The organism is Herbaspirillum sp. YR522 (assembly GCF_000282575.1).
Lineage (GTDB): Bacteria > Pseudomonadota > Gammaproteobacteria > Burkholderiales > Burkholderiaceae_D > Herbaspirillum.
On record NZ_AKJA01000160.1, the window covers coordinates 1 to 49,538 of the forward strand.

The 49,538-nt window shown below is 66.1% G+C and carries 50 protein-coding genes and 1 riboswitch; of the genes, 28 read left to right on the forward strand and 22 right to left on the reverse strand.

Annotated features, from left to right (window positions below; all coding sequences use genetic code 11):
* A partial coding sequence (locus tag PMI40_RS24490) for a hypothetical protein (RefSeq protein WP_238541001.1) occupies positions 1–275 on the reverse strand: 275 nt, incomplete at its 3' end.
* A gap of 12 nt (positions 276–287) precedes the next feature.
* Here PMI40_RS24490 and PMI40_RS22315 point away from each other — a divergent pair.
* Positions 288–899 (forward strand): superoxide dismutase, encoded by a 612-nt coding sequence (locus PMI40_RS22315; protein WP_008120211.1) that lies wholly within the window; start codon positions 288–290, stop codon positions 897–899.
* On the opposite strand, the gene PMI40_RS22320 is transcribed toward PMI40_RS22315, so the two are convergent.
* Complete coding sequence (locus PMI40_RS22320) at positions 878–2,371, reverse strand: PLP-dependent aminotransferase family protein (RefSeq protein WP_008120213.1); 1,494 nt, start codon at positions 2,369–2,371, stop codon at positions 878–880. The two genes, PMI40_RS22315 and PMI40_RS22320, sit on opposite strands and share 22 nt — an antisense overlap.
* A 96-nt stretch (positions 2,372–2,467) precedes the next feature.
* On the opposite strand from PMI40_RS22320, the gene PMI40_RS22325 reads away from it, so the two are divergent.
* The gene (locus PMI40_RS22325) at positions 2,468–3,118 is read left to right on the forward strand and encodes an FMN-binding negative transcriptional regulator (protein WP_008120217.1); all 651 of its coding nucleotides are present in this window, start codon (positions 2,468–2,470) and stop codon (positions 3,116–3,118) included.
* Positions 3,119–3,268: 150 nt separating this feature from the next.
* Here the strand turns inward: PMI40_RS22325 and PMI40_RS24305 are convergent, their stop codons facing one another.
* From PMI40_RS24305 to PMI40_RS22335, 3 genes are all read right to left on the reverse strand, one after another.
* Positions 3,269–3,427 carry a hypothetical protein gene (locus PMI40_RS24305; RefSeq protein WP_008120219.1) on the reverse strand — a complete coding sequence of 53 codons (159 nt, stop codon included), beginning with the start codon at positions 3,425–3,427 and terminating at the stop codon, positions 3,269–3,271.
* Between the two features lie 125 nt (positions 3,428–3,552).
* Positions 3,553–5,271: a D-lactate dehydrogenase gene (gene dld / locus PMI40_RS22330; RefSeq protein WP_008120220.1), complete on the reverse strand. Its 1,719-nt coding sequence runs from the start codon at positions 5,269–5,271 to the stop codon at positions 3,553–3,555.
* Between the two features lie 583 nt (positions 5,272–5,854).
* A complete protein-coding gene (locus PMI40_RS22335) occupies positions 5,855–6,943 on the reverse strand; it encodes an NADH:flavin oxidoreductase/NADH oxidase (protein WP_008120222.1) in 1,089 nt (362 codons plus the stop codon).
* A gap of 128 nt (positions 6,944–7,071) precedes the next feature.
* Here PMI40_RS22335 and PMI40_RS22340 point away from each other — a divergent pair, with 128 nt between their 5' ends.
* From PMI40_RS22340 to PMI40_RS22350, 3 genes are all read left to right on the forward strand, one after another.
* Positions 7,072–7,371, forward strand: coding sequence for a helix-turn-helix transcriptional regulator (locus tag PMI40_RS22340; protein WP_008120224.1), 300 nt, complete (start codon positions 7,072–7,074; stop codon positions 7,369–7,371).
* Positions 7,372–7,523: 152 nt separating this feature from the next.
* Positions 7,524–7,955: a hypothetical protein gene (locus PMI40_RS22345; RefSeq protein ID WP_008120226.1), complete on the forward strand. Its 432-nt coding sequence runs from the start codon at positions 7,524–7,526 to the stop codon at positions 7,953–7,955.
* Positions 7,956–7,981: 26 nt separating this feature from the next.
* Positions 7,982–9,070, forward strand: a complete 1,089-nt coding sequence (locus PMI40_RS22350; RefSeq protein ID WP_008120228.1) for a tartrate dehydrogenase — start codon at positions 7,982–7,984, stop codon at positions 9,068–9,070.
* Here PMI40_RS22350 and PMI40_RS22355 read toward each other — a convergent pair.
* Complete coding sequence (locus tag PMI40_RS22355) at positions 9,067–9,471, reverse strand: MarR family winged helix-turn-helix transcriptional regulator (protein ID WP_157221651.1); 405 nt, start codon at positions 9,469–9,471, stop codon at positions 9,067–9,069. The two genes, PMI40_RS22350 and PMI40_RS22355, sit on opposite strands and share 4 nt — an antisense overlap.
* A gap of 106 nt (positions 9,472–9,577) precedes the next feature.
* On the opposite strand from PMI40_RS22355, the gene PMI40_RS22360 reads away from it, so the two are divergent.
* The 3 genes from PMI40_RS22360 to PMI40_RS22370 all read left to right on the forward strand — a co-directional run bounded on the left by PMI40_RS22360 (position 9,578) and on the right by PMI40_RS22370 (position 11,999).
* A complete protein-coding gene (locus PMI40_RS22360) occupies positions 9,578–10,321 on the forward strand; it encodes a siderophore-interacting protein (RefSeq protein WP_008120232.1) in 744 nt (247 codons plus the stop codon).
* Between the two features lie 93 nt (positions 10,322–10,414).
* Positions 10,415–10,909: a hypothetical protein gene (locus PMI40_RS22365; RefSeq protein WP_008120234.1), complete on the forward strand. Its 495-nt coding sequence runs from the start codon at positions 10,415–10,417 to the stop codon at positions 10,907–10,909.
* A 181-nt stretch (positions 10,910–11,090) separates the two neighbouring features.
* Complete coding sequence (locus tag PMI40_RS22370; protein ID WP_008120236.1) at positions 11,091–11,999, forward strand: AraC family transcriptional regulator; 909 nt, start codon at positions 11,091–11,093, stop codon at positions 11,997–11,999.
* A gap of 52 nt (positions 12,000–12,051) precedes the next feature.
* Here the strand turns inward: PMI40_RS22370 and PMI40_RS22375 are convergent, their stop codons facing one another.
* From PMI40_RS22375 to PMI40_RS22395, 5 genes are all read right to left on the reverse strand, one after another.
* Positions 12,052–13,251 carry a sensor histidine kinase gene (locus PMI40_RS22375; RefSeq protein WP_238541002.1) on the reverse strand — a complete coding sequence of 400 codons (1,200 nt, stop codon included), beginning with the start codon at positions 13,249–13,251 and terminating at the stop codon, positions 12,052–12,054.
* A 53-nt stretch (positions 13,252–13,304) separates the two neighbouring features.
* A complete protein-coding gene (locus PMI40_RS22380) occupies positions 13,305–13,670 on the reverse strand; it encodes a response regulator transcription factor (RefSeq protein WP_008120240.1) in 366 nt (121 codons plus the stop codon).
* 38 nt (positions 13,671–13,708) lie between these two features.
* Positions 13,709–13,957, reverse strand: a complete 249-nt coding sequence (locus PMI40_RS22385) for a DUF1427 family protein (protein ID WP_008120243.1) — start codon at positions 13,955–13,957, stop codon at positions 13,709–13,711.
* A 16-nt stretch (positions 13,958–13,973) separates the two neighbouring features.
* Positions 13,974–14,138, reverse strand: a complete 165-nt coding sequence (locus PMI40_RS22390; RefSeq protein ID WP_081496513.1) for a DUF1427 family protein — start codon at positions 14,136–14,138, stop codon at positions 13,974–13,976.
* An 85-nt stretch (positions 14,139–14,223) separates the two neighbouring features.
* Positions 14,224–14,916: a hydrolase gene (locus PMI40_RS22395; RefSeq protein WP_008120247.1), complete on the reverse strand. Its 693-nt coding sequence runs from the start codon at positions 14,914–14,916 to the stop codon at positions 14,224–14,226.
* Between the two features lie 266 nt (positions 14,917–15,182).
* Here PMI40_RS22395 and PMI40_RS22400 point away from each other — a divergent pair, with 266 nt between their 5' ends.
* The 4 genes from PMI40_RS22400 to PMI40_RS22415 all read left to right on the forward strand — a co-directional run bounded on the left by PMI40_RS22400 (position 15,183) and on the right by PMI40_RS22415 (position 18,903).
* Positions 15,183–17,051: an amidohydrolase gene (locus tag PMI40_RS22400; RefSeq protein WP_008120249.1), complete on the forward strand. Its 1,869-nt coding sequence runs from the start codon at positions 15,183–15,185 to the stop codon at positions 17,049–17,051.
* 3 nt (positions 17,052–17,054) lie between these two features.
* Positions 17,055–17,468, forward strand: a complete 414-nt coding sequence (locus tag PMI40_RS22405) for a DoxX family protein (RefSeq protein ID WP_008120251.1) — start codon at positions 17,055–17,057, stop codon at positions 17,466–17,468.
* Positions 17,469–17,549: 81 nt separating this feature from the next.
* Positions 17,550–18,371, forward strand: coding sequence for an alpha/beta fold hydrolase (locus PMI40_RS22410; RefSeq protein ID WP_008120253.1), 822 nt, complete (start codon positions 17,550–17,552; stop codon positions 18,369–18,371).
* 4 nt (positions 18,372–18,375) lie between these two features.
* Positions 18,376–18,903 (forward strand): Dps family protein, encoded by a 528-nt coding sequence (locus PMI40_RS22415; protein WP_008120255.1) that lies wholly within the window; start codon positions 18,376–18,378, stop codon positions 18,901–18,903.
* A gap of 63 nt (positions 18,904–18,966) precedes the next feature.
* On the opposite strand, the gene PMI40_RS22420 is transcribed toward PMI40_RS22415, so the two are convergent.
* Both PMI40_RS22420 and PMI40_RS22425 read right to left on the reverse strand, forming a co-directional pair.
* Positions 18,967–19,365, reverse strand: coding sequence for a hypothetical protein (locus tag PMI40_RS22420; RefSeq protein WP_008120257.1), 399 nt, complete (start codon positions 19,363–19,365; stop codon positions 18,967–18,969).
* Between the two features lie 3 nt (positions 19,366–19,368).
* Positions 19,369–20,010 (reverse strand): response regulator transcription factor, encoded by a 642-nt coding sequence (locus PMI40_RS22425; RefSeq protein WP_008120258.1) that lies wholly within the window; start codon positions 20,008–20,010, stop codon positions 19,369–19,371.
* A gap of 311 nt (positions 20,011–20,321) precedes the next feature.
* Between PMI40_RS22425 and PMI40_RS22430 the strand changes: the two genes are divergently transcribed.
* Both PMI40_RS22430 and PMI40_RS22435 read left to right on the forward strand, forming a co-directional pair.
* Entirely contained in the window at positions 20,322–21,020 is a 699-nt protein-coding gene (locus tag PMI40_RS22430; protein ID WP_008120261.1) for a YoaK family protein, read from the forward strand.
* Positions 21,017–21,595, forward strand: coding sequence for a TMEM175 family protein (locus tag PMI40_RS22435; protein WP_008120263.1), 579 nt, complete (start codon positions 21,017–21,019; stop codon positions 21,593–21,595). The genes PMI40_RS22430 and PMI40_RS22435 overlap by 4 nt, the downstream gene beginning before the upstream one ends.
* A 5-nt stretch (positions 21,596–21,600) precedes the next feature.
* Here PMI40_RS22435 and PMI40_RS24165 read toward each other — a convergent pair whose 3' ends face one another.
* On the reverse strand, positions 21,601–21,777 hold the full coding sequence (locus tag PMI40_RS24165) for a hypothetical protein (protein ID WP_157221652.1): 177 nt from the start codon (positions 21,775–21,777) through the stop codon (positions 21,601–21,603).
* A gap of 36 nt (positions 21,778–21,813) precedes the next feature.
* Between PMI40_RS24165 and PMI40_RS22440 the strand changes: the two genes are divergently transcribed.
* Positions 21,814–22,356 (forward strand): EAL domain-containing protein, encoded by a 543-nt coding sequence (locus tag PMI40_RS22440; RefSeq protein WP_157221653.1) that lies wholly within the window; start codon positions 21,814–21,816, stop codon positions 22,354–22,356.
* Positions 22,357–22,362: 6 nt separating this feature from the next.
* On the opposite strand, the gene PMI40_RS22445 is transcribed toward PMI40_RS22440, so the two are convergent.
* Positions 22,363–22,710, reverse strand: coding sequence for a hypothetical protein (locus PMI40_RS22445; RefSeq protein WP_008120268.1), 348 nt, complete (start codon positions 22,708–22,710; stop codon positions 22,363–22,365).
* Between the two features lie 556 nt (positions 22,711–23,266).
* Between PMI40_RS22445 and paoA the strand changes: the two genes are divergently transcribed.
* The 4 genes from paoA to PMI40_RS22465 are packed head-to-tail and all read left to right on the forward strand — an operon-like array spanning position 23,267 to position 28,088.
* Positions 23,267–23,926, forward strand: coding sequence for an aldehyde dehydrogenase iron-sulfur subunit PaoA (gene paoA / locus PMI40_RS22450; RefSeq protein ID WP_008120270.1), 660 nt, complete (start codon positions 23,267–23,269; stop codon positions 23,924–23,926).
* Positions 23,923–24,876 (forward strand): xanthine dehydrogenase family protein subunit M, encoded by a 954-nt coding sequence (locus tag PMI40_RS22455; RefSeq protein WP_008120272.1) that lies wholly within the window; start codon positions 23,923–23,925, stop codon positions 24,874–24,876. Before paoA ends, PMI40_RS22455 begins: the two co-directional genes overlap by 4 nt.
* 3 nt (positions 24,877–24,879) lie before the next feature.
* Positions 24,880–27,072: an aldehyde oxidoreductase molybdenum-binding subunit PaoC gene (paoC, locus tag PMI40_RS22460; protein WP_008120275.1), complete on the forward strand. Its 2,193-nt coding sequence runs from the start codon at positions 24,880–24,882 to the stop codon at positions 27,070–27,072.
* An 8-nt stretch (positions 27,073–27,080) separates the two neighbouring features.
* Positions 27,081–28,088, forward strand: coding sequence for an XdhC family protein (locus PMI40_RS22465; protein ID WP_008120277.1), 1,008 nt, complete (start codon positions 27,081–27,083; stop codon positions 28,086–28,088).
* Between the two features lie 3 nt (positions 28,089–28,091).
* Here the strand turns inward: PMI40_RS22465 and PMI40_RS22470 are convergent, their stop codons facing one another.
* The 5 genes from PMI40_RS22470 to PMI40_RS22490 form a co-directional block, all read right to left on the reverse strand.
* The gene (locus PMI40_RS22470; RefSeq protein WP_008120279.1) at positions 28,092–29,519 is read right to left on the reverse strand and encodes an ABC transporter ATP-binding protein; all 1,428 of its coding nucleotides are present in this window, start codon (positions 29,517–29,519) and stop codon (positions 28,092–28,094) included.
* Positions 29,516–30,334: an ABC transporter permease gene (locus tag PMI40_RS22475; protein WP_008120281.1), complete on the reverse strand. Its 819-nt coding sequence runs from the start codon at positions 30,332–30,334 to the stop codon at positions 29,516–29,518. Before PMI40_RS22475 ends, PMI40_RS22470 begins: the two co-directional genes overlap by 4 nt.
* Positions 30,331–31,299: an ABC transporter permease gene (locus tag PMI40_RS22480; protein ID WP_040502711.1), complete on the reverse strand. Its 969-nt coding sequence runs from the start codon at positions 31,297–31,299 to the stop codon at positions 30,331–30,333. The genes PMI40_RS22475 and PMI40_RS22480 overlap by 4 nt, the downstream gene beginning before the upstream one ends.
* Positions 31,290–32,774: an ABC transporter substrate-binding protein gene (locus PMI40_RS22485; RefSeq protein WP_008120285.1), complete on the reverse strand. Its 1,485-nt coding sequence runs from the start codon at positions 32,772–32,774 to the stop codon at positions 31,290–31,292. Before PMI40_RS22485 ends, PMI40_RS22480 begins: the two co-directional genes overlap by 10 nt.
* A 109-nt stretch (positions 32,775–32,883) precedes the next feature.
* A complete protein-coding gene (locus PMI40_RS22490; RefSeq protein WP_008120286.1) occupies positions 32,884–34,989 on the reverse strand; it encodes a TonB-dependent siderophore receptor in 2,106 nt (701 codons plus the stop codon).
* A gap of 235 nt (positions 34,990–35,224) precedes the next feature.
* Positions 35,225–35,455: riboswitch (cobalamin riboswitch) on the forward strand.
* A gap of 204 nt (positions 35,456–35,659) precedes the next feature.
* On the opposite strand from PMI40_RS22490, the gene PMI40_RS22495 reads away from it, so the two are divergent.
* From PMI40_RS22495 to PMI40_RS22530, 8 genes are all read left to right on the forward strand, one after another.
* The gene (locus tag PMI40_RS22495) at positions 35,660–37,813 is read left to right on the forward strand and encodes a TonB-dependent siderophore receptor (protein ID WP_008120287.1); all 2,154 of its coding nucleotides are present in this window, start codon (positions 35,660–35,662) and stop codon (positions 37,811–37,813) included.
* Positions 37,803–38,900 (forward strand): ABC transporter substrate-binding protein, encoded by a 1,098-nt coding sequence (locus PMI40_RS22500; RefSeq protein WP_008120289.1) that lies wholly within the window; start codon positions 37,803–37,805, stop codon positions 38,898–38,900. The genes PMI40_RS22495 and PMI40_RS22500 overlap by 11 nt, the downstream gene beginning before the upstream one ends.
* Positions 38,897–39,940 carry an iron ABC transporter permease gene (locus PMI40_RS22505; protein ID WP_008120291.1) on the forward strand — a complete coding sequence of 348 codons (1,044 nt, stop codon included), beginning with the start codon at positions 38,897–38,899 and terminating at the stop codon, positions 39,938–39,940. Before PMI40_RS22500 ends, PMI40_RS22505 begins: the two co-directional genes overlap by 4 nt.
* Positions 39,940–40,707 (forward strand): ABC transporter ATP-binding protein, encoded by a 768-nt coding sequence (locus tag PMI40_RS22510; protein ID WP_008120293.1) that lies wholly within the window; start codon positions 39,940–39,942, stop codon positions 40,705–40,707. Before PMI40_RS22505 ends, PMI40_RS22510 begins: the two co-directional genes overlap by 1 nt.
* Positions 40,704–41,693, forward strand: a complete 990-nt coding sequence (locus PMI40_RS22515; RefSeq protein ID WP_008120298.1) for an MsnO8 family LLM class oxidoreductase — start codon at positions 40,704–40,706, stop codon at positions 41,691–41,693. Before PMI40_RS22510 ends, PMI40_RS22515 begins: the two co-directional genes overlap by 4 nt.
* Positions 41,694–41,859: 166 nt before the next feature.
* Positions 41,860–42,243 carry a DUF2946 family protein gene (locus tag PMI40_RS22520; protein ID WP_008120300.1) on the forward strand — a complete coding sequence of 128 codons (384 nt, stop codon included), beginning with the start codon at positions 41,860–41,862 and terminating at the stop codon, positions 42,241–42,243.
* Positions 42,244–42,314: 71 nt separating this feature from the next.
* Positions 42,315–44,429 carry a TonB-dependent siderophore receptor gene (locus tag PMI40_RS22525; RefSeq protein WP_008120302.1) on the forward strand — a complete coding sequence of 705 codons (2,115 nt, stop codon included), beginning with the start codon at positions 42,315–42,317 and terminating at the stop codon, positions 44,427–44,429.
* Between the two features lie 4 nt (positions 44,430–44,433).
* Positions 44,434–45,945 (forward strand): PepSY domain-containing protein, encoded by a 1,512-nt coding sequence (locus PMI40_RS22530; protein ID WP_008120303.1) that lies wholly within the window; start codon positions 44,434–44,436, stop codon positions 45,943–45,945.
* Between the two features lie 3 nt (positions 45,946–45,948).
* Here the strand turns inward: PMI40_RS22530 and PMI40_RS22535 are convergent, their stop codons facing one another.
* On the reverse strand, positions 45,949–47,487 hold the full coding sequence (locus PMI40_RS22535) for a methyl-accepting chemotaxis protein (RefSeq protein WP_008120306.1): 1,539 nt from the start codon (positions 47,485–47,487) through the stop codon (positions 45,949–45,951).
* A 257-nt stretch (positions 47,488–47,744) separates the two neighbouring features.
* On the opposite strand from PMI40_RS22535, the gene PMI40_RS22540 reads away from it, so the two are divergent.
* Positions 47,745–47,936 (forward strand): hypothetical protein, encoded by a 192-nt coding sequence (locus tag PMI40_RS22540; RefSeq protein WP_008120309.1) that lies wholly within the window; start codon positions 47,745–47,747, stop codon positions 47,934–47,936.
* A 145-nt stretch (positions 47,937–48,081) separates the two neighbouring features.
* On the opposite strand, the gene PMI40_RS22545 is transcribed toward PMI40_RS22540, so the two are convergent.
* Positions 48,082–49,538, reverse strand: a 1,457-nt coding sequence (locus PMI40_RS22545; RefSeq protein ID WP_008120310.1) for an electron transfer flavoprotein-ubiquinone oxidoreductase, incomplete at its 5' end; no start/stop codon positions are given.

Here is a 49,538-nt window from a genome sequence, read left to right on the forward strand (position 1 = left end):
CCCGGCCATCGGCTGGTCGGGTTGGTCGGTTGGTAACTGAATATCGTGGGGGTTTTGTCCTGAGGGGGATGGCGGCGTACTTCGGTGAAGTACGCCGTTTTTTTTAGTCTTTTGTCCCTGACGCGAGCAGGGATAAGGCGATGCGATTTGCTTCTAGAATTGAATCTTTTAGTGATTTGAGATTCTTCTCGAATGACCGGGACATCCATTGTCCGCCCGCCACCCATCCGGCAGCCTCCGTACCCTTCGTCAAGAAGGGCGATCCATTCCATCATCGGAGCATTGCCATGCCTTATTCCCTGCCAGCCCTTCCATACGCCTACGATGCGCTCGAACCGCACATCGATGCGCAGACCATGGAGATTCACTACAGCAAGCATCACCAGACCTATATCAACAACCTCAATGCCGCCGTGGCCGGCACCGAATGGGAGAAGCTGCCCGTCGAACAACTGGTGGCGCGCGTCAAGGAGGTGCCGGACAACCTGCGCGCAGCGGTCACCAACCAGGGTGGCGGTCACGCCAACCATGCCCTGTTCTGGACCGTGATGAGTCCCACCGGCGGCGGCAAGCCCGACGGCAAGCTGGCGGCGGCCATCGATTCCGAGCTGGGCGGCCTGGAGGCCTTCAAGGAAGCCTTCACCAAGGCCGCGGTGTCGCGTTTCGGCAGCGGCTGGGCGTGGCTGTCGGTGACGCCGCAGAAGAAACTGGTGGTCGAGAGCAGCGGCAACCAGGACAGCCCGCTGATGAACGGCAATACCCCCATCCTCGGGCTGGACGTGTGGGAGCACGCCTATTACCTGCGTTACCAGAACCGTCGGCCGGAATACATCGGCGCCTTCTACAACGTGGTGAACTGGCCCGAAGTGGCGCGTCGCTACGCCGCCGCGATCGCCTGATCGCGGGCGCTGTCGGCGATCACTGCCGCCAGCTGGCGCGCCGCCTGTTGCAGGCGGTGCGCGCTGAAACCGCCAAATCCCAATACCAGCCCCGGTCGTGCCGTTCCCGCCGCAAACATCGGCGAGACCGGTCGCACCGCCACGCCTGCGGCGGCGGCCCGTTGCGCCACGGCGCGGTCGTCCAGCGCCGGATGCAGCCACAGCAGCAGGTGCATGCCCTGGTCGCTGGGCTGCAGCCGGCCAAGGTGGGCAGGCAGCCACTGCCCGAGCAAGGCGATCAGCTGTGCGCGCTGCTCGGCATAGACGCTGCGCACGCGGCGGATGTGCCGTTCCAGGTGTCCTTGGCCGATGTAGGCGGCCAGTACATGCTGGTCGGCGCCGGGCGGGCTGCGGTCCATCAGGACCCGGGCGCCGCAGAAGGCCGCGACCAGGGCCGGCGGCGCGATCAGGTAGCCCAGCCGTAGCGACGGGTACAACACCTTGCTGAAGGTACCCAGATAGACCACCCGCTCCGGGTCCAGCCCCTGCATGGCGGGAAAAGGGTGGCCGCTGTAGCGCAGCTCGCTGTCATAGTCGTCCTCGACGATCCAGGCGCCGGCCTTGCGCGCCCAGGCCAGCAAGGCCTCGCGCCGGGTCATGCTGAGCGGCATGCCCAGTGGGTACTGGTGCGAAGGGGTCACGAACGCAGCGCTGGCGTAGGGGGCCAATTGTTCGCCAGCGCCCACCACCATGCCTTCGTCATCGACCGGCACCCGCACCGCCACGGCGCCATGCCCGCTCTGTTCGAGGATGGAGGTGATACCGCCATAGGCCGGGTTCTCGACCCAGGCGCTCTGCCCCTTGCCAAGCAGCACTTGGCAGGCCAGGTACAGGCCCTGCTGGGTGCCGCCGGTAACGATCACCTGGGCCGCATCGCAACGGCACGAGCGCGACTTGCGCACATGCTCGGCGATGGCCTGGCGCAGCTCGAGCGCACCTTGCGGATCGCCGTAGCCGGCCGCTGCGGCCGCACCCCGCGCGCGCAGGCGGTTGCCGAGCCGGCGCCAGGCGTCGTCCGGGGCGGTGGGCCCCAACGGCACCGAGATAGCGAACGGGATATGCGGCAGCGGCCGAAAATCGGCGGCGATGCGCGCCAGGGCAGCCGCGGCCGGCGGCAGTCGCGGTGCCGGCGACGCGACCGGCGGCGTCACCGGTGGCACATCAGGCAAGGGCGCCACCCGGGTGCCGGCGCCCGGGCGGGCTTCCAGGAAGCCTTCGGCCACCAGTTGGTCGTACGCCTCCACCACCGTGCCGCGTGCCAGTCGCAGGGCCTGGGCCAGCATGCGGGTCGAAGGCAGGGCTTCGCCGGGGCGCAGGTCGCCGCGGCGGATGGCCACCCGCAAGGCCTGCGTCAGTTGCAGCGCCAGGCCACCGGCCTGGCGGTCCAGCGCGCCGAGCGCGGGCAGTTCGGGAAGACGGGCCTTGCGTGCCATAGTGGTCTATTGAAATAGTTCGAAACTGGACCTAAATAATAATCCGGTTACCGCGCACAATCATGGTCATCCTTTACCCAACGAGCGTTATCCGCCATGTATATCCCCGCCCATTTAGACGAGTCGCGCCCCGCAGCCTTGCATCAACTGATGACCGAGCATCCCTTCGGCACCCTGGTGTCGAGCAGCGGCGGCAGTCTCGACGCCAATCACCTGCCGTTCCACCTGGACCCGGCGCAAGGGGCCCTGGGGACGCTGCACGCCCACGTGGCGCGCGCCAATCCCCTGTGGCAGGAGCTCAAGGATGGCGACGAGGTGCTGGTGATCTTCCGTGCCGGCGACGCCTACATCTCGCCCAGCTGGTATCCCAGCAAGGCCGAGCTGCACCGGCAGGTGCCGACCTGGAACTACATCGTGGCCCATGCGCACGGCCGGGTGCGTATCCGCGACGACGAGCGTTACGTGCGCGGCATGGTGGCCCGGCTCACGCGCACCCACGAGGCGCCGCTGCCGGCGCCATGGAAGATGTCGGATGCGCCGGCCGAGTTCGTCGATACCCTGTTGCGGGCCATTGTCGGCATCGAGATCGACATCACGCGCTTGCAAGGCAAGCGCAAGCTCAGCCAGAACAAGGACGAACGTGACCTGCGTGGTGCGGCAGGCGAAGTGCTGGCGCGGGGCGGTGCCAGCGGCGCCGATGCGGTGGGCCAGGCGATGCTGGCGGAGGCCGAGTCCAAGCCGCGCTGAACGCCGCGCCGAAAAAAAATCCCCCGGACCTGGCGGGCCGGGGGAATAAATCCAAATCCACAGGATTCAGAGGAGACGACGGTGTCGCAGCAGATCAGCTCAACGGCGAGATCGGGGTCGGGACCAGCGCGTGGCGCCTGGCCCTGAATATCAGAATTGCGATGCGAAGCTGACCGCGCGCTCATGCGACACGCGCGCCAGCGGATGCTTGTTCCAGCGTGATTCGGCCACGCGGTGGGCGATACCCAGGAAACCCATCACGACAACTGAAGTGCAGCCGAAGGCGGCTAACAGGTAGGTGCTGAGCATGGTGTTCTCCTCGGGCGGTGAGATGTTTTCGATGTGTTCATCTTAATTGCCGCCCCTGGACCTGGCTTTAGTACATTTCCTGAGAACCCGTGTCTTTCGCCTCAGGCAAAACCTGAGGCGCCCCATCAGTGTGTTGTCGCCTTGCCATGAAAGGCCTGCTTGGAGGTATGGCCGATGCCCGGATTGAAGCAATTGCACGGGTCCAGCGCCTCGTAGTGGGCGCGCAGCGCGGGTTTGGCATGGTAGAGGTGGCCGACGTTGTGCTCGGCCGGGTATTCCGCCCCGCGCGCATCGAGCAGGGTCCACATCCTGTGTTCCAGCGCCATGCAGTCGTGGCCTTTTCTGACGATGTAATCCTGGTGGAATACATGGCACAGGAAGTGGCCATAGTAGAGCTTCATGAGGATGGGCGCCTCGATCTCGGCCGGCAGGGTCTCGACCCAGTCGCGGTCATTGCGGCGCAGGGCGATGTCCAGCGCCAGGATGTCCTCGACCTGCCGATGATGGATGGCACGGTAGCGGTTGGCCGCGCCGGCCGCGGCGAAGCGGTGCAGGAAGGCTTTCTTGCCTTCTTCGGCCGTGCATTCGAAGAATTCGCCGCCGCCCTGGCCAAAGTGACGCGCCAGCAGGCTGCGCGCCTCGGCTGCCCCGGCGGCGCTGACCTTGAGCATCAGATGGTGTTCGAAGCGGCGCTGGTAGTCGCGCAGTCGCGGCGGCAGGTGGTCGGGAAAAAGACGGCTGCCCGCCTGCAGCAGGCGGTCGGCCAGGTTCCTGGGCAGCAGCGGGATGCGTTCGAAGAAGGCGTCGCAGCGTGCCTTGAACGCAAACAGGCCGGGCAACCGTGCGGTACCCAGGTGATGGATCATCAGGAAGGTGTCCTTGCCGTAGTCGGCGGCTATTGTAAAGGCGTCGCGGTGCAGGTATTCGCCCGAGATCGGCAGGTGTTCGAAGCTGCCCAGCATCTCGCGGCGCAATTCGGTCAGGTCGTCGGCGGTATTGGTGCCGATGTAGAACACCACTGCACCTTTTTCGGCGGCGAAGGTGTCCAGGCGTACCGCAAATACCATCACCTTGCCGGCCGAGCCGGACGATTCGAACAGGCGCGAGGCATCGGCATTGAAGCGTGCCGGCGTCGGGGCATCGATCTGGCGCACGTGCTCGACGTAGGCGTGGTCATGGCCGGCGGCGAAGTCCGATTGCACCGCCTCGGGAGCGAATTGCCCCCGTTGCAGCTGTTGCAGCATGGCTTCCTCGTCGCCGTCCAGTTCGATGCCCAGGTGATTGACCAGGTGCAGTTGCCCGGCCTGGTCGACGCGGGCAAACACCGACATCTCGGTGTAGGCCGGACCACGTCGCACCAGCGCGCCGCCGGAGTTGTTGCATACGCCGCCCAAGACCGAGGCACCGATGCAGGACGAGCCGATCACCGAATGCGGTTCGCGCCCCAGCGGCGCCAGTTGCCTTTCCAGCTGGTCCAGCGTGGCGCCCGGCAGGCACACCACCTGGCGCCCATCCTCGATCAAATGGATGGTGTTCATGCGGGTGGTGCTGATGATGACGATGTCGCGGTCGTAGTCGTCGCCGTCGGGCGTGGAACCGCCAGTCAGGCCGGTATTGGATGCCTGGGCGATGACGATCACATCGGCGGCAATGCAGGCCTTCAGGACCCGCCACTGTTCGACCAGCGAACCCGGGCGCACCACCGCCAGCGCCTGGCCGCTGCCGAACCGGAAACCGGTGCGATAGTGTCGGGTCTGGGCGGCGTCGGTGAGCACATGGGGCTGGCCGACGATGGTGGCGAGCTCGGTGACCAGGGCGGCATTGCGCGATGAAACGGGGGACATGCGGGGGATTCCTTGATGAGGGCCGAGGGTGGTGCGTATTTTATGCTGGCCGCATCGGGGATTGGGTTAGGTGATTTACTTTCACCTGTAGGGGCGGATGATGGAGGACGCCGCAGGAAGGCTTCGGTGGTTTTTGCCTTGCTTCAGGACATCCGTTTCGATCCTTATCATTCTCCGGTCGAAAGGGCTCGCCGGGAGTCCGCCCGGCAGCGGACCACCTTTCTTGCACGCCAAGAAAGAGGGGCAAAGAAGGCCCCTACTGCCCCTTCGGGGTCCCCGGCGTCACGCGCCGAACAGAGGGAAGGCCAGAGTCGCTTCGCTCAGGTTGCCAGGCCCGTCGCCTGTCTTTCGTCGTGCCTAACGAACACCGTTCGGGCTGAGTAAGCGCGAAGCGCTGTATCGAAGCCTGTCCTGAGCTTGTCGAAGGGCCTGTCCTGAGCCTGTCGAAGGGCCTGTCCTGAGCTTGTCGAAGGGCCTGTCCCGAACCTGTCGTAGGAAGCCGCTGCGCCCCGGGTGCTGCGTCGGGCCTGCAGCGGCTGGACCAGCTTGAGGTGCCAGATACTTCGTCAGCTGGGTCAGCCGGTCAGTAACGCTCCAGCCAGTGCGCGTAAGGCGCCGGCAAGGTCCACGATGCGCGGTCGATGCCGATTTCCTTGGCGGCGAAGTAGGGCCAATGCGGATTGGCCAGGTGGGCGCGACCGACCATCACCAGGTCCAATTGCTGGTCCTTGACGACGCGCTCGGCGATCTCGGGCGTGCCGAACCCCCAGGCCGACGATACCGGTACGTCGGCTTCCCGGCGTACCCGCTCGGCGATCGGACCTAAAAACGCAGGACCCCAGGGGATGTGGGTGTCGGGGATCACGAAATTGACGCTCACGCTGATCATGTCCATGCCGGCCGCCTTGAACTGGCGCACCAGGCCGATCGATTCGGCCAGGGTCTGTTCGTCGCGACCGTCGTATTCGATCACGCCGAATCGCACCGTCAACGGCAGGTTCTCGGGCCATACTTCACGTACCGCGCGCAAGGTCTCGAGCAGGAAGCGACCACGGTTCTCGACGCTGCCGCCGTAGATGTCGTCACGCTGGTTGCTGTGCGGCGAGAAGAAGCTCTGCGCCAGGTAACCGTGCGCAAAGTGCAGCTCCAGCCATTCGAAGCCGGTGTCGCGGGCGCGCACTGCGGCGTCCACGAAGTTCTGGCGCACACGGGCGATGTCCTCCAAGGTCATCGCACGGGGCGTACGTGGCAGGCCACCACCGAAGGCGATCGCCGATGGTGCGATGGTTTCCCAGGCGCGGGCGTCGTCGGCGGCGATGTGGTCGTCGCCCTCCCAGGGCTTGTTGGCGCTGGCCTTGCGCCCGGCATGGCCGATCTGGATGCCCGGCACCGCGCCGGCAGCCTTGATCGCTTGCACCACCGGCACGAAGGCCTGTGCCTGCTGGTCGTTCCACAGGCCCGTGCAACCGGGGGTGATACGGCCTTCCGGCGCCACTCCGGTGGCTTCGACGATCACCAGGCCGGCGCCGCCCCGGGCGATGCTGGCGTAGTGCGACAGGTGCCATTCGTTGGGCACGCCATCGACGGCCATGTATTGACACATCGGCGGCACCGCGATGCGGTTGCGCAGCGTGACATCCTTGAGGGTGAATGGTTGAAACAGGGCGCTCATGCTTATCCTTTGCAAAATGACAATGAGGGTGACGCCATCCCGCGGTTGGACGGCGATCATAAATATTCGTTAGTTCGAATATATACGAACTATGGAATTCACACAAGCCGACGGTGTATCATGTCGGCATGCGTCCTTATAAACATCCTGCGGCCAGTGAACTGGTACTCGAGCGCGTGCTGTATGCGCTGAGCGATTCGATTCGCCTCGATATCGTGCGTCACCTGGCGCGCGTCGATAGCGCCACCTGTGGCGAGCTCGATGGCGGCCGTCCCAAGTCGACCGTGTCGCATCACTTCAAGGTGCTGCGCGAAGCGGGCCTGGTGTTTACCGAGACGACCGGCACCAGCCACATCAATATCCTGCGTCGCGCCGAAGTCGATGGCCGCTTCCCGGGGCTGCTTGCCGCCATCCTGGCGCAGCACTGAGTCGATGCACGCCGCGTTGCGTGCGGACCGGCCCGGTCAGCCTGGGCATGGATGATCCGGTGCATGACGCAGGCGTGCAGGCCCCGCTCGGCTCGACGCGCTGTGCTAGCATGCGTTGATCTGATCAACCAGCAAAACAGGCAATCATCCCCATGGCGCAATACGGCGTCACATATCGTGGCCGCAACATATCGGTCGTCACCACCAGCGATGCGCGCAGCGACCTGGTGCGTTGCGTGGTCAGCATCGATGGCGTGCCATATCCCGACATCCGCGGCAATCCATTTCGGGCCGCCGCCACGGCCCAGGTCACCGGCGCCGGCTTCGCGCGCGCCCTGATCGACGCCGAGCTCGACGGCGATGCGGTGCTGCACCGTGGTTACTTCATCAAGCTCAGCGCCAATCGGCAGCGCGACGGCAGCTGGGTCGGCAGTTATCAATTCCACCGCAATGACAATCCCGTGCCGTTCCGGCGGGTGGTGTGCGACGACTTCCACGGCAATACCCAGGTCGAGGCCGAAGAGCACGCCATCGGCTTGGCGCGCCAGGCACTGGACGCCGATATCGCCGCCGCACGCCTATAGTAGTTCACCTATCGAGGAGACAAGCCGTGAGCCAGACTTATAGAATCGCATTGATCGCCGGCGACGGCATTGGCCGCGAAGTCATGCCCGAGGGTGTGCGCGTGGTACAGGCGGCGGCCGAGCGGTTCGGCATCAAGCTCGAGCTCAGGAGCATCGACTGGGCCAGTTGCGATTACTACGTCGCCCACGGCCAGATGATGCCCGATGACTGGAAGGCGCAGCTGTCCGATTGCGACGCCATCTTCTTCGGCGCCGTCGGCTGGCCGGCCACGGTGCCCGACCACGTCTCGCTGTGGGGTTCGCTGCTGAAGTTCCGGCGCGAGTTCGACCAGTACATCAACCTGCGCCCGGTGCGCCTGTTCGAAGGCGTACCGTGTCCGTTGGCCAATCGCCGTGCCGGCGATATCGATTACCTTGTCGTGCGCGAAAACACCGAGGGCGAATATACGTCGCTGGGCGGCACCATGTACGCCGGCACCGAGCGCGAGATCGTGATCCAGGAATCGGTATTCTCGCGCCACGGCACCGACCGCGTGCTCAAGTATGCCTTCGAACTGGCCAACAGCCGGCCGCGCCGGCAACTGACGGTCGCCACCAAGTCCAACGGCATCGCCATCAGCATGCCCTGGTGGGACGGCCGCGCCGATGCGGTGGGCAAGGATTATCCGCAGGTCAAGGTCGACAAGCAGCACATCGATATCCTCTCGGCGCGCTTCGTGCTGCAGCCCGACCGCTTCGACGTGGTGGTGGCCTCCAACCTGTTCGGCGACATCCTGTCCGACCTGGGGCCGGCCACCACCGGCACCATCGGCCTGGCGCCCTCGGCCAACCTCAATCCGGAACGCAATTTCCCGTCGCTGTTCGAGCCGGTGCATGGCTCGGCCCCCGACATCTACGGCAAGAACATCGCCAATCCGATCGCCATGATCTGGTCCGGCGCGCTGATGCTGGACTTCCTCACGCGCAGCGAGGGAGCGGGACGCGCCGCGCATGACGCCATCGTCAGCGCCATCGAGGATGTATTGAAGAGTGGCCCGCTCACGCCCGACCTGGGCGGAAAGGCGTCGACCACCGAATTGGGCGCGGCCATCGCGGCCCGCGTCCAGGGCGCCTAGTCCGATACCGGGCGCTGCTGCTCGAGGTTGCCCTGCAGCAGCGTCAATAACGCCACCAGCTCGCCGCGCTGCTGCTCGGTCATCCCGCTGACCGCCTGTTCCAGCACCGTGTGCGCGCTCTTCTTGAGCTGGCGCTGCAGGCTCTTGCCGCTCGCCGTCAGGTGCAGGCGCACCGAGCGCCGGTCCTGTGCATCCTCGGACGCTTCCAGGTATCCCTTTTCCCGCAGGCCGCGGATGAGCCGCGTGAGCTGGGCCTTGTCTCGCCCGGAATGTTGCACCAGGTCACTCAGCGTCGCGCCGGGATGATGGTCGAAATAAGCGATGACCCGCGTCTCCATGTGCGTCACATCCTGCTCTTCGTCGCGAAAAGCCTGGGTGCGGGCAGACCGGTAGAGGTGCATCACCGAATGCAATGCCTCAAAGACCGCGTCGGCGGTAGGTGATTGGTTGACTTTATCAACTTGTTTTTTCATAATGGTAGATATTATCAACTAAAAAACCAAGGCCATGGAAAACACATCACCATCCACCTCTCGTGAAGTACGACGCGTGCGCCACGAACTGAAGTTGCGCGAGGTCACTGTCGCCCGCATCCGCCAGACCGGCACCAACATGCTCAGCATCACCTTCAAGGGCGACGCGTTGCACGACTTCGTCTCGCTGTCGTATGACGACCACATCAAGTTCGTCTTCCCCGACGGCAATGGCGAATCGATCCGGCGCGACTATACGCCAACCGAGCACGACCCACAACGCGGCGAGCTGACCCTGGAATTCGCACTGCACGCCGAGGGCGCCGCCACCGACTGGGCGCGCCGTGCCACCGAGGGCATGCCGGCCGTCATCGCCGGCCCGCGCGGTTCGATGATCGTTCCCGACGACTATGACTGGTATGTGCTGGCGGGCGACCTGTCGGCGTTGCCGGCCATTACCCGGCGCTTGAAGGAAATTCCCGCCGGCACCCGCGTGACGGCGGTCATCGAGATCGCCCACCTGGGCGACATGCGCCAGTTCGACACCCGCGCCGAGCTCGACGTCAAATGGGTCGCCAACGGCGACGAACTCCTGGCCGCGGTGCGCGCGCTGGACCTGTCGTCCGGCGAAGGCTATGTATGGGGCGGCGGCGAGGCGGCCACCATGACCCGCCTGCGCACCGTGTTGCTGGACGAAAAGCAGCATCCCAAGGGCGCCATGCGGGTATCGGCCTACTGGAAGCCGGGCGCTTCCGATTTCCACGAAAAACTGGATTGAGCGTGGTGTTGTGCGTGCCCGTGGCGTACTCGCTGCGCCCGATGCCGCGCTTTCCACTATCATGGCGGGCCTTAACCGATTCCGTGTGCCTGCATGACCGACCTCGAACCCCAAGCCGATACCAACGGCGATGACGCCATCCATGATCCACGCCTGTGGCGTGACGATGGCTGGACGGCACGCATCATCAAGAACGTCGATGACGACGGCTGGGCCGTCGAGATGACGCGCGACGGCGAATCCGAACCCACGCTGGTGGGCCCATGGACCATGGGGCGCGACAAGAAGAACCCCAAGCCGATCGAACGGCCGGCGTTCCATACGCTGGTCAAGACCGCCAATGAGTTTCGCCGCCGCAGCGAACAGCAGTTGCATGCGCAGTTGCACAAGACGGTGACCATTGCCACCGACGACGGCAGCATCAAGGTCACGCTCGACATCGTGCCCGATGACGATTTTCCCTACGCCGACCTGCGCGCCTGGGACGAGATGGGCGAGCTGCTGGCGCACGCCCAGGTAGCGCCCAACTATCGCCTCAGCGAAGAAAGCGCGACGCGCTGGGCCAGCGGCGATTATCGCCGTCCGTGATGCCAGGATCGTTATCTTTTTGATACGTCTTTGCGGCACTGCACGAAAATCACGGTATCTGTAGAATCGTCGACTTGCAGCAACGTGTCGACGGACACCGTTGCTGCATGCGCATGCAGCGTCCAGGCTGCCCGCGCCAGTTGCAGGCTGACGAGCATTCCATGCAGAGAGGTTCCTGTTGATGTCCGCACCGACCAATTCCTTCGAGCCGCCCAAGGCCGCCAGCGATTCACTCGGTTGCCGGCCCGACAAGCTGAGCGCCAGCCACGAGCTGCGCGGCAGCGACATGACCTTCTATCGCAAGCGCCTGGATGACCGCGCACTGTCGCAGGTGACGACCCAGGCGTCGGCACGCGGCTTCCTGCTGGGTGTGTCGATGTCGGCCCGCCATCGGCGCAGCATCTTTCGTGGCCGCCAGGCGGCGGCGCACGACTTCGGGCGTGGCGACATCTATATCCGCGATTTTGCCGACGACTACCGGGCCGACATCCATGGCTCTTTCGATTTCACCCTGGTTGAATTGCCGCCTGCCTTCTTCGAGCGTGCCGCCCAGGAGCTGCGCGGCGCGCCGGTGACCGGGCTGGCGACGGTGGTGGCGCAACACGATCCGGTGCTGGAACACCTGGTGCATGCGCTGGCACCGGCGCTGGCGCGACCCGAGCAGGCATGTTCGCTGTTCATCGACCAGTTGGGCACGGTGATCGGCACCCACCTGTTGCAACGCTACGCCGGCGCCCGGCTGGCCCAGCCGCGTAGCGGCGCGTTGTCGCGCGTGCATGAAGAGCGTGCCAAGCAGCTGCTGCTGTCCAAGGTCAAGGGCAATGTATCGATTCCCGAGATTGCCCGCGAGTGCAACATGTCGGCCAGCTACTTCCTGCGCGCCTTCAAGGAAACCACCGGGCAGACCCCGCACCAATGGCTCATGGCGCAACGGGTGGAGAAGGCGCGCGAGTTCCTGGCCAACACCGAACTGCCATTGGCCGAGATTGCCGTGGCCTGCAATTTCTACGACCAGAGCCATTTCAGCCGGGTCTTCTCGCAACTGATGGGTAGCTCGCCCGGCAATTGGCGGCGCAGGGCAGGGCGCTGAGGCTGGTCGCAGGTCGTCGCACCGGCCAAGGCCGATACGCGGCGCCGCCTGCCTAGGGTACCAGCGGCAGCGAAAAGCCGAACACCGCGCCGCCGTCGGGCGCATGTGCCACCGTCAGTTGCCCGCCATGGGCGGCGATGATGGACCGGCAGATCGCCAGGCCCATCCCCATGCCGCCTTCCTTGGTGGTGTAGAACGCATCGAAGACGCGATCCATCGCCTCGGGGGCAATGCCCATGCCGCTGTCCTGTACCGTCACCCGCACCCCAGCGTCGACCACCGTCCTGATCGACAGCACGCGCGGCCGGGTGGTACCGGCCGACATCGCATCGATGGCATTGACCACCAGGTTGAGCAACACCTGTTGCAGCTGCACCGGGTCACCCGAGACCCAGGCCGCAGGCCCGCCCAGGGACAACTGCAGCGCTACCTCGCGGCGCTCGATCTCGCTACGGGAAATGCTCAGGATATGGCCGATGATGCCATCCAGGTTCAGCCGCTGCAGCACCGGCTCGGTATTGCGGGTGAGATCCTGCAGACCGGAAATCATGTTGCCGGCGCGCGTGCCTTCGGCCACGATGTCTTCCAGGCCGGCGCGGGCCTGCGCCAATTGCGGTGGATCGCGGTCCAGCCAGCGCAGGCTGGCGCCGGCATTGGCGATGATCGACATCAGCGGCTGGTTGATCTCGTGGGCGATGGAGGCGGTCAGTTGGCCCACCGTGGTGGCACGCGACACCCGCGCCAGGTCGGCTTCGGCGGCGCGCACCGCGTATTCGGTGCGGCGTTGCGAGGTGATGTCGGTGGCAGTGCCGACGTATTCGGTGAACGCGCCATCGACCCACACCGGCTTGCCGATGCCCGAGATGTAGCGTACCTCGCCATCGTCGCGGCGGCAGATGCGATGTTCCACCCGTATGGTGCCGCCGATGGCGATGGCAGCGGCCACCGTGTCGAGCACGGCCTGGCGGTCATCGGGATGCATCAGCGCCGCGAAGTCCTCATGGCGGATCAGGTTGTTGCCTGGCGCCAGTCCGTAGATGCGGCACAGTTCTTCCGAGCACACCATCAGGTCCTGTTGCAGCAGGTAGCGCATGCTGCCGGTGTTGTTGAAGTGCTCGCCCTGGCGCAACAGTTCCTGGCTGGCGCGCAGCGCCTGCTCGGTCTGGGCCAGCAGCGCCTGCGTGCGGTGCAGTTCATGCAGGGCCTGTTGCAAGGGATCGACCCGGGGCAGGTCGGCGCGGTCGGTGGGCAAGGCCGGCTCCAGAGGTGGCGATGAATCCGCATTGTGCCGCATTTTCCGTTGCCTCAGCCAGGGCCGGCGGCGGCCCTGGCGCGCGCGATGCACGCCAGCAGGGTGTCGGCCTGGACCGGCTTGACCAGCAGATCGATTGCCCCCAGTTGCAGCGCCCGTGCGCGAAAGGCGCTGGTGCCATGCGCCGACATCATGATGCTCGGCAAGCGGGGGGTGCGGCTGGCCAGTTGCTCCAATAGCGTCAAGCCGCTCATGCGCGGCAATTCCACATCGATCAGTGCGCAGGTCGGCTGCAAGACGGCCTGGCCTGCCAGGAATTGCTCGGCCGAGGCGAAGCCGCAACTGCGGTAGCCGGCCGAATCCAGCAGATTGCACAGGGCGCTACGCACGCCCTGGTCGTCGTCGATGATGGCGATCATGGTTCTCCCCCTGTTTTTTTTTTCGGATGTGCGGCGCGCTAGCGCTCGGACTTGCCGTCCGGCGGCGCGCCGGTGATCCGTGGCACGCACTCGCGATGGAACCAGGCGGCCGTCAACGGCTCTCCGGCCATCTTGCGTCGTACCGCAGGCACTACCTGTTCGCCGATCAGCATACCCAGCAAACCGAGCAGTGCGATGATCGGCGGCGCCGGTGACTGGATCTGCATGGCGTGGTACAGGACGCCGGCGATGGCGCCCATCAACAGCGAAATCAGAGTTGGCTTCATGGTGGCGGCTTTCGGGTCAACCGAGATATGGCGTCAGGGCGGAAATGGCGCGTTCACCCAGCACCATGCCCAACAGGCCAACCAGGGCGATGCCCGGCGGCGCCGGTGAACGCACCCTCAACAGCGCATAGAAGATGCCGATCAGCACACCGCCAGCCAGGGAAAGAAGATAGCTATTCATGGTATCGAGTAAATGGATGTCGGCCTTGAATGCAGACAGGCACTGCCATGCCGGCAATGCCCGTGCTGCCTGCATGGACAGGGGCTTACTTGCCGGCGGCCACCGGTGCCAGGGTCTTCTGGTTGCCGTGCGGGCGTTGCTCGGCCTTGTGCACCATGGTGTAGGCGTAGTCCACACCCATGCCATAGGCGCCGGAATGTTCGCGCACGATGTCCATGACGGCGTTGTAGGTGCCCTTGCGCGCCCAGTCGCGTTGCCATTCCAGCAGTACCTGCTGCCAGGTCACCGGGATCACGCCGGCCTGGATCATGCGTTGCATGGCGTAGTCGTGGGCTTCCTTGGAAGTGCCGCCCGAAGCGTCGGCCACCATGTAGATCTCGTAGTCGCCTTCGGCCATGGCGCACAGCGAGAAGCTGTTGTTGCAGACTTCGGTCCACAGGCCCGCGACCACGATCTTCTTGCGGCCGTTTGCGGCCAGCGCGTCACGCACCTTCTGGTCGTCCCAGGAGTTCATCGAGGTGCGTTCCAGGATGTCGTGCTCGGGGAATACCGACAGCAGCTCGGGATAGGTGTAGCCGGAGAAGCCCTCGGTCTCGACGGTGGTGATCACGGTCGGGATGTCGAATACCTTGGCCGACTTGGCCAACGCAACGGTATTGTTCTTGAGCACCTGGCGGTCGATCGACTGCACGCCGAAAGCCATCTGCGGCTGGTGGTCGATGAAGATCAATTGGCAATTGCCAGGGGTCAGCACGTCAAGCTTGGTGTTGGTGGTCATGGTTTTTCCGTGGAGTAAGGAGAGGATGCGCCGCGCCGCCATCGGGCAGCGTGCGGATTGGACGTTGGCCTGTCGGCAGGTCAGCGACGCCATCGGAGCGGATCATAGGTCGCCCACCCGATGGCTCGCCATTATCTTTTCGTATAGCTAGACGCTGCCGCCGCGATTTTGCACACTGCGTCCATTCATCGATCCGCACGCGACATGTCCGGTTGCATCGGGCGTCGACCTGTGGACCCACGCCATTCCTTCGCACGGAGCCTGACATGAGCAACGCAATGCCCAGCAACACGCCCGACCTGATCCTGGTCAACGGCAAGTTCCATACCGTCGACCGCCAGAACCCGGTGGCCGATGCCGTCGCCATCGGCGGCGGCAAGTTCCTCGAAGTGGGCGACGCCGCTACGGTGATGCGCCTGGCCCAGCCCTCGACGCGGGTGATCGATCTCAAGGGCCGCACCGTGGTGCCGGGCCTGAACGATTCGCACATCCACCTCATCCGTGGCGGCCTCAACTACAACCTGGAACTGCGCTGGGAAGGCGTGCCATCGCTGGCCGATGCGCTGCGCATGCTCAAGGAGCAGGCCGATCGCACGCCGCATCCGCAATGGGTGCGGGTGGTCGGCGGCTGGACCGAGTTCCAGTTCGCCGAAAAGCGCATGCCCACGCTGGAGGAACTCAACGCCGCCGCGCCCGATACGCCGGTGTTCGTGCTGCACCTGTACGACCGCGCCTTGCTCAACCGTGCCGCGCTGCAGGCAGTGGGCTATACCCGCGACACCCCCAACCCGCCCGGCGGCGAGATCGTGCGCGACGCTGCCGGCAACCCGACCGGCATGCTGATCGCCCGGCCCAACGCCATGATCCTGTATGCCACGCTGGCCAAGGGCCCCAGCCTGCCGCTGGAGTACCAGATCAATTCCACCCGCCAGTTCATGCGCGAACTCAATCGCCTGGGACTGACCAGCGCCATCGACGCCGGCGGCGGTTTCCAGAACTATCCGGACGATTACCAGATCATCAACAAGCTGGCCGCCGAGGGCCAGTTGACCATCCGCATTGCCTATAACCTGTTCACCCAGAACAAGGGCGGCGAACTGGCCGATTTCCAGAAGTGGACCGGGATGGTCAAGCCCGGCGACGGCAGCGACTTCTTCCGGCATAACGGCGCCGGCGAGATGCTGGTGTTCTCGGCAGCCGACTTCGAGGATTTCCTCGAGCCGCGCCCCGAGCTGGCCGAAGGCATGGAAGACGAACTGGAACGGGTGGTGCGCCACCTGGTCGCCAACCGCTGGCCGTTCCGCCTGCATGCCACCTACGACGAATCGATCGGCCGCATGCTGGACGTGTTCGAAAAGGTCAATCGCGATATCCCATTCGATGGCCTGCACTGGATGTTCGACCACGCCGAGACCATCACCGAGCGCAACATCGAACGCGTGCGGGCACTGGGCGGCGGCATTGCCATCCAGCACCGCATGGCGTTCCAGGGAGAGTATTTCATCGACCGCTACGGCAGCCAGGCGGCCGAGCACACTCCGCCGATCGCCAAGATGCTGGACTTGGGTGTGCCGGTCGGCGCCGGCACCGACGCCACCCGCGTGGCCAGCTACAACCCCTGGACCGCCCTGTACTGGCTGGTGTCGGGGCGCACCGTCGGCGGCGCCAGGCTGTACGGCGCGGCGGGCCGGTTGCCGCGCCAGACCGCGCTCGAGCTGTGGACCGCCGGCAGCGCCTGGTTCTCCAGCGAGCAGGACAAGAAGGGCCGCATCAAGGTCGGCCAGCTGGCCGACCTGGCCGTGCTGTCGGCCGACTTCTTCAGCGTCCACGAAGACGACATCAAGGCCATCGAATCGGTCATGACCGTGGTCGACGGCAAGGTGGTCTATGGCGCCGCCGAGTTTTCGGCGCAGGGCCCGGGCGAGATCCCGGTGCTGCCCGACTGGTCGCCGGTGGCCAAGGTGCCGGGTCACTACCGTCCGGTGGCACAGAAGAAGACGTCGCTGCCGCATGCCTGCGCTGGTGCTTGCGGTGTCCACGCCCACGCGCACGACATGGCCCGCAAGTCCGACGTGCCGGTGTCGAACTTCGCCGGCTTCTGGGGCGCGCTCGGTTGCAGCTGCTTCGCCTTCTGAACCATGCGCCGCCTGCCCCCCAAACGCCTGCCGACGCCGCCGCTCGATCTCGGACTGCTGTTCTTGCGCATCGCCGGCGGCTTCATGCTGTTCTACGTGCATGGCCTGCCCAAGCTCCTGCACTACGGCCATGAACTGACCGTCATCGAGGACCCGTTCGGTTTCGGGCCCGCGCTGTCGTTGTGGAGCGCCATCTTCGCCGAGGCGCTGTGCCCGCTGTTGATCGCCGCCGGCGTCTTCACGCGCCTGGCCTGCCTGCCCATCATCGGCGTGCTGGCCATCGCCATGCTGGCGGTACATCCCGACTGGAGCATCGCCGAGGGCCAGTTCGGCTGGCTCCTGCTGGTCATCTTCACCTCGATCGCGCTGTGCGGTCCGGGCAACTGGCGCCTGGGCATTGCTCGCGAGCATGACTGACATCGCCCGGCTGGCGCCATCGGCGGCGCCGGCCAGCGGTAATTTCCCTTCCCCACCATCTGTCACCACCAAGGAGCAAGCATGAGCACCATCACCACCCGCGACGGTACCGAAATCTATTACAAGGACTGGGGCAGCGGCCAACCGGTCGTGTTCAGCCACGGCTGGCCGCTGGACGGCGACATGTGGGAATACCAGATGAACTTCCTGGCCGAGCACGGCTACCGGGTGATTGCCTATGATCGCCGCGGCTTCGGGCGTTCCAGCCAGCCATGGAGCGGCTACGACTACGACACCTTCGCCGACGACCTGGCCCTGCTGCTCGACACGCTCGACCTGAACGACGTGGTGCTTGCCGGCTTCTCGATGGGCGGCGGAGACGTGGCGCGCTACATCGGTCGCCATGGCACCAAGCGCCTTTCCAAGGCGGTGCTGATCGGCGCGGTGACCCCGATCTTCGGCAAGGTCGCGGATTATCCGCAGGGCGTCGACAAGTCGGTGTTCGATGGCATCCTGGCGGGTTTGCGCAACGATCGCGCAGAATTCCTGAACGGCTTCGCTACCGTCTTCTTCGGCACCAACCGCCCCGGCCACAAGGTCACCCCAGGGATCCTGGCGCAGACCTTCAATATCGCCATGCTGGCCTCGCTCAAGGGCACGCTCGACTGCGTCATCGCGTTTTCCGGCACCGACTTCCGCGACGACCTCAAGAAGTTCGACCTGCCGACACTGGTGATCCACGGCGACGACGACCAGGTGGTGCCGTTCGAGACCACCGGCAAGCTATCGGCGCAACTGGCCCCCGATGCCCGCCTGAAGGTCTATGGCGGTGCGCCGCACGCATTGTGCTTCACCCACAAGGAGCTGCTCAACGAAGACCTGCTGGCCTTCATCAAGGGATAAGCGAATGGATGCCACCAAACGGCAGGATCTGCAACAGCGCCGCATGGCGGCGCTCAACACGCCCAGCCTGCTGGGCGCCGAGGCCAGCGGCGACATCAGCGGCGGCCTCAATGCGCTGCTGGCGGATGTCTTCGCCTTGTACCTCAAGACCAAGAACTTCCACTGGCACATGTCGGGTCCGCACTTTCGCGACTACCACCTGCTGCTGGACGACCAGTCGCAGCAGATCATCGCCATCACCGATGCGGTGGCCGAGCGGGTGCGCAAGATCGGCGGCGCCACCCTGCGCTCGAGCGGCCACATCGGCCGCCTGCAACGGTTGGCCGATAACGACAGCGACTTCGTGACGCCGTCCGATATGCTGGCCGAGCTGCGCGAGGACAACCTGCGGCTGGTGGGATTCATGCTGGCGACCCATGCGTTGTGCGGCGAGCATGGCGACGTGGCTACCGCCAGCCTGCTGGAAAACTGGATCGACGAGGCCGAGCAGCGCGCGTGGTTCCTGTTCGAGTCGGGTCGTACCGGCGGCTGATGACTGCCGCAAGCCGATACCCCGGCGACCCCGGGGTATCGGCTTTTCCGGCACCGGTCGGGTTCAGCCCTGGGCCGGCAGGCGACCCAGTGCCAGGCGCAATGCCCCGTGCTGGATGGTCAGCTCGGGCGAGCTGTGCAATGCGGCCAGGTATTTTTCGCGAAACTGCGCGGAGCTGGGCTCGGCCGGGCCGATCAGGCGCTCCAGTACCTGGCGCATCGCCCCCAATTGCGCCGCTTGCAGCGGCGCCTCCTCATCCAGTCGCTGGTCGACCTCGACCATGAACTCGGACAGCATGCGCAGCCAGGCGAAGTCGGGATGGTTGGTGACCATCTGCAGGCGGTCGAAGGCGGTGCCGGCGGCGCCCGACAGGGTCGACTGGCACTCCAGCAACAGCTTGTGCGACTTGCGCATTTCCGAGGCCAGCTGACGCAGCGCGCTGCGATTGTCGTTGTCGTTCATCTCTTATCTTTCGTGGCTCTGGCGATCCTGGCGGCGCACGCCGGCGATCTGCAATCGCTCCGCGGTACGCACCAGGTCGGCCAGGGTTCGGGTCTGCATCTTGTCCATCACGCGTCGCTTGTGGACCTTGACGGTGATCTCGCTGATGCCCATCTGGGTCGCGATCTGCTTGTTGAGCAGGCCGCTGATGGCCAGCTCCAGTACTTCGCGTTCACGCGGGGTCAGGGTATCAAGGCGTAGTGTACTGGCAGTTTTCTCGGTACGTTGCCCGAGCTGCCGACCGGCGATCAGCATGCCTTGGGTGACCGATGCCAGCAAGGTCTCGGCGTGGATCGGCTTGGTCAGGAACTCATGGGCGCCGGCGCGCATGGCCTGCACCGTGATGGCAATGGTGCCGTAGCCCGAGATGAAGATCACCGGAATGGCCGCACCCCGTCGTTCCAGCTGCCTGACCACTTCCAATCCGTCGGAGCCAGGCATCTGCATGTCGAGGATCAGGCAGCACGGCACCGCAGGCAAAGGATGCGCCAGGAACTCGGCGGCCGAGGCGAAACCCTGCGCGGTATGGCCCGCCGACGCCAGCAGGCGCAGCACCGATTGGCGAACCATGTCGTCATCGTCGACGACAAATACTATGTTTTCCATGTCAGCGGGCTCCGTCATGCGTTCGTGAAACGGCACCACGCATGGCCTCGGCGCCACGAGGCGCAAGCGCTCCTTGCCATGCTCGGCGGTCGGTCACATGATCTGCATTCGCGCCGCGTTTGGATTGTATGAACATGCCGTTTTTTGTACAAAACGCGCTCGTCTTCCGTTTGCAAGGATTGCCTGGCAGGCAATGAAAAGGCCCCGACTATCCCCATGGATAATTTCGCGCTGCCCGGCGCGGTGCTATGTTGGCGCCATTCCTGCGCCAGGCCCCTGCTTGCGCGCTCCACGATCCCCAGGAGAGCTTGATGACAGCCGCACAACACAACCGCAACCAGGCCGCCAGCCTGGCCTTTCTCGCCGGCTACGTCGACACGCTGGGCTTCATCGCCCTGTTCGGCCTGTTTACCGCCCACGTCACCGGTAACTTCATCCTGATCGGGGCAGCCCTGGCCGACAGTTCGCAGATGTCCATCCTGTTGAAATTCCTGGCCTTTCCCGCGTTCGTCATCGGCGTGGCTGGCGCGCGCCTGTTCATCGTTGCCATCCAGAAGCGCAATGGCGCCGCCTTGCCCTGGACCATGTCGCTGCAACTGGTGCTGCTGGTCGGTTTCATGGCATGCGGCATCATCGCCAGCCCGGTGCAGTCGCCCACATCCGGATGGGGCATCGGCGCCGGCCTGCTGGGCACCGTAGCCATGGGCGTGCATAGCGCCATCAGTCGCCTGCTGCTGTCGCATCTGGCGCCAACCTCGCTGATGACCGGCAACGTCACCCAGGTAGTGATCGACACGGTCGACGTGCTGCGCGGCGGCGCCGATGGCGCCACCACCGAGCGCTGCATGAAGTTCCTGTGGCCGGTGCTGTCGTTCGGCGCGGGCGCCATCGCCGCTGCGTTCGGCTACCACGCATTCGGGTTCGTGGCACTGTTGCTGCCGATCGCGATCCTGGCGGTGATGGTGGCGGGTGAGTCGGCGCGCGCCCGGGATGGCGTGGTCGCATCGTGAACAAGTCACGGCTGGAGGCCTTCAGCGACGGCGTCATGTCGATCGCCCTGACCATCATGGTGCTGGGACTGCAGACACCCCACAGCGCCAGCGCGGCAGAACTGCTGCCGCTGCTGCCACGGCTGCTGAGCTACGTGCTCAGCTTCGTCTATGTCGGTATTTACTGGGTCAACCATCATCACCTCCTGCAACTGGCCAACCAGGTCGACCGCCGCGTGCTGTGGGCCAACCTGCATCTGCTGTTCTGGGTATCGCTGATTCCGTTCGTCACCGACTGGATCGCCGGCCATCATCGCCACACCGCACCGGTGGCCAGCTACGGCGTGGTGTTGATGATGTGCTCGATCTCGTTCCTGGTACTCAAGCGCGCCCTGCGTGCCACCGAGGCGGCGCATCCGGCGCTGGCGGCGGTGCTGGGTAACGGCCGCAAGAACGCCTGCTCGATCCTGCTCTATGCACTGGCCATCCTGCTGGCGCCCTGGCTGCCGCTGTGGTCTTCGGCCATCTACGTGGCGCTGGCGCTGCTGTGGCTGCTGCCCGACCACCGCTTCGACCGTAGCGGTACGGCAGCCTGACTGCGTCAGCCGACTGCTTCCTGCCAGCATGGCCATCGTCCTTGTTGACCAGCGCTTCGATTTCGCCACCCATGGCCTCGATCGCGCACGATGCCGGCCACGGCGTGGCCGCGTTCGAGCAGTTCGGCGGTGAGCGCGATACCGAAGCCGTCGGCGGCATTGTTGATCAGCCAGGTTCCCATTTCTTGTTTCCCTCGCGGTGTCATGATTGAAAGCGATTGTGCTCGCGCCGTGCCCGCCGCGCATCTATACCAAGGTATAGGACAGCCTGTCTCGACGTCGCAGTTTGCCGTGTCGGGACCGGCTCAGATGCCTCCCTTGGCAATCCTCTGGCGCGCAAAATCCCACTGGAAATTACCGAAGGCGCCGTGATGGAGCGTACCGAGGCCGCCATTGCCCAGCTGCGCCACTTGCGCGCGCTGGGCCTGAAGCTGTCGATCGACGATTTCGGCACCGGCTATTCGAGCCTGGCCTACCTGAAGCGCTTTGCGATCGACAAGCTCAAGATCGACCAATCCTTCGTGCGCCAGTTGAAGCCGGACTCGCAGGACGCCGCCATCGTGCAGGCCATCATCGGCCTGGGCCACACCCTGGGCATCGATGTCATCGCCGAAGGGGTGGAAACCGTCGACCAGCGCGAATGGTTGCGTCGCCTGGATTGCGACGAGATCCAGGGCTATTACTACAGCCGTCCGTTGCCGGCGGACAATGTGCTGGGGTTTGTCAGGCGCCAGTGCGTGCAATTGCAGCAGGTGGCGTGAGGCGACTCATCGGGTGTCGCCGGGCGCCGCGAGCAAGCGCCGGATGGCGGGCCTGAGCATCAGGCCGTAGAACCAGGTCATCAGCAGCGAAGTCAGCAGCGAGCACAGCAGCGCCAGCAGGCCCGAGAGCAGGATGCGATAGTCGGATGCCAGCAGGTTCGACCAGGCAAAGGCCGAGACCAGGACCACCGGCGGGATCATCATCGCGATGCCGAAACACCAGCCCGCGTACCGCCTGATCATTGGCTGCGAGCGCTGCCTTGCGGCCTCGATCAGGTCGCGTGCGGCAGCTGCCTTCAAGCCCCGCATCTCGGGGACCAGCCAGTGCAGCACGAAGAGAAAGTGGATGCGCATCGGATACTCCTGCAAAACCAAGCCCGTGGGGTGGGGGATCGACTCGGCCGGCGCCGCCCTGGCGGGGCGCGCAGATTGGCCAGGCCGAATACTAAGACCCGGGCGGCCCGGCTGGTATCGAATCCGTTTGAGATTGTCGGTGGGGTGACAGCTGCCGCGGCCCCTGCGCGAAGAGTCGAACGCGCACAAAGCGCGTCATTGCGGTGCAGCCGCCGATTGATTACCCCAGCTAATAACAGCATGCGGTATCAACCGACTAATCAACGACTCACGCCGGCGGTATAGTTACCCCGTCCGGCCCCGGTTACATCCCCGTGTCAAGCACCATGCAAGAAGCGGGGAACGCGCCGGGGCCTGCGCCACTCCATGCCCTTGTGGCATGCAGTTTTCAATGCGGCGCGGTCAGGCATTGTCTGTCAGCGTGCGCCGCATGCCGCACCGAAGGTCCGAATTTCGCCCGCCACGCCAGTCACGGTGGCCGTACTCAGCCAGTTAAAACGTTGCCGCCGGAGCAATCCGGTGGCTGCCGAACCCAACCAGCCCCAGGATGCGAAACATGGATGAGCTCTCCAATGTGCGGATTTCCCGCCGCGACATGCTGATCGTCAGCGCTCTCTCGGCCACCGCCGCCCACGCCCCGGTCGCCGCCCAGAACCGGGCCGACACCGGCACCTCATCGGCAGCACCGCAGACGCCGCCACCGGTCACCACCGGCGTCACGCTGAAGGTGAACGGCCGGCCCCAGACGCTGCAACTCGACACCCGAACCACCTTGCTCGACGCGCTGCGCGAGCACCTGCACCAGAACGGTACCAAGAAAGGCTGTGACCACGGCCAGTGCGGCGCCTGTACCGTCATCGTCAACGGCCGGCGTATCAATTCCTGCCTGTCGCTGGCGGTGATGCACGAAGGCGACGAAGTCACCACCATCGAGGGCCTGGGACAAGCCGAGCAATTGCATCCGATGCAGGCGGCGTTCATCAAGCACGACGGTTTCCAGTGCGGCTATTGCACCCCGGGCCAGATCTGCTCGGCCGTATCGGTGCTGCAGGAGATCAAGCAGGGCATCCCAAGTCACGTCAGTGGCGACCTGACCGTCGCGCCCCTGCTGAGCGACGCCGAGATCCGCGAACGCATGAGCGGCAACATCTGCCGCTGCGGGGCCTACTCCAACATCCTCGATGCCATCAACGAAGTCGCCGGGAGCAAGCCATGAGGGCCTTCACCTACGAGCGCGCGCAGTCGCCCGCGCAAGCTGCCGCGGCCGTGGCACGCACCCCGGGCGCGCGCTTCATCGCCGGCGGCACCAACCTGCTGGACCTGATGAAGCTCGAAGTCGAGACACCGCTGCACCTGGTCGACGTCAATGGCCTGGCGCTGGACCGGATCGAGGCCACGCCCGAGGGCGGCCTGCGCATCGGTGCACTGGTGCGCAATACCGACCTGGCGGCCGATATGCGCGTGCGGCGTGACTACGCGGTGCTGTCGCGGGCGCTGCTGGCGGGCGCCTCGGCCCAGTTGCGCAACAAGGCCACCACCGCCGGCAACTTGCTGCAGCGCACCCGCTGCCCCTACTTCTACGACACCAACCAGGCGTGCAACAAGCGCAAGCCCGGCAGTGGCTGCGCGGCGCGCGCCGGCTTCAGTCGCCAGCATGCGGTGGTCGGCACCAGCGCCGCCTGCATCGCCACCCACCCCAGCGACATGGCGGTAGCCATGCGCCTGCTCGACGCCGGGGTCGAGACGGTGCGCCCCGATGGCAGCATGCGGGTGATCCCGATCGCCGACTTCCATCACCTGCCAGGCAATACCCCGCATATCGAGAACGCGTTGACGCCGGGCGAGTTGATCACGGCCGTGGTGTTGCCCCGCCCGCTGGGCGGCACGCAGGTCTACCGCAAGGTGCGCGATCGCAGTTCGTATGCGTTCGCCCTGGTATCGGTGGCGGCCGTGCTGCAGCCCGATGGCTCCGGCCGCGTGGCGCTGGGCGGTGTGGCACACAAGCCCTGGCGCCTCGAGGCGGCCGACGCCATCCTGCCGCAGGGCGCCGCCGCCGTGGGCCAGCGGCTGCTGGCCGATGCCACGCCGACGGCCGAGAATGCCTTCAAGATCACGCTGGCCAAGCGCACCTTGGCTGCCGTACTGGCCGAATCCAGGAAAGGTTGAGTCATGCGCTTCGATACCCCCGCCACCACCAACCCCATCGACCAGAAGAAGATCATCGGCCACGCCGTGGATCGGGTCGATGGTCGCCTCAAGACCACCGGCGCCGCGCCGTATGCCTACGAGCAGCACGCGGCGGCCCCCGACGCAGCCTATGGCTACGTGGTCGGTTCGGCCATTGCCCATGGCCGCATCGAATCGCTCGATACCTCGGCCGCCCGTCGTGCGCCGGGCGTATTGAAGGTGATCACGGCCGCCGACGTGGGCAAGCTGGGCAAGGCTGGCCGCAATACGGCGGCGCTGTTCGGTGGCCCCGAGATCCAGCATTACCACCAGGCCATCGCCATCGTGGTCGCCGACAGCTTCGAGCAGGCCCGGGCCGCGGCACAGCTGGTGCAGGTACGGTATGCGGCCCAGGCCGGTGCCTACGACCTGGCCCAGGCCAGGCACGACAATGCCGTCACCGGCGCCAAGGACGACAAGCGGGTGGGCGACTTCGAGAAGGGCTTCGCGGCAGCGGCGGTCAGGCTCGATGCCACCTACAGCACCCCCGACCAGTCGCACGCCATGATGGAGCCGCATGCGTCCATCGCTGTCTGGGAAGGTGACCGGCTGACCCTGTGGACCTCCAACCAGATGATCGACTGGGGCCGCACCGACCTGGCCAAGACGCTCGGCCTGCCCAAGGAAAAGGTGCGCTTGATCTCGCCCTATGTGGGCGGCGGCTTCGGCGGCAAGCTGTTCCTGCGCGCCGAGGCCTTGCTGGCGGCGCTGGCCGCGCGCGCGGCCGGGCGTGCGGTCAAGGTGGCGCTGCCGCGACCGTTCATGTTCAATAACGCCACCCATCGTCCGGCCACCATCCAGCGTATCCGCATCGGCGCCGGGCGTGACGGCAAGATCACCGCCATCGGCCACGAAAGCTGGTCCGGCGACCTGCCCGGCGGTGGTCCGGAAGACGCCATCCAGCAGACCCGCCTGCTGTACGCCGCGCCGCACCGCCTGACCGGTACCCGGCTGGCCGTGCTGGACCTGCCCGAAGGCAATGCCATGCGCGCACCGGGCGAGGCCCCCGGACTGATGGCGCTGGAAATCGCGATCGACGAGATGGCCGAGAAGCTCGATATCGATCCGATCCTGTTCCGCATCCGCAACGATACTCGGGTCGATCCCGAGAACCCGGATCGTCCGTTCTCGCAGCGTCGGCTGATCGAATGCCTGCGTACCGGCGCCGAACGCTTCGGCTGGCAGCGCCGCAATGCCAAGCCGGGCAGCACCCGCGAGGGACAGTGGCTGATCGGCACCGGCGTGGCAGCCGCCTTTCGCAACAACCTGACCATGAAGTCCGGCGCCCGCTTGCGCCTGTCGCCGGCCGGCGTGGTCACGGTCGAGACCGACATGACCGACATCGGCACCGGCAGCTATACCATCATCGCCCAGACCGCGGCCGAGATGCTGGGCCTGCCGCTGGACCGCGTCACGGTGCGCCTGGGCGACTCCAGCTTTCCGGTATCGGCCGGTTCGGGCGGGCAGTGGGGCGCCAACAGTTCCACCGCCGGGGTGTACGCCGCCGCGATGAAGTTGCGCGAAGCGGTGGCGCAGCGACTCGGCGTCGATGCCGCCAGTGCCGAATTCGTCGATGGCACCGTACGCGCGCAGGGCAAGAGCATTCCCTTGGGCCAGGCAGCCAGTGCCGGTGAACTGGTGGTGGAAGACAGCATCGAGTTCGGCGACCTCGGCAAGCGTTACCAGCAATCGACCTTCGGCGCGCACTTCGTCGAGGTGGCGGTGGACGCCGCCACCGGGGAGATCCGCGTGCGGCGCATGCTGGCGGTGTGCGCCGCCGGCCGCATCCTCAACCCCAAGTCGGCGCGCAGCCAGGTGATCGGCGCCATGACCATGGGCGTGGGCGCGGCCTTGATGGAAGAACTGGCGGTGGACAAGAAACTGGGGTTCTTCGTCAATCACGACCTGGCCGGATATGAAGTGCCGGTCCATGCCGACATCCCGCACCAGGAAGTGATCTTCCTCGACGAGACCGATCCGGTCTCTTCGCCGATGAAGGCCAAGGGTGTGGGCGAACTGGGCCTGTGCGGCGTCAGCGCGGCCATCGCCAACGCGGTCTATCACGCCACCGGCGTGCGCGTGCGCGATTATCCGCTGACCCTCGACAAATTGCTCGACAAGCTGCCACCGGTATAGGGACCATCATGGAAAGCATCGATCTGAGCGTATTGCGCGCACTGTCGGCCTGGCGCAGCGAGGACCGCCACGCATTGCTGGCGACGGTGGTGCGCACCTGGGGTTCGTCGCCGCGTCCGCCGGGTTCGATGCTGGCCTTGCGCGACGACGGCCGCATCGTCGGTTCGGTCTCCGGCGGTTGCATCGAGGACGACCTGCTGCATCACTATGCACGCCAGATGCTGGGCGGTCATGCTGGCGCGGCGCCGCGATTGGTACGTTATGGCGTCTCGGCCGACGAGGCCCATCGTTTCGGCCTGCCATGTGGCGGCACGCTCGAGTTGTTGCTGGAGTTCGATCCGGACGGCGCGCGCCTGGTCGAGCTGTTGGCCATGCTCGACAGCGGCGCGCTGGTCGAACGGCGCACCGATTGCGCCACCGGGGCGGTGGCCTTGGCGCGCAGCACCGCGCCGGCGGCGCTGTCGTTCGACGGCAAGCAATTGTGTATGACGCTGGGCCCGGGCTGGCGCATGTTGTTGATCGGCGCCGGCGCGCTGGCCGAGTACCTGGCTACGATGGCCTTGTTCAACGGCTTCGACGTCACCGTCTGCGATCCACGTGGCGAATATCGCCAGGCTTGGTCGCTGGCGGGCGTGCATGTGGTCACCGATATGCCGGACGACGCCGTGATCGCCTTCGGTCCCGACCGCCGCACCTGCATCGTGGCGCTCAGCCACGACCCCAAGCTGGACGACCTGGCGCTGCTGGAGGCGCTGCACAGCCCGGCCTTCTATATCGGCGCCATCGGATCGCGTCGCAACAGCGCCGCCCGCCGCGAACGCATGATGACCCATTTCGGCGCCAGCCCAGAGGACCTGGCGCGATTGCATGGGCCCATCGGCCTGTACATCGGCAGCAAGACGCCGCCCGAGATCGCGGTCAGCGTCATGGCCGAGATCCTGGCGGCCAAGAATGGCGTGCCGTTGGCGCTATCGGTCGAGCAGGGCAAGCGCGCCAGCGATGCCGTGTCGGCTTGAACGCTAGCGCAGCGCGATGCTGCGGTTGCTCACCCTGGCCGCCAGGTGCGGGTCGTGCGTCACCAGCAACACGGCGCTTTGATGCTGGCGGCATTGCGCCAGCATCAATTGCATCACCTCCTGCTGGCTGACCGGGTCCAGCCGCGAGGTAGGCTCGTCGGCCAACAGCAGGGCCGGCTTGAGCAGCAGGGCGCGGGCCAGTGCGATACGCTGCAGTTCGCCGCCCGAGACTTCGCCGGGGCGGCGATCCAGCAAGCTCGGGCCGATGCGCATGCGAGCCAGCAGTTGCTCCAGCTCGCGCCAGTCCAGGCCATGCAGGCGCACCAGGTCGCGCAAGGATCGACCCAGGGCCAGGCGTGGCGCAAAGGCCGCGACCGGGTCCTGGTACAGCTTCTGGAACGCCGTCGGCGCCAGTCCGGGGGCGCGGGTGACAGTTCCGCCATCGGGTTCCAGCAGGCCCAGCACCAGGTTGCCGAAGGTGGTCTTGCCGACACCGCTGGGGCCGCTGATGGCGACCACTTCACCGCGCCCGATGCGGGCGTCGATGCCGGCAAAAAGCTGCCGCGCGCCAAATGACTTGGACAGCTTGCTGATCTCTACCACCGGTGTCGTGTCGGCCGTCACCGGCGGTGGCGTGGCCGGCCATCGCTCGGGATCGGCCGCCAGCAGGCGCCGCGTGTACTGCCGTTGCGGCGCTGCCAGCACTTCGGCGGCGGGCCCGCTTTCTATCATGCAGCCGTCGAGCATGACCGCCACTTGCCCGCCCAGCGCGCGTGCCAGCCACACATCGTGGGTGATGCACAGCAGGCTCATGCCGTCGCGCCGGGCCGCCTGCAGCAGCGCCAGCAGGTCGGCGCGGCGCGCGCGGTCCAGGCCCTTGGTCGGCTCGTCGATGATCATCAAGGGCGCACCGGTGGCGTGGGTAGCCAGGAAAGCCAGTCGCTGCGCCATGCCGCCCGAGATCATGAACGGATACTTGTCGGCGGCGTCGGCCAGGCCCAGCTCGTGCAAGGCCCGCATGGCGAGCGTGCGGGCGCGTTCGCGCGCCTGGCGCAGCGTGTCGTCCTGGCGGCCGGCTGCCGGCTGGCTGACCAGTTCATAGGTCTCGGCCACCTGGCGCCAGGCCTTCATGGTCGGGTCCAGTGCCAGCCAGGGCTCTTGCGGCAGCAGTGCGACCTGGCGGCCCCAGGCTGCATGGCGGCGCTGCTGGTGCGCGGCTTCGGTGGTGTCGCCCGCAATGGTGATGCGGCCTTCGCAGCGCAAGCCGCGCGGCAGCTTGCCCATGATCGCCTGCGCCAGCAGCGACTTGCCCGAGCCGCTCTCGCCCAGCAGCGTCAAGACCCCGCCTTGCGCGATCTGCAGCGAGACATTGCGCACCAGTGCGGACTGGCCATGCCATACCGACAGCTCATCGAGTCGCAGGGCGTTCATGCCGGCTCCCGCTGCGGCGACAGCAGCAGCAATCCCAGCAGCATCACGAACAGCACCGCCACCGGCGCGACGATCAGCCAGGGCGCCTCGTGGTAGTAGGGCAGCAGTTCGATCATCATCACCCCCAGCTCCGGCGTGGGCGGTTGCAGGCCGACCCCGACAAAGCCCAGCGCCGACATCGCCAGCACGGCAGCGGCCAGGCCGAAACGCATCAGCGTCAACAACGGCGGGTAAAGCTCGGGCAGCACCTGGTGGCGCACGATGTAGGCCGTGCCAAAGCCCAGCATGCGCGCAGCCTCGATCTGCGGGCTGCTCAGCAGGATGCGCGCGGCCGCGCGTACCACCCGGAAATACTCTACCCACAACGCCAGCGAGATACCGGCATACAGTGGCCAGAACCCGCCCGGCGCGAATGCCGCCAGCAGCAACACCAGCAATAGTCCCGGTAGCGCCAGCACGGCGTCGGCCACAGCGGCCAGTAGCCGCTCGAAGCAGCCGCCGATCCAGGCCGCCAGCAGTCCCAGCAGCGAACCGGCAACGGCGGCGCTGGCCACGCTGAGCACGGCCAGCGACAGCGACAGGCGGGTGCCATGCGCCAGCCGGACCAGCATGTCGCGTCCCAACTGGTCCAGGCCCAGCGGATGCAGCAGGCTGGGCGCTTCCAGGAAGCGTTGCAATTGCTGCCGGGACGGATCGCCGTCTCCCAGCCACGGCGCGGCCAGCGCAAAGACGACGATCGACAGCAAGAGCGCCACGCCGACCCATTGGTTGGCGGCCAGGCGCCAAGGCGCAGGAGGAAAGGGCAGTGAGGTCATGGGCGGTGGCGCGGATCGAGCAGGGTGCAAGCCAGGTCGACCAGCGCATTGAGGACAACGAACAGCAGGCCCAGCACCAGCGCCGCACCCTGGATCATCGGCACGTCGCGGCCGAAGATGGCATGCACCAGCGCATGGCCGATGCCGGGCCAGGCGAAGATGGTCTCGACCAGCACCACCCCCTCGACCAGGGTGACCAGCTGCACGCCCAGGTAGGCGACCACCGGCACGGCCACATTGCGCACACCGTGGCGCGCCATCGCCTGCCACAGGTCAAGCCCCTTGCCGAGCGCGAAGTCGAAATAGGCGCAGTTGCGCACCGCGACCATGGCCTCGCGTGCCACCCGGCACGACACTGCCGCCAATCCCAGCGCCAACGTCAGCGCCGGCAACACGATGCTGGCATGGTCGTCGTGGCCAGCCGCCGGCAGCGCGCCCAACCGTACCGAAAACAGCAATACCAGGATCAGGCCTAGCAGGAACGAGGGCAGCGAGCGCAACACGACCGACACGGCCAGCGTGATGCGGTCGATCCAGCCGCCCGGGCGCAGTCCGGCCAATACGCCCAGCGTGGGGCCGATCAGCAGCGACAGCGCCAGTGCCAGCAGCGACAGGCGCAGGGTAGGGCCGAGCTGTTGCACGATCTCCGTCATCACCGGCTGTGCCGTGACCTGCGACCGGCCCAGGTCGAACTGCAGCAGGCGTACCCACCAGTCGCACAAGGCTGCCAGCAGCGGCCGGTCCAGCCCCAGTTCGTGACGCACCGCCTCGGCCGCCGCGGCGTCGACCATGTCGTAGCCGTAGCGGGCGGCGGCGATGCGATAGGCCATGTCGCCGGGCAGCATGCGGGTCATGAAGAAGCACAGCGTGCCGACCAGCAGCGCCACCAGCAGCGCCTGCAGCAGCCGTCGCATCAGCGCCGGCAGCCAGCTCGCACCCAGGCAATAAAGTCGCATCATGTCCATTGCAATCGTGAAAGTCGATAACTGCGCTCGAAGGCATCCAGTGACGCGCCCTCGATGCGGCGACTCAGCGCGCAGGTCTGGCGATACCACACCACCGGAATGACCGGCAGCTGCTGTTGCAACACGGTCGCCACGCGCGAGCGCGCCGCCTTGGCCGCAGGGCCGTCGAGGCGGCCATCGGCCAGGCCGGCCAGGGTGGCGCCGACCTCCCGGTCGTCCCAGCCCATGGCGCCCCAGTCGCCGCCGGCCGGGCCGAAATCCTGCAGCAGGGTGGCCACCGGATCGGGCAGGTTGCCGAAGTTGCGCGCCGCCAGTGCCAGCTGCAATGTGCCGCTGCGATGGCCGGCCGGGATATCGCTGGAGTTGCCGATGAGCACGCGCACGGCGATGCCGACCTGGCGCATCTGTTCCTGCACGGCGGCGGCGACCAGCGGCAATTCGGGACGATCGACGAAGGTCGCCAGCGTCAGTTCGAAGCGCTCGCCGGCGGCGTTGCGACGGATGCCGTCGGCGCCAGGTCGCCAGCCGGCCGCGTCGAGCAGTGCGCGCGATGCCGCCAGGTCGGTGCGCAAAGACGGCAGCGCCGCACTGTGCCATCGCCGCATCGAAGGTGGAAACAGCTGGGTGGCGCCCAGCTCGGGGTCGCGCAGCAGGGCGCGTGCGATGTCCTGTCGTTGGATGCACAGCGACATCGCCTGGCGTACCCGCACATCGCCCAGCCAGCGGTGGCCGGCGTTGAGCTTGATGAAGGTGGTCCGCGGCAGCATGGTGTCGATCAGCTGTGCCCGCGCGTCGTGCTGCAGTGCGCGGATGCTGGGCGGGTCGAGCGAAAAGGCCAGGTCGGCCTGGCCGCTCTGGACCATCAGCGTGCGGGTTTCCGCGCGCGAGACGCTGATGTAGCGGGCTCTGTGGATACCGCGCGCCGGGTTTGCGCCAACGTTGTCCGGGTGGGCGGCAAAGCGCGTCACGTCGAACTGCTGCGGCAGCGACAACTTGCTGATGGCAAAACGGCCGCTGCCGATGATGCTGCGCACCTCGCCGTGCGTATCGAATGCCGTCGGCGCCAGCACCTGGGTGCTGGAATGGGTAAACAGGTAAGGCAACGGCGCGAACGGGCGTGCCAGTTGCACCAGCAACTGCGCGCCATCGACCCGCATGGCCGTGATCTGCGCCAGCTGCAATACCCCGGGACGCGCCAGTGCCCGTCGCAGGCAGGCCAGCACGCTGGCGGGCGTGACCTCGCTGCCATCGTGGAAGCGACGCCCGGCAGGCAACGCAAAGCGCCATTGCAGGCCATCGGCGCTGACGTCCCAGCGGCGCGCCAGCGACGGCTGCAGGCGGGCTTGGTCGTCGACGTCGAGCAGGGTCTCGACCACCTCCATGCGTGAAAACATGTAGCCGGCGCGCGACGGGTCGAGGCCGGTCGTTTCCCACGGACCCACCACCGTCAGCACATCGCCGGTGACAGCGCCCATGGTGTACGGATGTGATCGGTGTTCGTCATGCGCCCAGGCCGGTGCGGTTGCCAATGCGCCTGCGGCCTGCAGCAGTGCGCGGCGTCTGTTGATGATCGTCAAGGCGGCCTCAGAACTTCATGCGCACGCTCAGCGCCGCGCTACGCTGGTCGCCCGGCATGATCCACAGGTTGCTGTAGGAGCTGGCGGCGTAGCGCTTGTCGAACAGGTTGTTGATGTCCAGCGACAGCTTGACCCTGGGCGTGATCTGCCAGTAGCCGAGCGCGCGGGCGGTGACGTAGGACGGCAATTCGACACTGTCGGCCTGGTCGCCGCTGCGCGCGCCCACATAGCTGGGGCCGCCGCCGATGCCCCAGACACCGCCGCGGGCGTCGGCATCTTCGTAGATGGCCAGCAGGCTGCCCGAGGTGCGCGGCACGTTGACCAGGCGCGAACCGACCTTGAGCGTGTTGTCGCGGGCGACATGGGCGTCGGTCCAGGCCAGGTTGCCCGAGACCCGCCAGTGATGCCCGAACTTGCCGCCGAAGTCGAATTCGACGCCATGGCTCTTGACCTCGCCGGCGCCCACCGAGAAACCGGCATTGACCGGATCGGCCGTCAGCACGTTCTGCTTGGTGATGTCGAAGGCGGCCAGCGTGGCGCCGCTGCGGCCATCGGCGCTTTGCCATTTGAGGCCCACTTCACCGGCACGCGCGGTCTCGGGCGCGAACGCGTTGCCGCCGATATCGCTACCGCTGTTGGGGCGAAACGACTTGCTGGCGCTGGCATAGACCGACAAGGCGTCGCTGACCAGGTAGGTCACGCCCAGGCGCGGCGAGACCGCGCCCTTGTGCTGGCGGGTGATCCTGGCCGACTGGATATTGTCGAGGGTCGACCGGAAGCTGTCTACCCGCACGCCTGCCAGCAGCCGCCAGCGCTGCGCCAGCCTGACCTGGTCTTGCAGGTACAGGCCGACGCTGCTCTGGCGCTCGGCGGTATTGGTATTGGGCGTCGGGCTTGGCTGCAACTGGCCATAGACCGGATTGTCGATGTCGATCGCATACGGCGCGGCGGCAGTCGGATTGATACGCAGCATGCGCTGGTCCAGCGTGAGCCAGTCGGCCTCGACGCCGGCCAGCACTTCATGGCCGATGTCGCCGGTGTCGAACTTGCCGCCCAGTTCGGCCTGTAGCGACGTGTCATGCCAGGTGTAGTCACGGTAGCGGCGCTGGCGGCGCAGCGTGGCATTGTCCGGCTGCAGCAGCGAGGCCTCGGTCGAATAGCCGTCCAGCGAGCCCTGCTTGTGGAACACGCCAGCGCGCAGCTGCCAGTGTTGGTCGAGACGGTGTTCCAGCGTCAGCAGGTGGTTCTGGTTTTCCATCTTGATGTCGCCGTCATCGGGTTCGCCCAGAAAGCGCGAGGCCGGTAACGCGGCCGGGTTGCCGTTGATGGCCACCACGCCACGGTCGAGCGGCGCGCGCTGGCGCAGGAACTCGGCTTCGTAGTTGACGATGGTATGGTCGCCCAGTACCCACGTCAGTGCGGGGGCGACGAATTCGCGCTTGCTGCGCACGTTGTCGCGCACGCTGCCGCGCGTCTCGAGGGCGGCGTCGAGGCGATAGGCAAGGTGTTGTCCCAGCGCGCCGGTGGAATCGAGCGTGGTGCGATAGAACGCATTGGTGCCCGCGGTCAGTTCCACCGAACTGGCCGCCTTGAACTGCGGTTTCCGGGTCACCACGTTGATGGTGCCGCCCGGCTCGCTATTGCCGTACAACGCGGCCGCCGGGCCCTTCAGGAAATCGACGCTCTCGACATTGGACGTATCGCGCGGCGGCGCATAGCCGCGGTTGGACGCGAAGCCGTTCCACAGGATGTTCATGCCGCCGTTTTCGTTGCCCGAAAAGCCGCGGATCGAATAGTTGTCCCACAGCCCGCCGAAGTTGTTCTGGCGCGCCACGCCGCTGACGCTTTGCAATACATCGTCGAGGCGGGTGGCGGCCAGGTCGTCGAGCTGCTGGCGACCGATCACCTGCACCGCCTGCGGCAACTCCTGCAATGGGGTGTCGGTGCGGGTGGCGCTGCCGTTGCTGCGAACACGATAGGCGCCGCGCTCGACCTCGTCGGTGACCACGATAGGCGCCAGGCCGCCGGCTTCATTGTCCGCGGCCAATGCAGCGCTCAACGGCGCGCACGCGAGCAGGCTCACTGCCGCCATGCGGATGGACGGATTGTTCATGACTTGGTCTTCCCCTGTGCAGCGTCTGCCGTGCGGCAACGCCCGGTTGATATCGTGGTGCATACGCTGGTTCAAGCCAGTGGCTTGAAACGCTGCGCATTTTATTGCAACTGTGTTGCATTTGCAAAAAATTAGTGTGATGATACATGCCCGAACGCTGTTTCAGGGTTTTCAGTTCATGCTTGCGACAATTTGCCGCTGGTCCCGCTCAACTATCCAAAACCTTTTGCCGCGAGTATGATTCGCCTGTTTTGGTGCTCGCGGCCGGGTTCTCGGCTGCAGTTAAACGGGAAACACGCGTCGGCCGCCGGTCGACGACACAACGTGTGCTGCCCCCGCAACGGTAAAACAGGCGCCGCATTCATTGCGGCAGGTCGCCTCCGAGGTCCACTGTGCGTATTGGCATGGGAAGGCGTGGCGATCGGTCCTGTTAGCCCGGATACCGGCCAGGACGGATGGATGCAGGCGACCGGGGTGTGTCGTGACTGCCTGGCGATATCGATTGTTTTCCTGAAATCTCAGACGCGTGCCGCATGGCGCAGCCTTGCTGCGTGCTGCGCGCGGCTTCGCCACGGCTGTCATCGGACCGGGTCCCTGCTTGCCTTGATCGCGGCGCGGGGAGCCGCTTGACCAGAATCGGCCGCCTGGCGGCCATCGACAGGAAGCAGTGATGAACGCATTCGACAGCAACCCATTCCCTTGCCGCCGCCGGCTGGCCGTTGCGCTGGCGGCCGCCTTCTCGGCCCTGGGCGGACAGGCCCAGGCCAGCGACAGTGCCTTGCCCGAGATCGTGGTCTCGAGCCCGGCCGAGAGCGAGCTCAAACGCGCCGGCACCGCCGCCGGCCGGTTGCAACTGACACCGCTGGAAACCCCGGCCAGCGTCACGGCGATCGCTGGCGACACGATTCGCGAGCGCGGCTACCAGAGCCTGCTCGATGCGCAAACGCGCGCGCCCGGCGTGAGCTCGGTGCCGTTCTCGGGCAACGGCAACAATTCGCTGTCGGCACGCGGGTTCTACGGGCCCAACTCGATCTCGCAGCTCTACGATGGCCTGCAGCTCTACAACGCCGGCGGCGTGGTGACGTTTCCATTCGATCCCTGGAACGTCGAGCGGGTCGAATTGCTCAACGGCCCGGCATCGGTGCTGTACGGCACCGGCTTCATCGGTGGTGCGGTCAACGTGATCCCCCGTAAACCCGATTTCGACCACTCATCCAACGAAGTGCAATTGTCGGCTGGCTCGTTCGGTACCTGGCGCCAGGCCATCGACAGCACCGGCCCGCTCAACGACCAGTGGGCCTATCGCATCAGCGCCAGCCATGTCGGCTCGGACGGCTGGATGGAACGCGGTCGCAGCGACAGCCTGGCGCTGTCGGCGGCGCTGGCCTGGAAGGCCAGCAGGGACCTGACCCTGACGCTGTCGAACGACTACGGCGACATCGATCCCGGCAGCTACGAAGGAACGCCGATCATCGGCGGCAGCGTGATCCGGTCGCTGCGCTATCGCAACTTCAACGTCGACGACGCCCAGGTACGCTTCACCGAGAACCGGACCTACCTGCGCGCGCGCTACCAGGCCACGCCCGAGGTCGTATTCAATAACGATGTGTACCTGATCAAGCACGAACGGCGCTACAGGGAAACCTATACCTTCACCTACAACCCGGCTACCGGCAACGTGTTGCGCTCCAACTATCGCGACATCATCGGCTACCAGACCCAGTACGGCGACCACGGCTACGTCACGATCGACCACCGGTTGTGGGGGCGCAAGAACCAACTGGTCATGGGCTTCGATGCCAACCGCTCGCTGTACGACCGCAACGACAACACCAATAGCGCCGGCAACTTCCCCGGTTCGACCACGGTGAGCGCGTCGGGCTCGGCTCCGGGCAGCTTTGCCCAGGGCACCAGCGCCGCCATGCGTTACCTGTACCGGGTCACGCTCGACCAGGCCGGCCTGTTCCTGCAGGACCGATACCAGCTCGACGACCGCTGGTCGGTGACCGGCGGCCTGCGTGGCGACCACTACCGGACCAGGCGCGACGACAACATCACCCGCAGCACATCGTCGGGCAACACCGATGCGGTGTCATGGAACGGCGGCGTGGTGTTCAATCCGGTCCGCGACACGGCGCTCTATGCGCAATATGCGGTCGCGTCCGATCCGGCCACGTCGCTGGCCAGCATCAGCGCCTCGCAGATGCAATATGCCGTCTCGCGCGGCAAGCAGGTCGAGGCCGGCGTCAAGCAGTCGCTATGGGACGGCAAGCTGGACTGGACCCTGGCGGCCTACCGCATCATCAAGAGCGACCTGCTGACCCCCAACATCAACAACACCCAGGTGTCGGATACGGTCGGCCAGCAATCCTCGCGCGGCCTGGAAGCATCGATCACCGTGCGTGCCTGGCGCAACTGGCGCATCGAGGCCAATGCGTCGGCGCTGCAGGCGCAGTTCGACGACTTCGTGGCCAGCGTCAACGGCCGCCCCGCCTCGCTGCGCGGCTACCGCCCGCAGTTCGTGCCCAAGCGCACCGGCAACCTGTTCGTGGCATGGAACTTCCTGCCGCAATGGGAACTGCGCAGCGGCGCCCACTATGTCAGCGACCGCTATTCGGACAACACCAACGTCTCGCGCCTGCCCGCCTATACCGTGCTGGACGCCGGCCTGGCCTGGCGCGTCAACGAGCGTCTGAAGTTCGACCTGCGCATCGACAACCTGGCCGACAAGGTCTACGCCGCATCGACCTATGCGGGCACCGCCACCCAATGGGTGCTGGGCGCGCCGCGCAGCTACACCCTGGCCATGAACTATGGCTTCTGAGCGCAGGCCTGCGCGCGCCTGGCGGCCATGGCTGGCGGCGTTGCTGCTGGCCACGCTATGCTGGCCGGCGCTGGGCGCCGACCTGGCGATCCTGCAACGCCAGGGTGGGCAACTGCACATCACCGACGACGTCGGGCGCGAATTGCGCCTGGCGGTGCCGCTCAAGCGAGTGGTGGTGTTCAATCGCTACACCACCGAATTCGTGCGCGCCATCGGCGCCATGGAGGCGGTGGTCGGGGTCGACATCGACGCCGCCCGCAGCGGTGGCTACTGGCCCACGGTGACGCCGGCGATGCTGGCCGGGCAGGGCCAGTCCAACCCCAACTTCGAGGCGATCGTGGCAATGCGCCCGGAGGTGGTGTTCATGCCGCGCAACAGCGATTGGCAGAAGGCGGCCCAGGTGCTGGCACGGTTTCACATCACGGTGGTGGTGCTGACCGCGTGGGATGTCTTGCGTCACGAGCGCAACGTCGCATTGCTGGGTGAACTGTTCGGCCGGCAGCCGCGCGCGGCGCGCCTCAATGCGTTCTATCGCGGCTACCGCGACCTGCTGGAGCAGCGCCTGGCCGGAGTCACCCGCCAACGCGTCTATATCGAGGAAGTCGGCAACTACAAGACCCTGCTCAAGGGCTCGGGCTGGCACGACATGGTCGAACTGGGCGGCGGGCATAACGTATTTGGCGATGTGCAGATCGGATCGCAGTTGGCGCGCGGTAGCGTGCAGGGCTTCGCGGTCGATCCGGAGGAAGTCGTCGCCCGCCAGCCGCAGGTGATCATCAAGCTGCAACCGGCCCAATACCAGCCGCATCCGCGGGCGTTCTCGCAACAGGTGCTGCAGGGCATTGCCTCCAGGCCCGGCTTCGCCAACCTGCCGGCCGTCACCAGCGGCCAGGTTTATCACCTCAGTTACTACCTGGCCGGTGCCTGTTCCAAGATCATCGGTGCATTGCAGATCGCCAAGTGGCTCTATCCCGAACGTTTTGCCGACGTCGATCCCGAGCAGGTCATGGCGTTGTGGCTGGAGCAGTTCCAGCAGGTACCGGCCCACGCAGGCTATTGGGCGTCGCTGGCGCAGTGGCGTCGATGAGCGGCGGCTTGCATGCGCGCCTGCGCCAGCAGCAACGCCGTCGCCTGTGGCTGTGCGGCGGCACCGTGGGCTTGCTGGTGCTGCTGGCCGTGGCCTCGCTCAGCCTCGGTGTGCGCGACTTCGGCCCGCTGCAGGTGCTGCAGCTGTTGGGGGTGGCCGCCGACGATGCGGGTGCGCGCGCGGTACTGCTGGAGCTACGCCTGCCGCGCACGGTGATGGCGCTGGTAGCCGGCGCCGGCCTGGCGCTGTCGGGCGCGGCGATGCAGGGTGTCACCCGCAACGTCCTGGTAAGCCCCTACACCATGGGTATTTCACCGGCGGCGGCGTTTGGCGCCTCGCTGGCGATCCTGGCCGGCGCCAACCTGGGCGCGTCCGGCGCCTGGCTCATCGTTAGCGCCGCCTTTGCCAGCGCCGTGATATGCGCGCTGCTGGTGCTGGGGCTGGCCGCCCTGCGCGGTGTCACGGCAACCATGCTGGTGCTGGGCGGCATCGGCCTGACCCATCTGTTTGCGGCGCTCACGGCCAGCGTGCAGTTCGTCGCCAGCGAGCAGCAGTTGTCGGCCATCGTGCAATGGACCTTCGGCTCGCTCAACGGCATCACCTGGCATGAAGTCGGTATCGCCGCCGCGGTGCTGGTAGTGTGTGCGCCGGTACTGCTGGCCCATGCCTGGGCGCTCAATGCCTTCGCCGCCGGCGGTGACGAGGTGGCGGCCTCGCTCGGCTTTCCGGTAGGGCGGGTACGCACCGTGGTGACGGTGGCTGCCGTCATGATCACCGCTGCCATCGTCAGCTTCACCGGCGTGATCGGTTTCGTCGGCCTGGTCGCACCCCATATCGCGCGCCTGCTGGTGGGCGGCGACCATCGCTGGTTGCTGCCGCTGGCGGCCGCCTGTGGCGCGATCCTGGTGCTGGCCGCCGACACGGCCGGCCGCCTGCTGCTGGCGCCGGTGATCGTGCCGGTCGGCATCGTGGTGGCGTATATCGGCGTGCCGTTGTTCCTTCATCTGCTGCTGGGCAGCCGACACGGGGCGGAGCTGTGATGCTGAAACTGGATGCCCTGCACTACCGCCATGGCGCGCGCGAAGTGCTGGCCGGCATCGACCTGCGGGTCGCTGCCGGCGAGGTGGTCGCCCTGCTGGGACCCAACGGCGCCGGCAAGAGCACGCTGCTGCGTTGTATCAACCAGACCGCCGGTCCCTATCGGGGGCGGATCACCCTGGACGGACATGACGCCCGCCTCATGGGACGCCGCGAACTGGCCAGGCGGGTATCGTGGGTGCCGCAGCAGGGTGGATCGAGCATGGCCTTGCGGGTGGTCGACATGGTGCTGCTGGGCCGCGCACCGCATCGCCGACCCGGCAGCGGCCGGCGTGACATGCAGGTCGTGTTCGACATCATCGAGCGCCTGCAACTGCAGCACCTGGCCACGCGCGCGGTCGATCGGCTCAGCGGTGGCGAGCGCCAGCGCGTCATGCTGGCGCGCGCCATCGCGCAGGAAAGCAGCCTGGTGCTGCTGGACGAACCCACCAGCGAGCTCGACCTGCGCCATCAGCTGGAGACCATGGCGTTGGTGCGCGAGACGGCGCGTGAACGCAACGTCGCGGTATTGGTAGCGATCCATGACCTGGCGCTGGCCGCGCGCCTGGCCGACCGCCTGGTGCTGCTGTCGGAGGGACGCATCCACGCCGACGGCGCCTGGCAGCAGGTGCTGAGCACCGAGAACCTGCGCGCCGTCTACGGGGTCGAGGCCATCGTCGGCAGCCACGGCGAGCTGCCGTATGTGATGGCAGTGGCGGGCCGGACATGACCCGGTCGCGGCCATTGATCGCCTTCGACCAATCGTTCTGCCTGGCCGGCCAATCCCACGCCCAGGCGCTGCGCGACACGCTGCACCTGGCGCGGCAATGCGAAGGCTTCGGTTATCACCGCTTCTGGGTCTCCGAACACCACGCCAACGGCGCCATCGTCGGCAGCGCGCCGGAGGTGATGCTGGGCGCGCTCACCGCGCTGACTTGCCGCATACGCCTCGGCGCGGCCGGCATCCTGTTGCCGTTCTACCCGCCGTTCAAGGTAGCCGAACAGTTCCAGGTACTCGAAGCCCTGGCACCGGGGCGCATCGACCTGGGACTGGCGCGCGCGCCCGGTGGCGAACCGGCGATCTTCTCGTTACTGAACCCGCACGGCAGCAGCGAGCGCGCAGGCTTCGACGCCAAGGTCGCCGAATTGATGCACTGGCTGGACGGCGGCAGTGACAGCCGGGTATTGCCGCGCACCGCAACCAGGGCCGTGCCGTGGATGCTGGTGACGTCGGTGGCGGGGGCACATAGCGCCGCCCGGCTCGGCTTGCCCATGTGTTTCAATTACTCGGCCGAGCAGAGTCGTGGCATCGAGGCGGCCGTGTTCGCCGCCTATCGCGCCGGCTTCACGCCATCGGCCTGGCTGGAGCGGCCATACACGGCGATGATGTTCTTTGCATTGGCGGCGGCCAGCGCCGAACAGGCGCGCTACCTGTTTTCGTCGCGCGCGCTATGGCGCATCCGCCTGGACCGGGGACAGCGGCTGCCGCTGGAGCCACCCGAGGTGGCCTGCCCGATCATGTCCGACCCGGCGCATGCGGCACGTATCGCCGGCCAGCTCGAGATCAACCTGGTGGGTGACGCCGCCGGTGTCGCCGGGCGCATCGCCGACATTGCCGGGCGCGTCGGCACCGACGAGATCGGTGTTACCAACTGGGTATATCACCTGGCCGACCGGGTCGACTCGTTTCGACTGCTCAAGGCGGCATCGAGTTAGAAAAACGGGACGTCCGGTGCGACCAATTGTCGCAGTCGTGTTCCACCCGGTATCGTCGAACCAGGCGCAATGCCTTATCGGTAAAGACTTGTAGGCGATATTCCCGGTTCCTGGCTGCATCGATACCAGGTGCCGTCGGTCGCTGTCGGCGTTAGAATCGGCGCCCATGAGATCGAACCCCCATCGCCAGCGCATCACCGCCTGGCTCATCATCGCCTGCATCGTCGGCATGTTGAGCTCGGGCTTGGCGCATGCATTGGCGGGACCGGCCCCGGCCACCCCGTGGCAAGAGATCTGTTCGCTCGATGGCGCCAGGCAGGTCGGCGACCACGGCAGGCAGGACCACGTCCAGGCCGCGCACGTTGCCCATTGCGCCTTCTGCAGCAAGTACGACCATGCAACGGCGCTGTTGTCGCAGGTCGACATCACGCTGCCGCAGCGCTTGCGCGAGCCGTCGCCCACGGCTTGCGTGCTGCCTGCACCGCCCAGCGCCACGCCCGAATGGACGCACCGGCCCCGAGGCCCGCCGGCCCACGTCGCCATTCGTTGACCCGTACCCGGTCGCGCCACGCGCGCCGGTCCGCCTGCACCCGCGCAGGCCTATCGCATGCCTCATTGATCATGACCCACCACCCCCGGCGGCCTGGCCGCATCACCTTTTCGTTGCTGCTGTGCCTGAGTTCGGGCGCGCAAGCACAATCCACCGATGCATTGCCGCAGATCACCGTCGACGCGCAAGGCCCGGCGCAATTGCAGAACCCGGTGAGCGTGGGCTCCCGGCTCGACCTGACCCCGCTGCAGAACCCGGCCAGCGTCAGCGTGCTGACGCGTGCCCAGCTCGAGGAGCACGGCGACATCGGCATCGTCGACGCCATCACCCGCGCGCCCGGCTACAGCAGCCTGGGGCATCCCGGCAACAGCGGCAGCTCGTTGTCGGTGCGCGGCTTTACCGATACCACCTCGGTGATGCGCCTGTACGACGGTGTGCGGCAGTATGGCGGGGTAGGGGTGAGCTTTCCCTTCGATACCTGGAGCGTGCAGCGCATCGAGGTGCTGCGCGGCCCTGCCTCGGTGATCTACGGCGACGGCGCCATCGGTGGCGTGGTCAACGTGGTGCCGAAGAAGCCGACCCGCGGCAAGATCGACAACGAGATCGAGGCCACCGTCGGCAGCCACGACATGCGCCGCCTGGGCCTGGGTAGTGGCGGGGCGATCGACGACATGCTGTCCTATCGGATCGATATCAGCGGCGACCGCTCCGATGGCTGGGTCGATCGCGGCAACACCAACAACCTGAGCTTCTCGGGCGCGCTGCGGCTGGACGTCAATCCCGACCTGTTCCTGCAATTGAGTTATGCCCAGGGACACCAGCGGCCGATGCGCTATTTCGGAACGCCCCTGGTCGATGGCGTGCAATTGCCGGCGCTGCGCGAGAAGAACTACAACGTCGGCGACAGCGTCATCGACTATCGCGATCGCTGGGCCCAGCTCGAGGCCCAGTGGGCGCCCGACAGCGACACCACGCTGCATACCCGGTTCTACCAGGTCAACAGCAACCGCTACTGGCGCAATGCCGAACGCTACAGCTACAACCCGGCCTCGGGACTGATCGACCGCGGCGATGCCACCGAGATCCGGCACGACCAGACGCAGACCGGCAACACCACCGACGCTACCTTCAAGGGCCGCCTGCTGGGCTTGCAGAACCAGGTGTCGGTGGGTTTCGACATCAGCAGCAGCAGCTTCAAGCACACCAACAATACCTACAGCGGCAGCGTCAGCCCGGTCGACCCCGTCAGTTTCGATCCGGGCACCTATGCCAGCCCGGTGGCGTTCGTTCCCCGCTATCGCAACAAGGCGCAGCAATATGCGTTGTTCGCCGAGGACAAGCTCGAGCTGACCGATGCCTGGACCGTGCTGGCCGGCCTGCGCTACGACCATGCCGATATCTCGCGCAACGACCTGGTCGACAGCGCCAACAATTTCGACCAGAACTTTTCCAATCTCGGCTGGCGCGTCGGCAGCGTCTACGCCATTACCCCCGAACTGAGCGTGTATGGCCAATACGCCCGTGCCGCCGACCCGGTCAGCGGGATGCTGTTCCTGACCCAGGCCAACAGCCAGTTCGACTTGTCCACAGGGCGCCAGCTGGAAGCAGGGGTGAAGCAGGTGTTCTGGAACAAGCGCGGCGAGTGGACGGTGGCGGTCTATGACATCCGCAAGAACAACCTGCTCACCCGCGACCCCGGCAATCCGACGCTGCGCCAACAGGTGGGCGGGCAATCCTCGCGCGGCATCGAAGCCAGCCTGGCGCTGGAACTGGCGCGAGGGCTGCAGCTGGAGCTGAACGCCACGCTGCTGCGGGCGCGCTTCGACAACTTCAGTGAAGCGGTCGGCGGCGTGGCCGTCTCGCGCAACGGCAACCTGCCCACCAACGTGCCGCAACGGCTGGCAAATGCCTGGCTCGGCTGGGACGTCACGCCGGCGTGGAGGGCGAGCGCCGGCCTGCAATATGTCGGCCAGCGCTATGCCGACAACGCCAACACGCTCAAGCTGCCGGCCTATACCACCACCGACCTGGCCTTGCGCTGGAAGGCCACGGCCGCCACCACCGTCACGCTGCGCGGCAACAACGTATTCGACAAGCGCTATTTCGCCACTGCCTATTACACCGATACGCAATGGTTGTACGGGCCGGGCCGGGAGGTGCAGTTGAGCGTCAACCACCGCTTCTGATCCCATGTCGTCGACCATGTCGCTGCCGGCGCGCCTGCGCCGCTGGACTTACCTGGTGCATCGCTGGTGCGGGGTCTTCGGCTGCCTGCTGATGGCCTTGTGGTTCGCCAGCGGCGTGGTGATGCTGTTCGTCGGCTATCCCAAGTTGAGCCCGTGGCAACGGTTGCAGGCGTTGCCGGTGCTGGCCGACTTGCCGTACCTGTCGCCGACGCAGGCGTGGGGGCGCACCGATATCACCGGCCTGGTCCTGAATGCGGCCAACGGGCAGCCGCGCTATGTCCTGCGCGATGCCAGTGGCAGGTTGTCGACGCTGGATGCGCTCACCGGCAGGCGCATCGGCCCCGTTGACCAGGCCGGCGCCTTGCGTTCGGCACGCGTGTTCCTGCCGGGGGCCGGCGGCCAGGTACTGGGCAGCCTGTGGGAAGACCGCTGGACCCATTCACGCGCGCTCGACCCCCACCGGCCGCTGCACCAGGTGCAGATGCAGGACGATGCCCGTACCCTGCTGTATGTGTCCTCCAGTACCGGCGCGGTGGTGATGCAGGCCACCCGTAGCGAACGCTATTGGAATGTGGTCGGCGCCTGGCTGCATTGGCTCTACGTGTTCAGGAACCAGCCGGTCGATCCGGTATGGACCTGGACTGTCATCGCCCTGTCGGCCACATGCGTGGTGCTTGCCTGCAGCGGCATCGTGGTGGGACTGTGGCGTTGGCGTTTTGGGCGACCCTATCGTTCCGGTTCGCGCTCGCCCTTCGCGGCGGGCTGGATGCGCTGGCATCACCTGCTCGGTCTTTCGTTTGCCGCCATCACGCTGACCTGGATCTTCAGTGGCCTGATGTCGATGAACCCGCTGGGCGTGTTTTCGGCGTCGACCGCACCCGACCTGGCGGCCTATGCCGGCGCGACGGTGGCCGCCCGGTCACCAACGCCGCTGGCGCCGCAGCCGCTGCTGCGCGCGCTGCAGGCGCAAGGTTTCGCGGCGGTGGAGCTCCAATGGCGTACGCTAGGTGGATCGGCTTATGTGCTGGCGCGCGACGCCGCCGACCGCACCCGCATCGTGACGCAAGCCGGTGGACCAGTGGTGATTGCGCGGCAATGGCCGCGTGCGGTGCTCGAGGCAGCCGCTGCCAGCCTGTTGCCAGCGCCGATGGTGTCGTCGCAGGTGCTGGCCGGTTACGATGATTATTACTATCGGCGCGACCAGCAATCGATGATGGGCGGGTCCGAGCGACGGCTGCCGGTCTTGATGGTGCAGTTCGCCGATGCCGGCCGGACCCGGGTGTATATCGATCTCTATACCGGCCAGGTCGAACTCGGCCTGGACCGCGCACAGCGGGTCGGTCGCTGGTTGTTCAGCCTGCTGCACAGCTGGGACCTGGGCCCGATGCTGGCCATTGCCTGGCGGCGCCAGGCGGTGCTGGTGTCGCTCAGCGCCGGTGGGCTGCTGCTGGCGCTGAGCGGGGTGGTGATCGGCTGGCGGCGCGCGCGCAAGTCGCTGCGTTCGCGCCGCGCCTGATGCTTAATGCACCAGCTGCCGCTGGTCCAGTGCGAACACGCTCACCAGTTGCGCCAGCTTGGCTGCCTGGTCCTGCATCGAAGCCGCCGCCGCGGCGGCTTGCTCGACCAGCGCCGCGTTCTGCTGGGTCACGCCATCCATCTGGGTGATGGCGCGATTGACTTCTTCGATGCCGGCGCTCTGTTCCGAACTGGCGGCGCTGATCTCGGCCACCACATCGGTCACGTGGCGCACGCTGTCGACGATCTCGCGCATGGTGCTGCCGGCCTGTTCGACCAGTTGGGTGCCGGCATTGACCTTGTCCACCGAGTTGCCGATCAGGGCCTTGATCTCGTGGGCCGCCGTGGCGCTGCGCTGGGCCAGCGAACGCACTTCCGATGCCACCACCGCAAAGCCGCGGCCCTGCTCGCCGGCGCGCGCCGCTTCCACTGCCGCATTCAGGGCCAGGATATTGGTCTGGAAGGCGATGCTGTCGATCACGCCGATGATGTCGGCGATGCGCCGCGAGGCGTCGTTGATCTCGGTCATGGTGTGGATCACGCGGCCGATCACCTCGCCGCCGTTGCCGGCCACGGCCGACGCCGACGCTGCCAGCTGGTTGGCCTGGCGCGCGTTATCGGCGTTCTGGCGCACGATGGAGGTCAGTTCTTCCATCGACGACGCGGTTTCTTCCAGGGCGCTGGCCTGCTCTTCGGTGCGCGAGGACAGGTCGAGGTTGCCGCTGGCGATCTGCTGCGAACCGGTGGCGATGGTGTCGGTGCCGGTACGCACGCCGCTGACGATGCCCGACAGGCTGTCGCGCATGGTCTTGATCGAATGCAGCAGGCTGTGCTGGTCGCGCGCACGCAGCGTGATCGGCGTGGCCAGGTCGCCCTGGGCGATACGCTCGACGATGGCGGCGGCGTCGGACGGCTCGCCGCCCAGTTGGCCGATGATGGAGCGCAGCATATAAGCCGCGATGGCGGCGATGATGGCCATCATTGCCCCGCCCAGCACCAGCAGGATCAGCGCATTGCGATAGAAGGCGGTATTGATGTCATCGATGTAGGCGCCGAAGCCCACGGTCCAGTCCCATGGCGCGAACTTCACCACCGCATACAGCTTCTGCACCTTCTCCACCGTGTTGGGTCGGGTGCCCTCGGCCACCAGGGTGCCGATCTCGCGTCCGGCCAGCGCCGCGCGGTAGCGGTCGCCGTCTTCCTTGGCGGTCTTGTCCTGGATGCCGACCCGCTTGGGATTGGGATGGACATAGTTGACGTCATCGGTATAGCCGCGCACGAAGAAGTAGTTCTGGTCCTTGGCGAAGCTGCCGATGATCAGCTTGGCTTGCGCCTGCGCCTGTTCGCGTGTCATCTGGCCCGCCTGTTCCGAAGCGTGGACCTTTTCCAGCGCCGCCTTGGCCAGCGTCACCAGCAACGACAATTGAGCCGTGCGCTCTTCAAGCATGGTGCGCTTGAGGGTGTTGAGCGACACCATCGCAATGATCACGATGCCCAACAGGGTGGGGGCGCACAGCAGGAGGATCTTGGTCCGCAACTTCACTTGAATATTCCCTTTCGGCAATGAACAAACGTTCGTTTTAATTGAGCCGATGATCTTACGTGCTGGAAAGTCGTATGAAATGCGGGAAAAGAGCGGTATTTCAGTGCAATGGCGGACAAGGTATTGTCTTTTTTGCTATGTCCGATAAAAACTCATCAATGCTCACCTACCTCGGTTCGAGGCTTTTTCCTCTGTCGACAGGCTGCCGGCGGCCGGTAGCATGTCCGTTCCATCCATCCATCCATCGAGGAGCAATCATGGCCATCGAAGACAGGGTTCCTACCCGCGCCAATCCCAGTCCGGCACAATCGGCCGGTGACGCCACCAGCCGCCAGCCATGGCGCAGCGACCACATCGAAAGCCGCGAGACCGACACCGACGTAGCCAACAAGGAAATCGCCAAACCGGAAGTCGAGGTGGTGGGCAAACGGCCGGAGCGGGCGGGCTGAGTCACCATTGCACTCGCTGCAACGATGTTTCTCCGCTAATCCGATAAAGAAGTCGAGGCGATGCGCCGTCGATGCATTCGACGGCGTTTTCGCTTGCGGCGTCGCCGGCGAGCCGGCCCGCCTGGTCATACGCCCGGCATGCCACCTACATCCCCGAATAGTTGGGCCCGCCGCCGCCCTCGGGCGTGACCCACACGATATTCTGGGTTGGGTCCTTGATGTCGCAGGTCTTGCAATGCACGCAGTTCTGGGCATTGATCTGCAGGCGGTCCGAGTGGTCCTCGTTCTTGACGAACTCGTACACCCCCGCCGGGCAATAACGCGCTTCCGGTCCCGCATACTGCGCCAGGTTGACCTGCACCGGCACCGCCGGGTCCTTCAAGGTCAGGTGCGCCGGCTGGTTCTCGCTGTGGTTGGTGTTGGAGATGAACACCGACGACAGGCGGTCGAAGGTCAATTTGCCATCCGGCTTCGGATAGGCGATGGGGGCGAACTGCGAGGCCGGCTTGAGGCACTCGTGGTCGGCATGGGCGTGATGCATGGTCCACGGCGCACGGCCACCCAGCAACACCTGGTCGATCCCCACCAGCAAGGTGCCGGTGACCAGGCCCCGGCTCATCGATGGCTTGAAGTTGCGCGCCTTGTGCAATTCTTCCTTCAGCCACGACTGCTCGAAGGCGGCCGGGTAGCTGCTCAATTCGTCGCGCTGGCGGTCCTCGCCCAGCGCATGGAAAGCGGCTTCGGCGGCCAGCATGCCGCTCTTGATCGCGGCATGGCTACCCTTGATGCGCGACGCATTGAGGAAGCCCGCATCGCATCCGATCAGGGCGCCACCGGGGAACACCAGCTTGGGCAGCGACTGCACGCCACCGGCCGTGATCGCCCGCGCCCCATACGAAATACGCTTGCCACCTGCGAAGAACCTGCTGATCTCGGGATGGGTCTTATACCGCTGGAATTCCTCGAACGGCGACAGGTAGGGGTTTTCATACGCCAGGCCCACCACATAACCCACCGCTACCTGGTTGTTATCCATGTGATACAGGAACGACCCGCCATAGGTGTCGTTGGCCAGCGGCCAGCCGGCGGTGTGTATCACCAGGCCCGGTCGATGCAGCTCGGGCTTGATCTCCCACAGCTCCTTGATGCCGATGGCATAGGTCTGCGGGTCGCGCCCCTGGTCGAGGCCATAGTTACTGATCAATTGCTTGCCCAGGTGCCCGCGCGCGCCTTCGGCGAAGAAGGTGTACTTGGCGTGCAGCGCCATGCCCAGCTGGAATTCGCCGGTGGGCTGGCCTTGCTTGTCCAGCCCCAGGTTGCCGGTGGCCACGCCCTTGACCGACCCGTCTTCGTCATAAAGTACCTCGGCCGCGGCAAAGCCGGGGAAGATCTCCACGCCCAGCGCCTCGGCCTGCTGGCCCAGCCAGCGGGTCACGTTGGATAGCGAGATCACGTAGTTGCCGTGGTTCTGGAAGCAGGCTGGCAACAGCCAGGACGGGGTCCGGTAGGCCTTGCTGGCGGACAGGAAAAGGAAGCGGTCTTCGCTGACCGGCACATTCAAGGGCGCGCCTTGTTCCTTCCAGTCGGGGATCAGTTCGGACA

What these genes read in the sequence shown, in the direction of transcription:
- PMI40_RS22315 (WP_008120211.1), top strand. Translation starts at nt 288, where the DNA reads ATGCCTTATTCCCTGCCAGCCCTTCCATACGCCTACGATGCGCTCGAA.
- PMI40_RS22320 (WP_008120213.1), bottom strand. Translation starts at nt 2,371, where the DNA reads ATGGCACGCAAGGCCCGTCTTCCCGAACTGCCCGCGCTCGGCGCGCTG.
- PMI40_RS22325 (WP_008120217.1), top strand. Translation starts at nt 2,468, where the DNA reads ATGTATATCCCCGCCCATTTAGACGAGTCGCGCCCCGCAGCCTTGCAT.
- PMI40_RS24305 (WP_008120219.1), bottom strand. Translation starts at nt 3,427, where the DNA reads ATGCTCAGCACCTACCTGTTAGCCGCCTTCGGCTGCACTTCAGTTGTC.
- dld (WP_008120220.1), bottom strand. Translation starts at nt 5,271, where the DNA reads ATGTCCCCCGTTTCATCGCGCAATGCCGCCCTGGTCACCGAGCTCGCC.
- PMI40_RS22335 (WP_008120222.1), bottom strand. Translation starts at nt 6,943, where the DNA reads ATGAGCGCCCTGTTTCAACCATTCACCCTCAAGGATGTCACGCTGCGC.
- PMI40_RS22340 (WP_008120224.1), top strand. Translation starts at nt 7,072, where the DNA reads ATGCGTCCTTATAAACATCCTGCGGCCAGTGAACTGGTACTCGAGCGC.
- PMI40_RS22345 (WP_008120226.1), top strand. Translation starts at nt 7,524, where the DNA reads ATGGCGCAATACGGCGTCACATATCGTGGCCGCAACATATCGGTCGTC.
- PMI40_RS22355 (WP_157221651.1), bottom strand. Translation starts at nt 9,471, where the DNA reads ATGCACCTCTACCGGTCTGCCCGCACCCAGGCTTTTCGCGACGAAGAG.
- PMI40_RS22360 (WP_008120232.1), top strand. Translation starts at nt 9,578, where the DNA reads ATGGAAAACACATCACCATCCACCTCTCGTGAAGTACGACGCGTGCGC.
- PMI40_RS22365 (WP_008120234.1), top strand. Translation starts at nt 10,415, where the DNA reads ATGACCGACCTCGAACCCCAAGCCGATACCAACGGCGATGACGCCATC.
- PMI40_RS22370 (WP_008120236.1), top strand. Translation starts at nt 11,091, where the DNA reads ATGTCCGCACCGACCAATTCCTTCGAGCCGCCCAAGGCCGCCAGCGAT.
- PMI40_RS22380 (WP_008120240.1), bottom strand. Translation starts at nt 13,670, where the DNA reads ATGATCGCCATCATCGACGACGACCAGGGCGTGCGTAGCGCCCTGTGC.
- PMI40_RS22385 (WP_008120243.1), bottom strand. Translation starts at nt 13,957, where the DNA reads ATGAAGCCAACTCTGATTTCGCTGTTGATGGGCGCCATCGCCGGCGTC.
- PMI40_RS22390 (WP_081496513.1), bottom strand. Translation starts at nt 14,138, where the DNA reads ATGAATAGCTATCTTCTTTCCCTGGCTGGCGGTGTGCTGATCGGCATC.
- PMI40_RS22395 (WP_008120247.1), bottom strand. Translation starts at nt 14,916, where the DNA reads ATGACCACCAACACCAAGCTTGACGTGCTGACCCCTGGCAATTGCCAA.
- PMI40_RS22400 (WP_008120249.1), top strand. Translation starts at nt 15,183, where the DNA reads ATGAGCAACGCAATGCCCAGCAACACGCCCGACCTGATCCTGGTCAAC.
- PMI40_RS22405 (WP_008120251.1), top strand. Translation starts at nt 17,055, where the DNA reads ATGCGCCGCCTGCCCCCCAAACGCCTGCCGACGCCGCCGCTCGATCTC.
- PMI40_RS22410 (WP_008120253.1), top strand. Translation starts at nt 17,550, where the DNA reads ATGAGCACCATCACCACCCGCGACGGTACCGAAATCTATTACAAGGAC.
- PMI40_RS22415 (WP_008120255.1), top strand. Translation starts at nt 18,376, where the DNA reads ATGGATGCCACCAAACGGCAGGATCTGCAACAGCGCCGCATGGCGGCG.
- PMI40_RS22420 (WP_008120257.1), bottom strand. Translation starts at nt 19,365, where the DNA reads ATGAACGACAACGACAATCGCAGCGCGCTGCGTCAGCTGGCCTCGGAA.
- PMI40_RS22425 (WP_008120258.1), bottom strand. Translation starts at nt 20,010, where the DNA reads ATGGAAAACATAGTATTTGTCGTCGACGATGACGACATGGTTCGCCAA.
- PMI40_RS22430 (WP_008120261.1), top strand. Translation starts at nt 20,322, where the DNA reads ATGACAGCCGCACAACACAACCGCAACCAGGCCGCCAGCCTGGCCTTT.
- PMI40_RS24165 (WP_157221652.1), bottom strand. Translation starts at nt 21,777, where the DNA reads ATGGGAACCTGGCTGATCAACAATGCCGCCGACGGCTTCGGTATCGCG.
- PMI40_RS22445 (WP_008120268.1), bottom strand. Translation starts at nt 22,710, where the DNA reads ATGCGCATCCACTTTCTCTTCGTGCTGCACTGGCTGGTCCCCGAGATG.
- paoA (WP_008120270.1), top strand. Translation starts at nt 23,267, where the DNA reads ATGGATGAGCTCTCCAATGTGCGGATTTCCCGCCGCGACATGCTGATC.
- PMI40_RS22455 (WP_008120272.1), top strand. Translation starts at nt 23,923, where the DNA reads ATGAGGGCCTTCACCTACGAGCGCGCGCAGTCGCCCGCGCAAGCTGCC.
- paoC (WP_008120275.1), top strand. Translation starts at nt 24,880, where the DNA reads ATGCGCTTCGATACCCCCGCCACCACCAACCCCATCGACCAGAAGAAG.
- PMI40_RS22465 (WP_008120277.1), top strand. Translation starts at nt 27,081, where the DNA reads ATGGAAAGCATCGATCTGAGCGTATTGCGCGCACTGTCGGCCTGGCGC.
- PMI40_RS22470 (WP_008120279.1), bottom strand. Translation starts at nt 29,519, where the DNA reads ATGAACGCCCTGCGACTCGATGAGCTGTCGGTATGGCATGGCCAGTCC.
- PMI40_RS22475 (WP_008120281.1), bottom strand. Translation starts at nt 30,334, where the DNA reads ATGACCTCACTGCCCTTTCCTCCTGCGCCTTGGCGCCTGGCCGCCAAC.
- PMI40_RS22480 (WP_040502711.1), bottom strand. Translation starts at nt 31,299, where the DNA reads ATGGACATGATGCGACTTTATTGCCTGGGTGCGAGCTGGCTGCCGGCG.
- PMI40_RS22485 (WP_008120285.1), bottom strand. Translation starts at nt 32,774, where the DNA reads ATGGGCGCTGTCACCGGCGATGTGCTGACGGTGGTGGGTCCGTGGGAA.
- PMI40_RS22490 (WP_008120286.1), bottom strand. Translation starts at nt 34,989, where the DNA reads ATGAACAATCCGTCCATCCGCATGGCGGCAGTGAGCCTGCTCGCGTGC.
- PMI40_RS22495 (WP_008120287.1), top strand. Translation starts at nt 35,660, where the DNA reads ATGAACGCATTCGACAGCAACCCATTCCCTTGCCGCCGCCGGCTGGCC.
- PMI40_RS22500 (WP_008120289.1), top strand. Translation starts at nt 37,803, where the DNA reads ATGGCTTCTGAGCGCAGGCCTGCGCGCGCCTGGCGGCCATGGCTGGCG.
- PMI40_RS22505 (WP_008120291.1), top strand. Translation starts at nt 38,897, where the DNA reads ATGAGCGGCGGCTTGCATGCGCGCCTGCGCCAGCAGCAACGCCGTCGC.
- PMI40_RS22510 (WP_008120293.1), top strand. Translation starts at nt 39,940, where the DNA reads ATGCTGAAACTGGATGCCCTGCACTACCGCCATGGCGCGCGCGAAGTG.
- PMI40_RS22515 (WP_008120298.1), top strand. Translation starts at nt 40,704, where the DNA reads ATGACCCGGTCGCGGCCATTGATCGCCTTCGACCAATCGTTCTGCCTG.
- PMI40_RS22520 (WP_008120300.1), top strand. Translation starts at nt 41,860, where the DNA reads ATGAGATCGAACCCCCATCGCCAGCGCATCACCGCCTGGCTCATCATC.
- PMI40_RS22525 (WP_008120302.1), top strand. Translation starts at nt 42,315, where the DNA reads ATGACCCACCACCCCCGGCGGCCTGGCCGCATCACCTTTTCGTTGCTG.
- PMI40_RS22530 (WP_008120303.1), top strand. Translation starts at nt 44,434, where the DNA reads ATGTCGTCGACCATGTCGCTGCCGGCGCGCCTGCGCCGCTGGACTTAC.
- PMI40_RS22540 (WP_008120309.1), top strand. Translation starts at nt 47,745, where the DNA reads ATGGCCATCGAAGACAGGGTTCCTACCCGCGCCAATCCCAGTCCGGCA.